Annotated in this window: 58 protein-coding genes and 2 tRNA genes (2 of these 60 running past the window's edge); 21 read left to right on the top strand and 39 right to left on the bottom strand. The window is 64.7% G+C overall.

From position 1 onward, the window contains the following. On the bottom strand, nt 1-1181 hold the 5' portion of the coding sequence (locus M2320_RS04360) for an NAD(P)/FAD-dependent oxidoreductase (RefSeq protein WP_425540648.1). 58 nt of this gene lie to the left of the window's left edge; the window shows 1181 of its 1239 coding nt (coding positions 1-1181); its start codon is at nt 1179-1181; the stop codon falls past the left edge of the window. Between the two features lie 99 nt (nt 1182-1280). Here M2320_RS04360 and rpe point away from each other — a divergent pair, with 99 nt between their 5' ends. Beyond that, on the top strand, nt 1281-1961 hold the full coding sequence (rpe, locus tag M2320_RS04355) for a ribulose-phosphate 3-epimerase (RefSeq protein ID WP_264596219.1): 681 nt from the start codon (nt 1281-1283) through the stop codon (nt 1959-1961). A gap of 34 nt (nt 1962-1995) precedes the next feature. After that, on the top strand, nt 1996-2157 hold the full coding sequence (locus M2320_RS04350; protein WP_264596218.1) for a hypothetical protein: 162 nt from the start codon (nt 1996-1998) through the stop codon (nt 2155-2157). Nucleotides 2158-2194: 37 nt separating this feature from the next. On the opposite strand, the gene M2320_RS04345 is transcribed toward M2320_RS04350, so the two are convergent. Then, nucleotides 2195-3196 carry a cysteine synthase A gene (locus M2320_RS04345; RefSeq protein WP_264596217.1) on the bottom strand — a complete coding sequence of 334 codons (1002 nt, stop codon included), beginning with the start codon at nt 3194-3196 and terminating at the stop codon, nt 2195-2197. A gap of 245 nt (nt 3197-3441) precedes the next feature. Here M2320_RS04345 and gyrA point away from each other — a divergent pair, with 245 nt between their 5' ends. Next, complete coding sequence (gene gyrA / locus M2320_RS04340; protein ID WP_264596216.1) at nt 3442-6174, top strand: DNA gyrase subunit A; 2733 nt, start codon at nt 3442-3444, stop codon at nt 6172-6174. Between the two features lie 614 nt (nt 6175-6788). After that, nucleotides 6789-7022, top strand: a complete 234-nt coding sequence (locus tag M2320_RS04335) for a hypothetical protein (RefSeq protein ID WP_264596215.1) — start codon at nt 6789-6791, stop codon at nt 7020-7022. A 135-nt stretch (nt 7023-7157) separates the two neighbouring features. Here the strand turns inward: M2320_RS04335 and M2320_RS04330 are convergent. The 3 genes from M2320_RS04330 to lipB all read right to left on the bottom strand — a co-directional run bounded on the left by M2320_RS04330 (nt 7158) and on the right by lipB (nt 8489). Beyond that, nucleotides 7158-7233 (bottom strand) — tRNA-Lys (locus M2320_RS04330). Nucleotides 7234-7366: 133 nt separating this feature from the next. After that, nucleotides 7367-7708: a hypothetical protein gene (locus M2320_RS04325; protein ID WP_264596214.1), complete on the bottom strand. Its 342-nt coding sequence runs from the start codon at nt 7706-7708 to the stop codon at nt 7367-7369. 43 nt (nt 7709-7751) lie between these two features. Then, nucleotides 7752-8489, bottom strand: a complete 738-nt coding sequence (lipB, locus tag M2320_RS04320; RefSeq protein ID WP_264596213.1) for a lipoyl(octanoyl) transferase LipB — start codon at nt 8487-8489, stop codon at nt 7752-7754. Between the two features lie 298 nt (nt 8490-8787). Between lipB and M2320_RS04315 the strand changes: the two genes are divergently transcribed. Continuing rightward, nucleotides 8788-8874 (top strand) — tRNA-Leu (locus M2320_RS04315). Between the two features lie 57 nt (nt 8875-8931). On the opposite strand, the gene M2320_RS04310 is transcribed toward M2320_RS04315, so the two are convergent. Beyond that, the gene (locus M2320_RS04310) at nt 8932-10575 is read right to left on the bottom strand and encodes a hypothetical protein (protein WP_264596212.1); all 1644 of its coding nucleotides are present in this window, start codon (nt 10573-10575) and stop codon (nt 8932-8934) included. A 143-nt stretch (nt 10576-10718) separates the two neighbouring features. Then, nucleotides 10719-11567, bottom strand: coding sequence for a polysaccharide deacetylase family protein (locus M2320_RS04305; protein WP_264596211.1), 849 nt, complete (start codon nt 11565-11567; stop codon nt 10719-10721). Nucleotides 11568-11749: 182 nt separating this feature from the next. Between M2320_RS04305 and M2320_RS04300 the strand changes: the two genes are divergently transcribed. The 3 genes from M2320_RS04300 (at nt 11750) to M2320_RS04290 (ending at nt 13372) form a co-directional block, all read left to right on the top strand. Continuing rightward, entirely contained in the window at nt 11750-12556 is an 807-nt protein-coding gene (locus tag M2320_RS04300) for a glycoside hydrolase family 25 protein (protein WP_184429089.1), read from the top strand. Between the two features lie 114 nt (nt 12557-12670). Continuing rightward, on the top strand, nt 12671-12931 hold the full coding sequence (locus tag M2320_RS04295; protein ID WP_264596210.1) for a hypothetical protein: 261 nt from the start codon (nt 12671-12673) through the stop codon (nt 12929-12931). A 9-nt stretch (nt 12932-12940) separates the two neighbouring features. Further along, nucleotides 12941-13372, top strand: a complete 432-nt coding sequence (locus tag M2320_RS04290) for a nitrogen fixation protein (RefSeq protein ID WP_184429093.1) — start codon at nt 12941-12943, stop codon at nt 13370-13372. Here the strand turns inward: M2320_RS04290 and M2320_RS04285 are convergent. After that, nucleotides 13357-14154 (bottom strand): YdcF family protein, encoded by a 798-nt coding sequence (locus tag M2320_RS04285; RefSeq protein ID WP_264596209.1) that lies wholly within the window; start codon nt 14152-14154, stop codon nt 13357-13359. The two genes, M2320_RS04290 and M2320_RS04285, sit on opposite strands and share 16 nt — an antisense overlap. Beyond that, nucleotides 14154-14417 (bottom strand): DUF3253 domain-containing protein, encoded by a 264-nt coding sequence (locus M2320_RS04280; RefSeq protein ID WP_264596208.1) that lies wholly within the window; start codon nt 14415-14417, stop codon nt 14154-14156. The genes M2320_RS04285 and M2320_RS04280 overlap by 1 nt, the downstream gene beginning before the upstream one ends. 124 nt (nt 14418-14541) lie before the next feature. Here M2320_RS04280 and M2320_RS04275 point away from each other — a divergent pair, with 124 nt between their 5' ends. The 6 genes from M2320_RS04275 to fabI all read left to right on the top strand — a co-directional run bounded on the left by M2320_RS04275 (nt 14542) and on the right by fabI (nt 19213). Further along, nucleotides 14542-14955: a rhodanese-like domain-containing protein gene (locus M2320_RS04275; protein ID WP_264596207.1), complete on the top strand. Its 414-nt coding sequence runs from the start codon at nt 14542-14544 to the stop codon at nt 14953-14955. Between the two features lie 216 nt (nt 14956-15171). Next, nucleotides 15172-15810, top strand: a complete 639-nt coding sequence (locus tag M2320_RS04270) for a glutathione S-transferase family protein (protein ID WP_264596206.1) — start codon at nt 15172-15174, stop codon at nt 15808-15810. Continuing rightward, complete coding sequence (chrA, locus tag M2320_RS04265; RefSeq protein WP_264596205.1) at nt 15753-16946, top strand: chromate efflux transporter; 1194 nt, start codon at nt 15753-15755, stop codon at nt 16944-16946. The genes M2320_RS04270 and chrA overlap by 58 nt, the downstream gene beginning before the upstream one ends. A 61-nt stretch (nt 16947-17007) precedes the next feature. Next, a complete protein-coding gene (locus M2320_RS04260) occupies nt 17008-17673 on the top strand; it encodes a CoA transferase subunit A (protein ID WP_264596204.1) in 666 nt (221 codons plus the stop codon). Next, complete coding sequence (locus M2320_RS04255; RefSeq protein WP_264596203.1) at nt 17663-18319, top strand: 3-oxoacid CoA-transferase subunit B; 657 nt, start codon at nt 17663-17665, stop codon at nt 18317-18319. The genes M2320_RS04260 and M2320_RS04255 overlap by 11 nt, the downstream gene beginning before the upstream one ends. 66 nt (nt 18320-18385) lie before the next feature. Further along, nucleotides 18386-19213: an enoyl-ACP reductase FabI gene (gene fabI / locus M2320_RS04250; RefSeq protein ID WP_264596202.1), complete on the top strand. Its 828-nt coding sequence runs from the start codon at nt 18386-18388 to the stop codon at nt 19211-19213. On the opposite strand, the gene M2320_RS04245 is transcribed toward fabI, so the two are convergent. Both M2320_RS04245 and M2320_RS04240 read right to left on the bottom strand, forming a co-directional pair. Next, on the bottom strand, nt 19203-19418 hold the full coding sequence (locus tag M2320_RS04245) for a hypothetical protein (RefSeq protein WP_264596201.1): 216 nt from the start codon (nt 19416-19418) through the stop codon (nt 19203-19205). The two genes, fabI and M2320_RS04245, sit on opposite strands and share 11 nt — an antisense overlap. 88 nt (nt 19419-19506) lie before the next feature. Beyond that, nucleotides 19507-20856 carry a (Fe-S)-binding protein gene (locus tag M2320_RS04240; protein WP_264596200.1) on the bottom strand — a complete coding sequence of 450 codons (1350 nt, stop codon included), beginning with the start codon at nt 20854-20856 and terminating at the stop codon, nt 19507-19509. Nucleotides 20857-20986: 130 nt separating this feature from the next. Here M2320_RS04240 and M2320_RS04235 point away from each other — a divergent pair, with 130 nt between their 5' ends. Next, a complete protein-coding gene (locus M2320_RS04235) occupies nt 20987-22084 on the top strand; it encodes an Mrp/NBP35 family ATP-binding protein (RefSeq protein WP_264596199.1) in 1098 nt (365 codons plus the stop codon). A gap of 10 nt (nt 22085-22094) precedes the next feature. On the opposite strand, the gene M2320_RS04230 is transcribed toward M2320_RS04235, so the two are convergent. Then, nucleotides 22095-23024: a hypothetical protein gene (locus M2320_RS04230; protein ID WP_264596198.1), complete on the bottom strand. Its 930-nt coding sequence runs from the start codon at nt 23022-23024 to the stop codon at nt 22095-22097. Nucleotides 23025-23090: 66 nt separating this feature from the next. Between M2320_RS04230 and M2320_RS04225 the strand changes: the two genes are divergently transcribed. Then, the gene (locus M2320_RS04225) at nt 23091-23954 is read left to right on the top strand and encodes an ATP-binding protein (RefSeq protein WP_264596197.1); all 864 of its coding nucleotides are present in this window, start codon (nt 23091-23093) and stop codon (nt 23952-23954) included. A gap of 16 nt (nt 23955-23970) precedes the next feature. On the opposite strand, the gene M2320_RS04220 is transcribed toward M2320_RS04225, so the two are convergent. Then, nucleotides 23971-24306 carry a hypothetical protein gene (locus M2320_RS04220; RefSeq protein WP_264596196.1) on the bottom strand — a complete coding sequence of 112 codons (336 nt, stop codon included), beginning with the start codon at nt 24304-24306 and terminating at the stop codon, nt 23971-23973. Nucleotides 24307-24567: 261 nt separating this feature from the next. Between M2320_RS04220 and lexA the strand changes: the two genes are divergently transcribed. Beyond that, complete coding sequence (gene lexA, locus M2320_RS04215) at nt 24568-25266, top strand: transcriptional repressor LexA (protein WP_184429124.1); 699 nt, start codon at nt 24568-24570, stop codon at nt 25264-25266. Nucleotides 25267-25476: 210 nt separating this feature from the next. Here lexA and M2320_RS04210 read toward each other — a convergent pair whose 3' ends face one another. From M2320_RS04210 to M2320_RS04200, 3 genes are all read right to left on the bottom strand, one after another. After that, entirely contained in the window at nt 25477-25812 is a 336-nt protein-coding gene (locus M2320_RS04210; RefSeq protein ID WP_264596195.1) for a hypothetical protein, read from the bottom strand. A 111-nt stretch (nt 25813-25923) separates the two neighbouring features. After that, the gene (locus M2320_RS04205) at nt 25924-26331 is read right to left on the bottom strand and encodes a hypothetical protein (protein ID WP_264596194.1); all 408 of its coding nucleotides are present in this window, start codon (nt 26329-26331) and stop codon (nt 25924-25926) included. 66 nt (nt 26332-26397) lie between these two features. After that, nucleotides 26398-28590, bottom strand: a complete 2193-nt coding sequence (locus M2320_RS04200; RefSeq protein ID WP_319801855.1) for a ComEC/Rec2 family competence protein — start codon at nt 28588-28590, stop codon at nt 26398-26400. An 81-nt stretch (nt 28591-28671) separates the two neighbouring features. Here M2320_RS04200 and gltX point away from each other — a divergent pair, with 81 nt between their 5' ends. The 3 genes from gltX to M2320_RS04185 all read left to right on the top strand — a co-directional run bounded on the left by gltX (nt 28672) and on the right by M2320_RS04185 (nt 32054). Further along, complete coding sequence (gene gltX, locus M2320_RS04195; protein WP_264596193.1) at nt 28672-30105, top strand: glutamate--tRNA ligase; 1434 nt, start codon at nt 28672-28674, stop codon at nt 30103-30105. A 189-nt stretch (nt 30106-30294) separates the two neighbouring features. Next, nucleotides 30295-31584: a citrate synthase gene (gene gltA / locus M2320_RS04190; protein WP_184429128.1), complete on the top strand. Its 1290-nt coding sequence runs from the start codon at nt 30295-30297 to the stop codon at nt 31582-31584. Continuing rightward, on the top strand, nt 31584-32054 hold the full coding sequence (locus tag M2320_RS04185; protein ID WP_264596192.1) for a hypothetical protein: 471 nt from the start codon (nt 31584-31586) through the stop codon (nt 32052-32054). The genes gltA and M2320_RS04185 overlap by 1 nt, the downstream gene beginning before the upstream one ends. Before the next feature lie 228 nt (nt 32055-32282). Here M2320_RS04185 and nusG read toward each other — a convergent pair whose 3' ends face one another. From nusG to M2320_RS04070, 22 genes are all read right to left on the bottom strand, one after another. Then, nucleotides 32283-32813, bottom strand: a complete 531-nt coding sequence (gene nusG / locus M2320_RS04180; protein ID WP_184429132.1) for a transcription termination/antitermination protein NusG — start codon at nt 32811-32813, stop codon at nt 32283-32285. 24 nt (nt 32814-32837) lie between these two features. Further along, complete coding sequence (gene secE, locus M2320_RS04175; protein ID WP_155445027.1) at nt 32838-33029, bottom strand: preprotein translocase subunit SecE; 192 nt, start codon at nt 33027-33029, stop codon at nt 32838-32840. A gap of 136 nt (nt 33030-33165) precedes the next feature. Further along, entirely contained in the window at nt 33166-33849 is a 684-nt protein-coding gene (locus tag M2320_RS04170; protein WP_264596250.1) for a TerC family protein, read from the bottom strand. Nucleotides 33850-33966: 117 nt separating this feature from the next. Beyond that, nucleotides 33967-35316 (bottom strand): sensor histidine kinase, encoded by a 1350-nt coding sequence (locus tag M2320_RS04165; RefSeq protein WP_264596191.1) that lies wholly within the window; start codon nt 35314-35316, stop codon nt 33967-33969. Then, nucleotides 35313-36749 carry a sigma-54-dependent transcriptional regulator gene (locus M2320_RS04160; protein WP_184429136.1) on the bottom strand — a complete coding sequence of 479 codons (1437 nt, stop codon included), beginning with the start codon at nt 36747-36749 and terminating at the stop codon, nt 35313-35315. The genes M2320_RS04165 and M2320_RS04160 overlap by 4 nt, the downstream gene beginning before the upstream one ends. Next, entirely contained in the window at nt 36746-38413 is a 1668-nt protein-coding gene (locus M2320_RS04155) for a hydrogenase maturation protein (RefSeq protein ID WP_264596190.1), read from the bottom strand. The genes M2320_RS04160 and M2320_RS04155 overlap by 4 nt, the downstream gene beginning before the upstream one ends. A 13-nt stretch (nt 38414-38426) precedes the next feature. After that, entirely contained in the window at nt 38427-39476 is a 1050-nt protein-coding gene (hypE, locus tag M2320_RS04150) for a hydrogenase expression/formation protein HypE (RefSeq protein ID WP_264596189.1), read from the bottom strand. Beyond that, nucleotides 39473-40615, bottom strand: coding sequence for a hydrogenase formation protein HypD (hypD, locus tag M2320_RS04145; RefSeq protein ID WP_264596188.1), 1143 nt, complete (start codon nt 40613-40615; stop codon nt 39473-39475). Before hypD ends, hypE begins: the two co-directional genes overlap by 4 nt. Next, nucleotides 40612-40839, bottom strand: a complete 228-nt coding sequence (locus M2320_RS04140) for a HypC/HybG/HupF family hydrogenase formation chaperone (protein ID WP_184429143.1) — start codon at nt 40837-40839, stop codon at nt 40612-40614. The genes hypD and M2320_RS04140 overlap by 4 nt, the downstream gene beginning before the upstream one ends. Nucleotides 40840-40958: 119 nt before the next feature. Next, nucleotides 40959-43181, bottom strand: coding sequence for a carbamoyltransferase HypF (hypF, locus tag M2320_RS04135; RefSeq protein ID WP_264596187.1), 2223 nt, complete (start codon nt 43179-43181; stop codon nt 40959-40961). Continuing rightward, nucleotides 43181-44365, bottom strand: a complete 1185-nt coding sequence (gene hypB / locus M2320_RS04130; RefSeq protein WP_425540649.1) for a hydrogenase nickel incorporation protein HypB — start codon at nt 44363-44365, stop codon at nt 43181-43183. Before hypB ends, hypF begins: the two co-directional genes overlap by 1 nt. Continuing rightward, nucleotides 44365-44706, bottom strand: a complete 342-nt coding sequence (gene hypA, locus M2320_RS04120) for a hydrogenase maturation nickel metallochaperone HypA (RefSeq protein WP_184429149.1) — start codon at nt 44704-44706, stop codon at nt 44365-44367. Before hypA ends, hypB begins: the two co-directional genes overlap by 1 nt. After that, nucleotides 44699-45682 (bottom strand): nickel-dependent hydrogenase large subunit, encoded by a 984-nt coding sequence (locus M2320_RS04115; protein ID WP_264596184.1) that lies wholly within the window; start codon nt 45680-45682, stop codon nt 44699-44701. The genes hypA and M2320_RS04115 overlap by 8 nt, the downstream gene beginning before the upstream one ends. Beyond that, on the bottom strand, nt 45679-46176 hold the full coding sequence (hybE, locus tag M2320_RS04110; protein ID WP_264596183.1) for a [NiFe]-hydrogenase assembly chaperone HybE: 498 nt from the start codon (nt 46174-46176) through the stop codon (nt 45679-45681). Before hybE ends, M2320_RS04115 begins: the two co-directional genes overlap by 4 nt. After that, nucleotides 46169-46384 carry a rubredoxin gene (locus M2320_RS04105; RefSeq protein WP_184429155.1) on the bottom strand — a complete coding sequence of 72 codons (216 nt, stop codon included), beginning with the start codon at nt 46382-46384 and terminating at the stop codon, nt 46169-46171. Before M2320_RS04105 ends, hybE begins: the two co-directional genes overlap by 8 nt. After that, on the bottom strand, nt 46381-47223 hold the full coding sequence (locus M2320_RS04100) for a hydrogenase expression/formation protein (protein WP_264596182.1): 843 nt from the start codon (nt 47221-47223) through the stop codon (nt 46381-46383). The genes M2320_RS04105 and M2320_RS04100 overlap by 4 nt, the downstream gene beginning before the upstream one ends. A 21-nt stretch (nt 47224-47244) precedes the next feature. After that, nucleotides 47245-47673, bottom strand: coding sequence for a hydrogenase accessory protein (locus M2320_RS04095; RefSeq protein ID WP_264596181.1), 429 nt, complete (start codon nt 47671-47673; stop codon nt 47245-47247). Nucleotides 47674-47988: 315 nt separating this feature from the next. After that, on the bottom strand, nt 47989-48279 hold the full coding sequence (locus M2320_RS04090) for a HypC/HybG/HupF family hydrogenase formation chaperone (RefSeq protein WP_264596180.1): 291 nt from the start codon (nt 48277-48279) through the stop codon (nt 47989-47991). Nucleotides 48280-48370: 91 nt separating this feature from the next. Further along, nucleotides 48371-48937 (bottom strand): HyaD/HybD family hydrogenase maturation endopeptidase, encoded by a 567-nt coding sequence (locus tag M2320_RS04085; RefSeq protein WP_264596179.1) that lies wholly within the window; start codon nt 48935-48937, stop codon nt 48371-48373. 1 nt (nt 48938) lies between these two features. Beyond that, nucleotides 48939-49661 carry a Ni/Fe-hydrogenase, b-type cytochrome subunit gene (gene cybH / locus M2320_RS04080; RefSeq protein ID WP_264596178.1) on the bottom strand — a complete coding sequence of 241 codons (723 nt, stop codon included), beginning with the start codon at nt 49659-49661 and terminating at the stop codon, nt 48939-48941. 205 nt (nt 49662-49866) lie between these two features. Continuing rightward, entirely contained in the window at nt 49867-51657 is a 1791-nt protein-coding gene (locus tag M2320_RS04075; protein ID WP_264596177.1) for a nickel-dependent hydrogenase large subunit, read from the bottom strand. Between the two features lie 38 nt (nt 51658-51695). Further along, entirely contained in the window at nt 51696-52802 is a 1107-nt protein-coding gene (locus M2320_RS04070; protein WP_319801411.1) for a hydrogenase small subunit, read from the bottom strand. A gap of 292 nt (nt 52803-53094) precedes the next feature. On the opposite strand from M2320_RS04070, the gene M2320_RS04065 reads away from it, so the two are divergent. Further along, entirely contained in the window at nt 53095-54186 is a 1092-nt protein-coding gene (locus M2320_RS04065) for a linear amide C-N hydrolase (RefSeq protein WP_264596176.1), read from the top strand. On the opposite strand, the gene M2320_RS04060 is transcribed toward M2320_RS04065, so the two are convergent. Next, nucleotides 54180-54308: the 3' portion of a hypothetical protein gene (locus tag M2320_RS04060; RefSeq protein WP_264596175.1), read on the bottom strand. 117 nt of this gene lie beyond the right edge of the window; the window shows 129 of its 246 coding nt (coding positions 118-246); the start codon falls outside the window, past its right edge; it ends in the stop codon at nt 54180-54182. The genes M2320_RS04065 and M2320_RS04060 overlap by 7 nt on opposite strands.

Raw genomic sequence — 54308 nt, 5'->3', positions numbered from 1 at the left:
ATTTCCGCCAGCAGCCGGCCGCAGACCGCCGCAAGCGTCAGGCCGTGGTGCTGGTGGCCAAAGTTGAACCAAAGGCCCTTGTGACGCGGCGCCGGGCCGAGCACCGGCAGCATGTCGGGCAGGCAGGGCCGGCTCCCCATCCACGGCTTTTCCTCGATCCGCTCGGCCAAGGGGAACAGCTCGCGCGCAAAAATCTCGCTTTGCTCGACCTGGGTGTAATCCGGGGGCGCGTCGCGGCGCGCGAATTCCGCGCCGGTGGTGACGCGTATGCCCTGCGCCATCGGCGCCAGCAGGTAGCCGCGATCGGCGTCGAGCACCGGACGCGACAGGCTCGCCCCCTCCTGGGGGTGAAAATGCCGATGGTAGCCGCGCTTCACCGCGAAGGGGAGTTTGTAGCCGAGCGGCGCCAGCACCAGATCGGACCAGGGCCCCAGCGACAAGACCACTTCGCGAGCGAGCAGCGGCCCCTCGACCGTAGCGACGCCAAAACCCTCATTGGCTGTCCGCAAGGTGGTCGCGTCGCCCCGCACAAAACGGCCGCCGCGCGCCTCGAACAATTTGAGATAGCCCAGCGTCAGCGCCAGAGGGTCGGAGACCGAGGCGGGCTCGAGATAATGCACCGCGCCAAACCCCTCGCGCAGCGACGGCTCGAGCCGCTTGAGCGCCTGCGCATCGAGCAGGTCCGCCCTCAGTCCAAACGGTTTTAAGGCTTCCGCAGCGCTGCGGCCCTGCGAAAAACTCGCCTCGTCGCGAAACAGCTTGATCCAGCCGGTCTTGCGCAGCAGATGGTCGACGCCGGCTTGCGCCATCAGCGTCTCATGCTCGTCGAGACAGGCCTCGATCAGCGGCCGCACCGACAGGGCGTGGTCGAGGGCGCGGCGCGGGGCGCTTTCGAGGAAATAGCGGAACAGGAAGGGCGCGAAAGCCGGCGCGTCGCGCCAATGGTAGCGCGCTTCATTCAGCCCGTTGAAGGCGTAGACCGCGAGTTTTTTGATATCCCTTGGAAACAGGTAAGGAAAAATGCTGGCGCGCTCGATGATCCCGGCATTGCCGAACGAGGTCTCCTCGCCCACGCCGCGCCGGTCGATCAGGACCACCTCGCGTCCGCGCGTCTGCAATTGCAGCGCCGCGGCCACCCCGACAATGCCGGCTCCGAGCACGGCGATATCCGCTTTCATCATTCCCAAGACCTTGCAATGCGCGGGCCAACTCGGCGCCCGTCAAGTGGACGCCGCCCCCGCCCTGATGTAGGAGGCGTCAACGACAGCAGGGAGACTTTTATGCGCCCGTTGAAGATCGCGCCCTCGATTCTCGCCAGTGACTTCTCCAAACTTGGTGAGGAAATCCGCGCCATTTGCGACGCGGGCGCCGATGTCGTGCATGTCGACGTGATGGACGGCCATTTCGTCCCCAACATCACCATCGGCCCGGATGTGGTGAAGGCGCTGCGCCCCCATACCGACCGGACGTTTGACGTCCACTTGATGATCTCGCCCTGCGACCCCTATCTGGAGGCTTTCGCCAAGGCCGGATCGGACGTCATCACCGTCCACGCCGAGGCGGGACCGCATCTGCACCGCTCCCTGCAGGCCATTCGCGCGCTGGGGAAGAAGGCGGGCGTGTCGCTCAATCCGGGAACGCCCGAGTCCGTTGTCGAATATGTGCTGGATGACGTCGACCTGATCCTGGTGATGACGGTCAACCCCGGCTTTGGCGGGCAAAAGTTCATCCCGTCGGGCCTGGAGAAAATCCGCCGGCTCAAGGCGATGATCGGCGACCGGCCGATCGATCTGGAAGTCGATGGCGGCGTCACCGCCGACAACGCCATGGACGTGGTGGGCGCCGGGGCCAACTGGCTGGTCGCCGGCTCCGCCGTGTTCAAGGGCGGCCCCGCCGCCTACAAGACCAATATTCAGGCGATCCGCATGGCCGGCCAGTTGGCGCGCGGCGAGGTGGTGTGAGCCGGTGCTGTTAAAATCCGCTTGAGGACGGCCAATGACCGCAAACAAACCTCCGCGCGGCGGCTGGATCGATAACGACGACGCGCCGGACCTTTCCGCGCCCGAATATGCGACGAAATTCGCCGCCGTTCCCGTGCGGCGCGGGCGCTGGCAGTCGAGACTCAGCGCAGCGCTGCGGGAGATCCTGAAACGGTGACCTTCCCGCCGCGCTCTGCGTCTTTGGCTGCGGCCGCTCAAGCCAGCCATGGCGGCGTCGGCAGCCCTTTTTCGCGCAGGAACGCAGGGTTATAAAGTTTCGAGGCGTAACGCGCGCCGGAGTCGCAGAGCACGGTGACGATTGTCTTGCCTGGCCCCAAATCCCGGGCGAGCCGGATCGCGCCGGCGATATTGATGGCGGAAGAACCGCCGAGCAAAAGCCCTTCCTGCGCCGCGAGGTCGAACACGATCGGCAGCGCCTCCTCATCGCTAATCTGATAGGCCAGATCGACCGGCGCCTGCGCCACATTGGCGGTGATCCGCCCCTGCCCGATGCCTTCGGTGATCGACGAGCCCGAGGATTTCAGCTCGCCCGTGGTGTAATGCGCGTAAAGCGCCGCGCCCAGCGGATCGGCGATCGCGATCTTCACCTCGGGCTTGCGCGCCTTCAACGCCCGGCCGACGCCCGCCAGCGTGCCGCCGGTGCCGACCGCGCAGACGAAACCGTCGACGCGGCCGCCGAGCTGTTCGAAAATCTCCGGTCCCGTGGTTTCCTCATGTCCGCGCAGATTGGCGACATTGTCGAACTGGTTGGCCCAGATGGCGCCGTTGGGCTCCTTGGCGTTGAGCTCTTCCGCCAACCGCCCCGAATATTTGACGTAATTGTCGGGATTTGAGTACGGGACCGCCGGCACCTCGATCAGCTCCGCGCCCTGCAGCCGCAGCATGGACTTCTTCTCGTCCGACTGGGTGTCGGGGATCACGATCACGGTGCGATAGCCCAAGGCGTTGGCGACCATGGCCAAGCCAATGCCGGTATTGCCCGCCGTGCCCTCGACGATGGTTCCGCCGGGTTTGAGCGCGCCGGTCGCCTCGGCGTCGCGGATGATGGCCAGCGCCGCGCGGTCCTTCACGGAGCCGCCGGGATTCATGAACTCCGCCTTGCCGTAGATGGCGCAGCCCGTGGCTTGCGAGGCCGCGCGCAGCTTGATCAGCGGCGTGTTGCCGATGGCGTCGAGAACCGAATCCGTGACTTTCATGACCATTCCCATCAACTATTCGAGGGCGAAACTAGTCCTCGCCCCCGGGGCCTGCAAGCGCGGCGCCTGACGCAATTTGTCGTTTTTATTTCACCCCTTGCGCGCGGTGATCGAAAAATTTCTCCAAGGCGCTGAAATGAAAGCTGGTTCCTGACCGCCCGACAAGCCGCGCAAATTGGCGTTTCCCGCGAGAATCGCATAAGAAAAGCGGCAAATTCCAAAGAATCAAAAACCCAGAGCCGATCTTGCCCGATAACACCGATCCGCCGGTCCCGCAGCAGCCTTCCGACATCCGCCCGGTGTCGATCACCGACGAGATGAAAAGCTCCTATCTCGCTTACGCCATGAGCGTGATCGTGAGCCGCGCGCTGCCCGACGTCCGCGACGGTCTGAAACCCGTGCATCGCCGCATCCTGCATTCCGCGCAGGAAAACAACTTTTTGCCGGACCGCCCCTATGTGAAGTCGGCGCGCATCGTCGGCGACGTCATGGGTAAATACCACCCGCACGGCGACGCGGCGATCTACGACGCCCTGGTGCGCATGGCCCAGCCCTTCTCCATGAGCCTGCCGCTGATCGACGGCCAGGGCAATTTCGGCTCGGTGGACGGCGACCGCGCGGCGGCGATGCGCTACACCGAATCCCGCCTCGCCCGGCCCGCGCTCGCCCTGATCGAGGACATTGATTCCGACACGGTCAACTTCCAGCCGAACTATGACGGCAAGGAGCAGGAGCCGACGGTTCTTCCCGCGCGCTTCCCGAACCTTCTGGTCAATGGCGCGGGCGGCATCGCGGTCGGCATGGCCACCAACATTCCGCCGCATAATCTCGGCGAGGCCATCGACGCCTGCGTCGCCATGATCGACAATCCCGAGATCACCCTGCCCGAGCTGATGGAGATCATGCCCGGCCCGGATTTCCCCACCGGCGGATCGATCATGGGCCGCGCCGGCATCCGCCAGGCCTATGAAACCTCGCGCGGCTCCGTCTTGATTCGTGGCGTCGCCACCATCGAACAGCTTCGAAAAGACCGCGAGGCCATCGTCTTCACCGAAATCCCGTATCAGGTGAACAAGGCGACGCTGATCGAAAAGATCGCCGAACTGGTCCGTGACAAAAAGCTTGAGGGCATTTCCGACCTCCGCGACGAATCCGACCGCGAGGGCATGCGCATCGTCATCGAGCTGAAGCGCGATGCGGTGGCGGATGTGATCCTCAACCAGCTCTACCGCTTCACCGCGCTGCAAAGCTCGTTCGGCGTCAACATGATCGCGCTGAACGGCGGCCGGCCGGAAAGCCTGAATCTGATCGATTGCCTGCGCGCCTTCATCGATTTCCGCGAGGACGTCGTCAGCCGCCGCACCAAATTCAAGCTCAACAAGGCCCGCGACAGCGCCCACATCCAGGTCGGCCTCGCCATTGCGGTGGCCAATATCGACGAGGTCATCCGCCTGATCCGCACCTCGGCGGATGCGGCGGAAGCCCGCGCGGCGCTGATGGGCCGCCTTTGGCCGGCGCGCGACATGGCGCCCTTGGTGGCGCTGATCGCCGACCCCCGCCACAGCCTCGACGAGGAGGGCAATTGCCGGCTGTCGGAGGAGCAGGCCCGCGCCATCCTCGACCTGCGCCTGCAGCGCCTGACCGCGCTCGGCCGCGACGAAATCGCGGAAAATTTGAACCGCCTCGCCGCCGAGATCGCCGAATATCTGGAAATTCTTCGGTCGCGGGAAAAACTGTTCGGCATCGTCAAGGACGAAATGCTGGCGGTCAAAGCCGCCCATGCCGTGCCGCGCCGCACCCAAATCCTCGATGTCGACGGCGACATGATGGATGAAGACCTCATCCAGCGCGAAGAGATGGTGGTCACGGTTTCCCACGCCGGCTATATCAAGCGCGTGCCCCTTTCGACTTATCGCGCCCAAAAACGCGGGGGAAAAGGGCGCTCGGGCATGCAAACCCGCGACGAGGATTTTGTCCATCGCCTGTTTGTGGCCTCGACCCACGCGCCGGTGCTGTTCTTCTCCTCGCGCGGCCAGGTCTATAAGGAAAAGGTCTGGCGCCTGCCGCTGGCCGCCCCGCAGGCGCGCGGAAAAGCCTTGGTGAACATGCTGCCGCTCGAACAGGGCGAACGCATCACCTCGATCATGGCGCTGCCCGAGGATGAGGCGAGCTGGGCGACGCTGGACGTGATGTTCGCGACGACCTCGGGCTCGGTGCGCCGCAACAAGCTTTCGGATTTCACCAGCGTCAATCGCGCGGGAAAAATCGCGATGAAGCTCGACGCCGGCGAAAGCATTTTGGATGTCCAAATCTGCACCGAAGCCGACGACGTGCTTTTGACCACGGCGCTCGGCCAATGCATCCGCTTCCCCGTGACGGATGTGCGCGTGTTCAAGGGCCGCGATTCCATGGGCGTGCGCGGCATCAGCCTCGCGGAGGGCGACCGGGTGATCGCGCTGTCGATCCTGCTGCACAGCGACGCCAGCGGCGAGGAGCGCGCGGCCTTCCTGAAGATGAGCCGGGCGCAGACCGGCGACGAAGAGCCGGTCGAGACGGAAGACGCCCCGGATGACGCGGCGATCTCCGCCGAACAATTCGTCGAGATGCAGCAGCGCGAACAGCTGATCCTGACCATTTCCGACAATGGGTTCGGCAAGCGCACGTCGTCCTATGAGTACCGGGTGACCGGGCGCGGCGGCAAAGGCATTGTCGCGATGGCGGTCAACGCCCGCAACGGCGAGCTCGTCGCCTCGATGCCGGTCGAGCCGACGGACCAGATCATGCTGGTGACCAATGGCGGGCAGTTGATCCGCTGCCCGGTGAACGGCATCCGCATCGCCGGGCGCGGGACGCAAGGGGTGATCGTGTTCAACACGGCGGCGGACGAAAAGGTGGTCTCGGTCGAGCGCATCGGCGAAGTCGAGAACGGCGAGAACGGCGACGCTGAGGAGACCGCCGAGACGGACAGCGAGTCTTAAGAAGGCCGAAACCTCAACAGCCCCTCTCCCCGCTCGCGCTCGGCTGTCCAGGGAAGCCATCGCCGCAACCAGAGCGCAAGGGCCGGCTGGAATGGAAAGGTGAAGCCGCTCGAGCTGGTTCGGCCGCCGCCGCCGGCGTCAAGGACGCGTCGGGCGGCGAGTGGATCATCCCGCCCATGAGCCTCAGCGACGCCCGCGACCAGGACTTGCGCGACACCAGCGTGACTGGCTCGCGCGCGCCGGCTGCACGCACGCAGAGATCGGTCAGATCACCAGCCACAGAGACCAGGGCATCAAGACGATTCTCCGGCCCCACCTGAGCCGTCACCGGGAGATCGGCGACAATGCCATCGCCAAGCTGGTCGCATGGTACGACGGGCAGGCGGAGGGACGAAGTGATTTCGATTAACTCTATTTTGCCTCACCTAACGCTATGAGCGGCGGCTGTCTGAAAATTACGCCGCGTAACGGCCGAATAACGGTCTTAATGCGCTGAATTAGCTACGAAGGAACCTCACGAGCCGCAACCGGGCGCCCGACCCGTTAAAACCAAGCCTTAACGTCAAGATCGCTGACGAAATTATTGACCCCGGTATTATGGGCAGCCGGGGAAAATGAACAAAATGAAGCTCAACAGGATCAGCGAGACGACGCTCCTCCGCTTAGAGCAGGATGGATTTATGCTCCGCAAAATATTTTACGGACCGCTGGGGCTCGTCACGCGCGCCGAAGCCGAAGCCTTTTGCAAGCAACTGTTCGATGAAGGACATGCGACGTTTTCAGACGAGGGGTTTCATGACGGCCGGACCTGCCTCGCGATCTATTCCAAAGAGCAGGGCCCGCGATGAGAACAAGCCGTGGTCCGATGTCCGACCGTCCGACTAGGTCAAAGGCCGGAAAATGGGTCGCAGGCTCTCGGAACGCACAAAAAAAACAAAGGCTGGTCAAACTGACCAGCCTTTTGTTTTTCCTCGAGATTTCGATGGTGGGCGCACAAGGGCTCGAACCTTGGACCCGCTGATTAAGAGTCAGCTGCTCTACCAACTGAGCTATGCGCCCATCGAAATTTGTCTCAGAACATTGTTTCTGTGACCAAATTCAGCGGCGCGTTGTGTTCGCCGCCGAACGAGTGGGGGTGTAGCAAAGCCTTTTCGCCCTGTCCAGCCCCCGAAAGCGCTTTTTGTCTTTTTTGCTAAAACGCGTCTTCTCCCAACGCAGTCATCACATCATTCGACGGCAGGCCGTTCACCGCATAACCCATGGTGTGGTTGAATTGCAGCGCCGCCGTCTGGCCGTTGAGCGCCGTCACGCGGTCGCCGCCATGCGGACACTGGAACGTCAGGGTTCGGCCGCGATGGGCGCGGTACCAGGCCTGAAGGCGATGCTCCAGTCGCGCCGGCTCGCCGCCGCTGGTGAAAATGTCGGAAATCACGATCTCATGGCTCGCGGGCGCCACGCCCACGCAGAATCGCCATTCCTGCGCCGCGGCGGGCGTGGCTGACAGAATCGCAAAAAGGGCGGCGCGGCGGATCATCCATCAAGTCCTGCGGAAGCCCCGCAAATTTGCGTCGGAATGATTAAGAATCGGCGCCCGACGCCGTCCGAGTCGCGCCGAAAATCGGCTCAAATGCTTGACGTAGCGCGATATCAACCTCCGGCATGGTCACGAGCTGGCCGAGATCGACCAGGCTGGTGACGCCGAGATGGCTTTGGAAAATGCCGCAGGGGACGATGCCGCTGAAATGCCGCAAGTCGGGCTCGACATTGATCGAGACGCCATGAAACGACACCCAGCGGCGCAACCGCACGCCGATCGCCGCGATCTTGTCCTCGGCCGATTCGCCGTCGGGTCCAGGCGGCTTGTCCGCGCGCGGCGTCCAGACGCCAACGCGATCCTCGCGCGTAAAACCCTGGACGTTGAACAGGGCGAGCGCGGCGATCAGCCAGGCTTCCAGCGCGCCGACAAAGGCGCGCACGTCGCGACGGCGGCGCGACAGGTCGAGGAGGACGTAGGCCACCCGCTGTCCCGGCCCGTGATAGGTGTACTGGCCGCCCCGCCCCGCATCGAACACCGGCAGGTTTTTGGTGAGCAGGTCCTGCGGCTTGGCGGAGGTCCCCGCCGTATAGAGCGGCGGGTGCTCCACCAGCCAAACCTTTTCCGATTCGCTGCCGTCGGCGATTCGCGCGGCCCAGTCCTCCATGCGTTGGCAGGCGTAGGCGTAATCCGTCAGCCCCTCCGCGACGATCCAGTCGACCGGCGGCGAGTCGGCGGCGGGGAGAAAATTTTTGCAGAGTTTTTCGCGAGACTCGGACATGCGGGCCGCTTTTCCTCGGCTGGAGAGGAAGGGCTCGGGCGTTTTCCCCGCCTGCAGGAAAGGCTGATTCCACCAACTTTCCTGAAGGGCGCTCAAGGAAACGCCCCCGCCCCTCACCCCTGCCCTCGTCTCGCAATCGGGAAGAGGGAGAGGATCGCGGCCTTCTTGCCTGAAACCGCGCCTTTTGGTCCAGAACAATCGCTTCGAGAAAAATTCCGCTCAGGAACGCTTGCCAGCGTGAAACCGATTTGTTAGACGACCGCTACCGATTGCGGAGCTCTTGCAACGCAATGATTTCGCGGCCATGGCGGAATTGGTAGACGCGCTAGCTTGAGGTGCTAGTCCTTTAACCGGGGTGGAGGTTCGAGTCCTCTTGGCCGCACCAATCGACAAGTCGATTGGACACTGCTCGCGCACCGCACCGCGAGCAATCACTCGATTTTTAGGCGAAAACAAAGTCCTGAGGACGCAGCGCGAACGCGCTGTGGACGGTGATGTCGTCGCCTGCGCCGAAGGTGATGACGCTCGTGTGAGTCGTCGCGTCGAACGCCGAAATGTCGAGCGCGCCGAAATTCGCAATCCCCAGCGCGCTGACGTCGATTCGGTCTCTTCCCCATTTCGAGCCGCACCCCTGGCCGAAATCCTCGATCGCGTCGTGGCCGTTTCCCGCTTTAAAGACAAACGTGTCGTTGCCGCCGCGCGCATGGTCTGTGATGACCTGCGCGTCGCCCCACATGTCGTCGTTGCCGGTTTCGCTGATCAGCGTGTCGCTTCCGCCGCGCGCGCAGCCGGACAGGGATTTCGCGTCGCCAAACATTTGGGTCATGTAAGCGCCCGCCGCAGCCTGGCCGGGATTGTCGCCGCCGACCAGCGTGTCGTCGCCGCCGCGCGCGGCGTCGGACAGGGTTCCGGCATCGCCGATGAGCACGCCGAACAGGCCGGTCATGGCTCTGAACGCACTTGCGCCGGTCAGATGATCGTCGCCGCCACGCGCCGCGCCTGACATGGTGGAGGCGTCGCCATAAATCACGCTCGGACCGAAGACGGCGGCAGCGGGATAAGCCGCCGACGGATTGCCGATGAACACATCGTCACCGCCCACAGCGTGGCCGCCGAGGTCCCCGCCCGCGTCGCCGAAAAAGGTCGTCCTGTTCTCGTCGCCTCCAAAAAATGTGTCGTCGCCACCGTGGGCGTATCCGGACATGTCGCCGCCGGCGTCGCCATAGAAGCTGATTTCGCCGTTGGCGGCCCGGTCGGTGAACACATCGTCGCCGCCGCGGGCGCGATCGCTGAGGCTGCCGCCGGCGTCGCCATAGACGACAAAACTGTTTTGCGGGCCGCTGGCCGTGAACGTGTCGTTGCCGCCGACGGACGATCCCGACATGTTGGCGCCGGCGTCGCCGAAGGCGCGGAGGTTCATGTCGTGGCCGCCAAAGGTGAAGGCGTCATCGCCGCCGCGCGCATGATCGCGCAGACTTGCGCCCGAGTCGCCATAGAGCGTCGCCTGCTGGTGGCCGACCGGTATGAGGGGCGTGACCGTAAAACTGTCATTGCCGCCAAGCGCGTGGCCGGAGAGATCGCCGCCCGCGTCGCCGTACATGGCGATCCTGAATGGCAGCGAATGAATGTCGACGGAAAATGTGTCGTCGCCGCCCCTAGCGCGGCCCGACATGGTCCCGCCGGCGTCGCCGTACATGTCGACGGTGACGAGACTGTTGTATGGCGGGGGATTGTCGATACGTGCGAAGAGGACGTCATCACCGCCCCTGGCGCGGTCGGACAGGTTGCCGCCTGCATCGCCGTAGAGGCTGACGCTGATCGGCGGGACCGAAGCGGTGGAGAAGACGGCGCTCAGCCTGTCATTGCCGCCGCGCCCCCAATCCCGGATGTCGCCGCCGGCGTCGCCATAGACCGCGCCGGAGCCATAGGTGGTCAATGTGTCGTTGCCGCCGACCGCCCGATCCAGGATATTTTTGCCGGCGTCGCCATAAATCGTGTTGGTCGGATCGAGACCAACCAGGGTTTGATCGCCCGCCCGTGTCCTTCCGCGCAAGGAACCCGCTGTATCGCCGTAGAGAATCGCCATTTGTCCCTCCCGCGCACACGGCCCCGACACGCGGAGCAGCGGTTCGAACGATTTATTGCGATATTAAATATACGATTTACTTTGCCTGGGAATTAAATAATTTCAATCTGGGGATTCCGCTGACAGCACCAGCCTCGACTCGATCAATTCGTTGATTTCGGCGGATGAGGCGCGGGATGCGCGAGTTCACCGAACATTTTCCGGTAAAAAGCCTCGGTCTCCGAGCTCCAGCCTTCCGGCGCGGGGCGCAGTTCGGGCGCGTTCGGGCCGGGGACGAGGTGGACGAGCTTGAACCCCTCGGCGTGAAGCGTGCGCAGCAGCGACGGGATCATGTCGGCGGTCTGCTTGTGGATGTCGTGCAGCAGGATCATGCCCCGGCCCGCCTTGCGCAGCCGCGACATCAGCAGCTGGAGCTCCCGCTCGGAGGTCATCGGGTTCCAGTCGGAGGCCCACAAATCCGTTCCGAACACCGGCATTTTTCGCTGCGCCGCCGCCTCCAGCAGGGCCGGCGAATCGCCGAAACCGGGGAACCGGAAAAAATGCGAGGCCTTGCCGCCGGAGGCCGCCGCCACCGCCTTGTCGCCGCGCTCGATCTCCGCAATGCCCTCGGCGAGGTCGAGCGCCCGCAGGCTTTTCAACGGATGCGACCAGGAATGGCTGCCAACCGTATGGCCGTCGGCGATTTCGCGCCGCACCAGCTCCGGCATGGCCTGCGCATTGCGGCCGATCAGGAAAAAGGTCGCCTTGGCGCATTGGGCGGCGAGCGCATCCAAAACCTTTCGGGTCGCCGGCGAGGGCCCGTCATCAAAGGTCAGGACCACCTCGTGGTCGGCGAGAGCGAGGGTTTGCGGGTAGGTTTTCAGCCCGATCTGCGGCGCGCCGCCAATGGCGATTTCGCGCGACACCCCGAGCGCGTCCGGACCGCAGGCGTGAGCGGGCGCCGCCGCGCTCGCCAGCAACAGCCCGCAGATTAACCACTTATTGACCGTCATCGTTGAAATTCCGTGCGGTCTCATCAGCGCCTTACGCGGGGGATCGCGTGTCGCAAATGACGCAAATAGCCCGCGAAATCAAGCGTTGCGCTGGACAAGGGTGAAAATCTGGTTTCTATTGCCGGCCTGTAGGGTTAACGCGCTTTAACGACTTTTTGCTCTTCCAGGGATATTCTGCCCGCATGAACAATCGGTCGAAAACTCTTGGATTGCTCGCGCTCGTCGCGATCCCTCTTGCGGGCTGCGGCGGCCCCGGCCCCTCCCTCATGCCGGATTCCGGCCGGCTGGCGGGGCAGCGGCCCGGTCATTTCAAGGAATCCGAAGCGATCAAGATCGCCAAGGAGCTTCCGGTCCATGGCGTCGACGTGTCCAAATACCAGGGCGACGTCGACTGGATGGCGGTCGCCAACGGCGGCGTGAACTTCGCCTATATCAAGGCCACCGAGGGCGGCGACCGGCTCGACCCCAAATTCTTCCGCAACTGGCATGGCGCCAAGGCGGCGGGCCTGCCGCGCGGCGCGTACCATTTCGTCTATTGGTGCCGCCCCTGGCACGAGAACATGTCCTGGTTCGAGCAAAATGTGCCGCGCGAACCCGACGCCCTGCCCCCGGTGCTTGATGTCGAGGCCACGCCCACCTCGACCACCTGCCCGCGCCGGCTGGAAAAGGAGCCGACGCTGCGCGAGATCAAGTCCATGCTGGGCGAGATGGAGCGGTTTTACGGCAAGAAGCCGATCATCTACACCACCGTCGACTTCTACGAGGCCATGTTCTCGGACGGCGAATTGTCGGACTATCCGATGTGGATCCGCTCGACCAAGCACCACCCGACGGTGCGGTACGGCAGCCGTCCCTGGTATTTCTGGCAGTACCAGTCCGACGCCTGGGTCCACGGCATTCCCACCCGCGTCGACCGCAACGCCTTTTACGGCGACGAGAAGGAGTGGCGGAACTGGCTGCAGAACAACACATTCACTGCTGCTCGGTAATCGCCGCAATTTGCGTAACCATTCATTGATGTTACTGTTTTGTAAGGCGCTTCGCCTAACGAAAGCGCTTTGAAAATCAATCAACGATAACAAGTCATTACCGGGGAGAAACCTATGCCCAAGACGATCGGCCCCGCCGATCTCGCGACCGCCGTCTCAGCGGCCGTCGCCTCCATGCAGAAGAGGCCGGAACCGGTCGTCGTCGGCTTGTCGCCGGCGGCGCGGGCTTGGCCGCAAGCGGCGCCGAGCTTCCTCAGTGCGCGTCCGTCCGCGCCGCCGAAATGGCGGGACGGCGCGCCCCCGCCGCGCGCGAGCGCGCCCAAGGCGGCGGCCAAGGCGAATTCATCTTTCGAGGGTTGGCGCGGCAACGCCTGAGGAGGGGTCATGTCAGGCGATGGCGACCTCCTCTGCCCCAGTGTGACGCCCGAGACCGAAGACGCCGTGCTGTTCGGCGTGGTGTCGCGGGTCGATGGACGACCAAAGGTCCAATGGCTGGACGCGCCCGTCCCGGTCACCGCCGAAATCCTGGCGCTGACCGGCGACACGCCGCCGGCGCAGGTGCTGCGGATCGCGGCGAAATGCCAGGAATCCTTCTGCGCCCATTATGACGGCGTCGATTGCCGGCTGGCGGGGCGGCTGATCGCCGCCCTGCCTCCGGTCGCCCATGAGCAATTTCCTTGCGCGATACGGGGGGATTGCCGGTGGTTCTGGCAGGAGGGCCTGCGCGCCTGCGAACGCTGCTCGCAGATCGCCACCTATGACGACCACCCCGAAACCAGCCTGCGGGAGGCGGCGCGCCCCTATTTCCGCGAATAGGGCGGCAACAGCGCATCCGTCTTGCCGGTGAGCCAATAGGTGAGGAGGCCGATCCATTCGCGCACCGCCGTCTCGGTGTTGCGCAAAGCCATCGGGCCGTCGCCCGGCGGCTTCCAATCCTCGTCATTGCCAAAGGTGCGGAAATCGACGGGGAAGGCTGTCGGGTTCATGCCCAAGGCGCGAAAAACCCCGATGGCGCGCGGCATGTGCCAGGCCGAGGTCACCAGCAACCAGCGCTCGCCCGCGCCGGGATGGACGAGATTTTGGGTGAACAGCGCGTTTTCATAAGTGTTGCGCGACGCGTTCTCGAAGATCATCTGGCTGTCGGGCACCCCGAGTTCGCGCCAGAATTGCCGAGCGGCGTCCGATTCGGTTTCCTCCCGCGACAAGAGCGCGCCCGAGCCGCCGGAAAAGACCAGTTTCGCCCGGGGGAAGGCGCGGGCCAGGGCGACGCCGGCCGTCATGCGTTCGCCCGCGTCGTTGAGCTGCGGCTGCCCGCGCGCCGCGCCGATGCGCTCGTCCATGGCGCCGCCGAGCACGATGATTCCGTCCGGCGGCGGCATATCAAGGCTTTGAACGGGGAAACGGTCCTCGAGCGGCCGCAGCAGCGCCGCGCCCACCGGCAAAAACGTCATGGCGCCGATCAGGACGAAGCCGAAGCCGATCAAGCCGACGCCGCGTCTTTGGCGAACCACCCGCCACAGGCCGAAGGAGATGGCGAACAGGCCGAGATGCAGCGGCGACGCCACGAACCAGAAGATTTTGGAGGCGACGAAAAACATCAGTCCACGCGGGGGACGCCGAGGCGGTAGACGCCCCTGAAATCTTCGGGATCGACCGGCTTGCCCTTTCGATAGATCACCAGCCGGCCCTCAAGCGCCAGCGCCACCGCCGCGCGCCGCACCTGGACGAGATGGTTGCGCCAGCCCAGCTCGTCCTCGCCGCGCTGTTCGGCGAAATTTTTGGCGGCGTCGGTCGGGCAGATGGTTTTTTCCGGGCCGACGGCGCGGCACAGGTCGAGAATCGTTTCGGACAGGTCGGTCATAAGCGCATAGGACCATGCGGAGCGCCGGGGTCAAGCGGCGCGCCTGCGAGGACATGAACGAGATTGAACCGTTCAGGTTGACCGAAGCGCGCGCCTGCGCTCCAATCGGAGCGGAGGGGCTGAAATGGCGTCGAAAATCACTCTTGGCTATCAGCAAATGCTCGACGAGGCGCTCGCTTCCATACGCACGCTGAGCGTGGAGGAGGCGCGCGCGTTTTTGGCGCGCGAGGACGTGCTGTTCGTCGATCTGCGCGACCCCCGCGAACTCGAGCGCGAGGGCAAGATTCCCGGCGCCTTCCATTGCCCGCGCGGCATGCTGGAATTCTGGATCGACCCGGCGAGCCCCTACGCCAAGCCGCAGTTCCAGGAGGACAAGACGTTTGTGTTCTTTTGCGCGGCGGGCTGGCGCTCCGCTCTGTCCACCTATCTGGCGCAGCGCATGGGGCTTGATCCGGTCGCCCATATCGACGGGGGCTTTTCCGCCTGGAAAAAGGCGGGTGGGCCGGTCGAGGGCGGGAAGACGGACAAGGTCTCATAAGGTCGGAGCCGAACACGAGAGAGATTCCACCATGACGAAAGACTTCCGCAGGCCACACAACTCCATGTCGTCATGGCCGGGCGTCGTCCCGGCCATCCACGCGGCGCCGCAGCGCGAGCGGTCGCAGAATTTTCCCTCGCGGTCCGGCGTGGATGCCCGGGACAAGCCCGGGCATGACGGACTGGGCTCGGAGGGCGCGATGGCCGGAGGGTTCACATGCTAACCCTTCTCATCGGCAACAAGGCTTATTCCTCCTGGTCGGCGCGGCCCTGGCTGCTGATGACCGCCCTCAAAATCCCCTTCGTCGAAAAAGTCATTCCGCTCTATGCGGAGGGATCGCGCGAACAGGCTTTGGCCTTCGCCCCGACCGGAAAAGTTCCGGTGCTGGTGGACGACGGGTTCGCGGTCTGGGATTCGCTCGCCATCGTCGAATTTTTGCACGAGCGTTTCCCCGACAAAAACGTCTGGCCCGCGGATGCGCAGAAACGCGCTCGCGCACGCGCGCTTTGCGCTGAAATGCATTCCGGCTTTCAGGGGCTGCGGCAGGCCTGCCCGACCAATTTCCGCCGCGCCCCGCGCGCAAAACCGCTCGAACTCGACGACACAGCGCGCGAAAATCTGGCCCGCATCGACGCGATCTTTTCGCAGGCCGAGGGCCCCTTCCTGTTCGGCGACTACAGCGCCGCCGACGCCTTTTTCACGCCGGTCGCCACGCGACTGCACATTTATAATCTGCCGATTTCGGCCAAGGCGCAGGCCTATGCCCAAAAACTGCTGGCGCATCCCGCCTATGAACAATGGCGGGAGGGCGCCAAGGCGGAAGACTGGGTGATCGAACGCTGGGAGACTCTCTGAGCGCAATCCGCGAGGTTTTTTTCACCTTTCTGCGCCTCGGGCTCACCTCGTTTGGCGGCCCGGTCGCGCATCTCAGCTATTTTCACGCCGAATGCGTGGTTCGGCGGCGCTGGCTCGACGACAAGACTTTTGGCGACATTGTCGCTTTGTGCCAATTCCTGCCGGGGCCGGCCTCGAGCCAGGTCGGCCTCTGCCTCGGGATGCGCCGCGCCGGTTTTTGCGGCGCCCTCGCCGCCTGGACCGGCTTTACCGCGCCCTCGGCGGCGCTGATGATTGGGTTCGCCCTCGGGCTGAACCTGATGAATTCAAAACCTTTTCTGCACGGGCTGAAGATCGTCGCGGTCGCCGTGGTCGCCCAGGCGGTCTGGGCCATGGCGCGCAAATTCTGCCCCGATTTTTTCCGCGCCGCCGTGGCGCTGACCGCTGCCGCCCTGGCGCTGGCCCTGCCCGGCGCGCCCGGACAGATCGGCGCGCTCGTCGGAGCGGCGGCGGCCGGATGGGCGGCGCTGCCGCCGCAAGCCGCGCCCGCCGCGCTCGACATTCTTGTGGACCGCCGCGTTGGCTTTTTCGCGGGCGCGTTGTTCCTGCTGCTCTTGCTTGGCCCGCTGGCGCTGTCTCTGTCGCCGGGCGCCGAAAAACTCGCCGCCATTTACCGGTCCGGCGCGCTGGTGTTCGGCGGCGGCCATGTGGTGCTTCCGCTGTTGCGCGAGGCGCTGGTCGCGCCGGGTTTCATCGGCGAGTCCGCCTTCATCGACGGCTATGGCGCGGCCCAGGCCTTGCCCGGACCGCTGTTCGCCTTCGCCGCTTATCTCGGCGCCGTCATGGACGGCGTTTGGGGCGGGTTGCTGGCGCTGGCCGCGATCTACCTGCCCGGCGTGCTGCTGTTGTTTGCGGCCCTGCCATTCTGGGCGCAGATCCGCGCCCATCCCGGCGCCTCCCAGGCGCTCGCCGGCGTCAACGCCGCCGTGGTCGGACTGCTGTTCGCCGCTTTTTGCACGCCGATCTGGACCTCGGCGATTTTCTCGCCGCGCGACGCCCTGCTGGCCGCCGGCGCCTTCGCCCTGCTGGTCTTCGCCAAGGCCCCGCCCTGGGCGGTCGTGCTCGGCGGCGCGGTCGCGGCTCAGGCGTTGCCCTGACGATAGCCCCCGGATAGACTGCAAAAATTGCCCGCTACACAAAAATAGGGAGGAGCGCGGCATGAAACAGGCTATTTCGCCGCAGCAGGCGGCGGAGATGGTTCCGGACGGCGCCGTCCTGATGATCGGCGGTTTCATGGGCGTGGGAAGCCCGCATCGCATCATCGACGCGCTGGTCGCCGCTGGCCGCAAAAATCTCACCGTGATCGCAAACGACACGGGAAAGCCGGATTTCGGCATCGGCCGCCTCATACGCGCCAATGCCATCGCAAAGGTCGTCGCCTCGCATATCGGCACCAATCCCGAGACGCAAAAAGGCATGATCGAGGGGCGCATCGATGTCGACCTCGTCCCCCAGGGCACGCTCGCCGAGCGTATTCGCGCCGGCGGCTATGGGCTGGGGGGCGTGCTCACCCGCACTGGCCTCAACACCATCGCCGCCAAGGGCCAGCGGGTCATCGAGATCGACGGCGAGGACTGGCTGCTGGCGACGCCGCTGAAGGCCGAATTCGCGTTGATCCACTGCGACCGCGCCGATTTCGTCGGCAATCTCACCTATGAGCTGACGGCGACCAATTTCAATCCGGTGATGGCGACGGCGGGCGCGACCGTGATCGCGGAGTCGCGTGAGATCGTGCCGGTCGGGCTCATCTCCCCCGACAATGTCAACACGCCCGGCGTGCTCGTCGATTATCTCATTCGCAGGGAGGCGCATCGTGTCGCCTGAGGAAATCATCCAGCGCCGCGTCGCGCGGGAACTGCGGCCGGGAACGCTGGTCAATCTCGGCATTGGCCTTCCCACCGGCATCGCCAGATACATCGATCCCGACCTGGGCATTCTGTTCCAGTCGGAAAACGGCATTGTCGGCATGGGCTCGCGCCCGCCCGAGGGCATGGAGGACGAGGAGCTGACCGACGCCGGCGGCTCCTTCATCACCGCCGTGCCCGGCGCGGCGACCGTGGATTCGACCCTGTCCTTCGGGCTGATCCGGGGCGGCCATCTCGACGTCACCGTGCTCGGCGGGCTGGAGGTGGACGAAAAGGGCCATCTCGCCAATTGGGTGGTGCCGGGAAAAATGGTGCCGGGCATGGGCGGCGCCATGGATCTCGTCGCCTGCGCGCGGCGCGTGATCGTCGCCATGCAGCACACCGCCAAGGGACGGCCGAAAATCGTGCCGACCTGCACGCTGCCGCTCACCGCCAACCGCCGCGTCACGCTTGTTGTCACCGATCTCGCGGTGATCGAGCCGACCGAGGATGGACTCGTCCTGCGCGAGCGCGCGCCGCGCGCGGCGGTGGAGGAGATCGTCGCGGCGACCTCGGCGAAGCTGATCATTCCCGACGATGTGCCGGAAATGGTTTTTTTGGACTGAGTTTTACGGCGGTCACAATCCGGCGCCAGACTTGTTCCGTTCGATTTTATCCGCGGCGAGGCAGGCATGGACGCCCATCAGCGCAAGATCGATCCGCTTAAGAAGGTATGGGACCCCGACGACCGCATCGGCGACATGCTTAAGGGCAAGCGCGGGCTGGTCGTCGGCGTGGCCAACGAAAATTCGATCGCCTATGGCTGCGCGGCGAAATTCCGTGGGTTCGGCGCCGAACTGGCGCTGACCTTCCCCGATGAGAAGGCCAAGCCGCACATCCAGCCGCTCGCGGAGCAGATCGAAGCCAAAATGCTGCTGCCGCTCGACGTGGAGCAGCCGGGCCAACTCGAAAACGTGTTCGAAACGATCGCGCGGGAGTGGGGCCGGCTCGATTTCGTCCTGCATTCCATCGCCTTCGCGCCCCGCGGCGACCTGCATGGCCGGCTTGTCGATTCCTCGCGCGAAGGTTTTGAGCGCGCCATGCGCGTCTCCGTCCATTCCTTCATCGAAATGGCGCGTCTGGCGGAGCCGCTGATGACCGAGGGCGGCGTGCTCCTGACCATGAGCTATTACGGCGCCGAAAAAGTCGTCCACCATTACAATGTGATGGGGCCGGTCAAGGCGGCGCTGGAATCCTCGACCCGCTATCTCGCGGCGGAGCTCGCGCCGAGCGACATAAGGGTCTTCGCGCTGTCGCCGGGGCCGATTCGCACCCGCGCGGCCAGCGGCATCGCCGGGTTCGACGATCTCGTCGACATGGCGGAATCGCGCAGCCCCGGCAAACGCCTGGTGGACATCGCGGAAATCGGACGCGTGGCGGCGTTCCTGATCGGCGGAGCCTCCTCCGGCATGACCGGCGACACCATTTATGTCGACGCCGGCCTGCATATCATGGCGTGAGGGGCGGCGGCGGCGCGCCTCGTCTGGGCTCCCCGGCGGGTTCGCCCCTGGCCATGAGCAAGACTTGCAGGCAGGCGTCAGCCTCGCGGAGATGATCGAGCGCGCGGGCGACGTCTGGCTTGCCGGCGCCGATCATGAGATCGGCAAGCGCGAAACGAAGATGGATCGCGGCGATGTCCCGCAGCGCGATCTCGGACTCATCCATCTGCGCCTCCCGATCGTGTTGTCATGAAAACGGCTGTGCGGCCAAGCTCAGGGAAACACGCGCCGCCACGCAAGGGAACGCATTTCCTCTAGGTGTTTTCCACAAGAAGCGAGGCGAGCAGCACCGCCATATGGACCGGTTTTCTCCCGGCGCCGTCGGCGATCTGATGGCGGCATGAGAAACCGTCGGCCACCACTTCGTCCTCCGGCGCCGCCGTCCGCACCGCCGGCAGCAGGGCCAGTTCCGCCATTTTGCGCGCGGGCTCGAAATGTTCGGCCTCATAACCGAAGGCGCCGGCGCCGCCGCAGCAGCCGGTCTCCAGAATTTCGACCTCCAGCCCCTCGATCAGCGCCAGGGTCTTTTTCAGCGTCTTCATCACGCTGAACGCCTTCTGGTGGCAATGGCCGTGGACGACCACTTTTCCGTCGCGCTTTTTCAGCGGCAGTTTCAGGCCCTTGCGCTGCGCCTCGCGGGCGAGGAATTCTTCGAGGAGATAGAGGTTCTTGTTGAGCCGGCTGACCTCGGCGCCGAGGCCCAGGCTGAAGAATTCGTCGCGCATCGAGAGCAGGCAGGACGGCTCGAGGCCGATCACCGGCAGGCCCCTGTCAAAGGCCGGCGCCAGCGCCTTCAGAATGCGCTGCGCCTCGAACCGCGCTTTCGACACCATGCCCATCGACAGATAGGTGCGCCCGCAGCACAGGCCGCGATTCGGTTCGGGATCGTCGGGCGCGGGTTTGGCGATGGAGACGCGATAGCCGCCGGCGACCAGCACTTTGATCGCGCTTTCCGCCACCAGCGGATCGAAATGTCGGGCGAAGGTGTCGACCAGCAGGACGACCTCGCCGCGCTCGCCCGAGCCCTGCGGTCCCGGGTCTTCAAACGGTTTTTTGGCGGGCGGCGGCAACGGCCGTTTCGCGGTAAGCCCCAAAAACTTTTCGCCGGCCCAGGCGAGCGGCGGAAAGGCGTTGCGCGCCAGCGCCAAAAGCCGCAGCGCGCCGCGCCAGCGGGCCAGCCATTCGGGCAGGCCGCCCATCAGGCGATTGCGGAAAGGGATGCCGGCGACCTCGTTGCGCTGCGCCAGAAATTCGGTCTTGATCAGGACCATGTCGACGGCGCTGGGACATTCCTTCTTGCAGGCCTTGCAGGACACGCACAGGTCCATGGCGGCGGCCAATTCCGGCGCCGCGAAGGCGTTTTCGCCATAGTCGCCGTTGAGCGCGGCCTTGAAGGCGGCGACCCGGGCCTCCGTCGATTGGGCGGCGTCATGGGTGATGCGGTAGGAGGGGCACATCACCCCCCTGCCCTCGCGCTGGCATTCGCGATTGTGCATGCACACCGCCACCGCCTTGGCGTAATTGCCGCCGCGCGTGGGAATGCCCGAATAGGCGTCGCCAATGCCGTAAGTGTCGTAACCCGACCAGTCCAGATGCGTTTTCATTGCATGACGACCAAGCAAGAAACCCGCCACAGCTTTTCGCGCGCTGCGGCGGCCGCAGGTCCAGGAGGCGGGTTGACAGGGACGCGCGTCCTCCTCAGATGCAGTCAGGATTGGCGAGGGCAAGGCGCAAATGTTCAACAATGACGATGTGATCGCGGTTTTGCGGGGCGTGGCGGGACCGGACGGGCGCACGCCCCTTCCGGAAACCGGCGCGATCTCAGGCATTTCCATCCGTGACGGAAAAGTGTTCGTGTCGATCGCGGTCGAGCCGGCCCAGGCGCGCGGCGCCGAGCCGATGCGCGCCGCCGCCGAAGCCGCGCTGCGCCGCCTGCCCGGCGTCGCCGGCGCCAGCGTCGTGCTCACCGCCGAACGCGCTCCCGGCGCAGCCCCGCCGGCCCGCCAGCCCGCGCATCCCGCCTCCAAGGGGCCGGGACAGGAGGGGGTGAAGCGGGTGATCGCCGTCTCCTCCGGCAAGGGCGGCGTGGGAAAATCGACCACGGCGGCGAATCTCGCCATTGGCCTGGCGCGGCTCGGGTTGAAGGTCGGCCTGCTCGACGCCGACGTGTTCGGACCCTCCGTGCCGAAACTTTTCGCGCTGGACCAGCGGCCGGAGACCTCGCCGGACGGCAAGACCATGATTCCGCTGGAAAAGTACGGCGTGCAATTAATGTCAATCGGCTTCCTCATCGCCCAGGATCAGGCGGTGGTGTGGCGCGGCCCCATGGTGATGTCGGCGATTTCGCAATTGCTGCGCGACGTCGCCTGGGGGGAACTCGACATTCTCGTCGTGGACATGCCGCCCGGCACCGGCGACGTGCAGCTGAGCCTCGCGCAGAACGCGCAACTCTCCGGCGCCATTGTCGTGTCGACGCCGCAGGACCTCGCGCTGATCGACGCGCGGCGCGGCATTTCCATGTTCAATCAGGTGAACGTGCCGATTCTCGGCGTGTTCGAAAACATGTCCTATTTCCTCTGCCCGCATTGCGGCGGACGCTCGGAGATTTTCGCCCATGGCGGGGCGCGGGCGGCGGCGGAAAAGGCCGGCGTGCCGTTCCTGGGCGAAGCGCCGCTCGACATGGCGATCCGCGAAGGCTCGGACGACGGCCGCCCGGTGGTGGCGACGGCGCCGGACTCGCCGCAAGCCGCGCCCTATATGGCGCTGGCGGAAAAGGTGCGCGACGCGGTGGCCGCCGAGGCGCCAAAGGGTCCGAAGATTTCCATCGGGTAGCTGAAAGACCTCAGGTGAAGCGGGCGTCGACCTGCTTCACCGCCGGCGCGGAGCCGCCGACCGCGATCAGCTCGGCCAGCTCCGCCGCCCCAAGCCCGCGCTCGATCCGGAAGGTCATCACGCCGTCCCGCGCGGGGCCGTCGAGCGCGCAGAGCGCTGCCAGAGCTTTGTCAAACATCAGAGCATAAGCGGTCTTGTCGGCGCCCGGCAGGTTTTTCGACGCGAACAGATCGGCGCCTGGACGGGTCAGCTCCAGCACAATTTTGTCGCCGTCCGCGCGCGCGCGAAAAATGTCGTCCTCGTCGCCGAGCCATTTGGCGGGGTCGACCGCGATGCTCGTGCTCAGATTGGCGTGCGGGAACGCACGCGGCGCAAATGTCGTCGGGCCCGCCGGGACGACCGGCGCCATGGAAAACGTCGCCGGGAAGAACAGATCGATGCGCGCGCCGATCCAGGCCAGCCATTGCGCCCGGTCCATGCCCTCGACACCGAGCACAAAATTCCGGTCGTCCTTGTCCGTGAACACAGGCTTTCGCGGATTGAGCGGCTTTTCCAGCATTTTCTTGGCCCGGTCGCGCCAGATCCGCGCCTGCGCGTCGAGCGCCGCCGCGCTCCAGTCGAGGCGGACCACGCCGCCCTTGAGGCCGCCGAGCTTCGGCTCGCCTGGAAGGCGCGCCACTGCGGCTTCGAGTTTTTCGACATCCTCGGGGCGGCGCAATTTCACCGTCAGCCCCGCCGGTTCGGCCGAAATCTCGGCGAAAAACGTGGCGCCGAACATCCGCTCCAAACTTTCGCGCAGGCGGCGGGCGAACAGGGCGCGCAGGCGCGCGTCATCCACCTGGAAGGCGATCTCCGCCCGTTTCGGCGACGGCGCGGCAAAAGCCGGCGCGGACAGCGCCCCGAGCAGCAGCAGGCGGCGATTGATCAACGGAGCGCTCATGGCGCCATGATAGGCCGCAAACGCGAAAAAGTTGAGCTTGGGCGACAAAGGGGGCATAGAGCCGGCATGACCGACACTTATCTCCTCCAGCGCATCGCCGAAGCCCTCGAGCGCATGTCGCCGCCGCCGCCGAAAAAGCCCGCCTTCGATGTCGCGCAGGCTTTTGTGTGGCGCGCCGAGAGCCAAATGCTGTCTCCCGTGCGAAAAGTCAGCCGGGTCGAACTGTCGCTGCTGCGCGGCGTCGATCTCGCCCGCGACCAGCTTCTGGGCAACACAGAGCGGTTTGCGCGAGGCTTGCCCGCAAACAATGTGCTGCTGTGGGGCGCGCGCGGCATGGGCAAGTCGTCGTTGGTCAAGGCGGCGCATGCGGAGGTGGATGCGCGGCTGGCGGGGACGAAAGCCTATCGCGGCCTGAAGCTGATCGAAATCCACCGCGAGGACATCGAATCTCTGCCGCTGCTGATGGGCCTGCTGCGCGAGGATGCGCATCGCTTCATCGTGTTTTGCGACGACCTGTCGTTCGACAGCGGCGACGCCTCGTATAAGTCGCTGAAGGCGGCGCTGGAGGGCGGCATCGAGGGGCGCCCGGACAATGTGCTGTTCTACGCCACCTCCAACCGTCGTCACCTGCTGCCGCGCGAAATGGTGGACAACGAACGCTCCACCGCGATCAATCCCGGCGAGGCGACCGAGGAAAAAGTGTCGCTGTCGGATCGGTTCGGCCTGTGGCTCGGCTTCCACAAGTGCAACCAGGACGAATTCTTGGACATGGTGTTCGGCTATGTCGCGCGCTACGGGTTGGAGGCGCCGGCGGAGCAGATTCGCGCGGAAGCGCTGGAATGGGCGATCACCCGCGCCTCGCGCTCGGGCCGCACGGCCTTCCAATATATTCAGGACCTCGCGGGCCGCTTGGGAAAAACGCTGGACTGATCGGCGCGCGCCGAGATCAGCGGGCGCCCTGCAGACGCGCCAGCAGGCTCGTCCCCGCCGAGGGCGGCGGCCGGCGCAACGCGTCGAGCGCCGCCTGACCACGCAGGCGCAGCAGCGCGACAATATCGTCTTGAAATCCGGGACCTCCGGCGATCTGCTCCGCCTCTTGCGCGCTCGCGCCGAGCTCGCGCAGCAGGTCGCGATAGAAGGCGATGACAGCGAGAATGTCGCCTCCAACGGCTTGTTCGCGCGCCTTCAGCGAATCCGCCTCGGCCAGCCGCGCCTTGAGTCTTTCGCGGTGGCGTTTCTGCTTTTGCGCGCCCGTCAGCGGCCTCTCGCCCAATCTCCGCATCTGTCCCCCGTCTCCATTGGCGTTGCCGAATCGGCGCGGAGTCAAGGTCGCCGTTTTGTCAATCACGTAACGTAACCATTGATAGGGTTGCGTTACCAAGATTGACGAAAGACGAGTCGGTTTTTACTTCAGATCAACATTCTTCTTGCAGAACCAAGAGGGAACATATAACGTCCGTTCATGATTTGTTTAAGCGATTCCCTCCGCTAACTCAATGCGAAGCGGGGAGAAGGTCCGCGTGGTCGCTGCTTGAGGTCGTTCATGCTCACGAAGAAACAAAGCGAGTTGTTGCGCTTCATCAACCAGCGCCTGAAGGAAAGCGGCGTGCCGCCGTCCTTCGACGAAATGAAGGACGCGCTCGACTTGCGCTCCAAATCCGGAATTCACCGGCTGATCATGGCCTTGGAGGAGCGCGGCTTCATTCGCCGTCTGCCCAACCGGGCGCGCGCGCTGGAGGTGCTGCGCCTGCCCGAATCCGCCACGCCCTCGACGCCGCGCGGGAAATTCGAGCCGAGCGTGATTCCCGGCAATCTCGGCAAGGTCCGGCCGATCCAGGCCGGCGAAGAGGCCGAGCGGAACAATGTCGCAATCCCCGTGATGGGCCGCATCGCCGCGGGCACGCCGATTTCCGCCCTGCAGACCCGCTCGCATTCGATTTCGCTGCCGCCAGACCTGCTCGGCAATGGCGAACATTACGCGCTTGAGGTGCGCGGCGATTCGATGATCGAGGCGGGCATTCTCGACGGCGACACCGTGGTCATCAAAAGACAGGACACCGCGGAATCCGGCGACATCGTCGTCGCCCTGATCGACGAGGAGGAGGCGACATTGAAGCGCCTCCGCAAACGCGGGGCGTCGATCGCGCTCGAGGCCGCCAATCCCGCCTATGAGACGCGCATTTTCGGGCCGGACCGCGTCGCCATCCAGGGCCGGCTGGTTTCACTGGTGCGGAAATATTGACGCGATGGGTCGGGGTTCGCGCAGATTGATGCGCGCGGATGAGCGAGGGTCGCGCCGATCGCGGTGCGGGGAGCTGCATCCGATACGAAGAAACGCCCTGACGAGTCGCCTTGCCGCGCCGCGTTCATGGCCGGTACAAGCACGGCCATGACGATACTCTTTTGAATCGCTTAACGGTTGTCGCGTGCTCGCGGAGCCGATAACGGCCGATCAGGGGCGGCGGGACGCGCTGCCGCGCATGACCGCCAAGCCCGACGCCATGGCGACGACACACAGCGACATGAAGATTTGAACCGGCCAAGAGCCCGGAAAGCCGCCGGGAAAACTGGGGATGTGGCTGGACATGCTGAAATGCAGCGTCGCTCCGGGACGATCGGGGTGGCGGGGTTCGTCCAGCTTGGCTTGCAGCCGCGCCAGCGCGGCTTCGGCCGCCTTGCGCTCGCCCTCGGTGACGGCCCCGCGCCGAAGCGCCTCGACCTTGCGCACGCGTTCCCGCAACTCGCTCTTGCTCGTCATCGAAAAGCCCTCGTTGCGCCATGAGGCCATGGCGAAGCTCGCCCGTCAATCCGCGATCGCCGAGATCGCGCAAAAATAAGTCGTTAGAGCATTTTCGAGCGAACGAGGGTCGCGTGAAGAAAATGCGTAGACCTAAGCGCTCTAGGCGGCGGCGCGGGCGTTTTCCGCGTGCAGCAGCGCCTGGATGTGGCGGCATTGGCGCACAATGTCCAAAGCGTCCGGGGCGACCCGGGCGCAGGCCGGATCGCGCGCAAAAATCTTGAGGACGGCGATGTCCTCGTCGTCGAAGACGACATCGAGCAGGTCGAGGTCCTCGAAATCCTCTTCGAGCACGAGGCCGTTGTAGCGCGCGGCCAGACGCTCGCAGAAATCGACGGCGGCGCGCATCAGCGGCTCCCAGGCGCAGCCGAGCGCCGGCGGCAGGGTGTCGCGCTCACCATAGAACGCGTCGGCATTGGCGCTGACGCGGTCGAGCAGGTCGCAAGCCCGGGGGATCATCCTGAGATCGTCGAGGATGTAATCGGCGAGATGTACAATTCGGCCCGACATTGGCGTCCTTCGATTGAGCTCAGCCCTAGTGATAACAGAAATGTGATCGCCGCGGCAAGCTTGGCCTCAAAACGCCTCTCCCGCCGGGGCGCCGCGTGCAAAACCGCGCCAGCGCGATTTGGGCGGTCGCGACCACGGACGGTCCTCGCCGGGCGCCCGAGCCGTGCGCCACACGACGGTCTCGCCCTCGAATCGCAGCGCCACCGCCCCGGTTGTCGCGAGCCTTGCGCGGTCGAGGACAATCGGCGCGGCGCAATAATCGGGCGCGTCGAGCGGCGTAATCACGATTTTGGCGCGGGCGCAGTCCTCGGGAAAGGCTTCGGCCTCCAGCACCAGCGCCACCGCCGCGCCATTGCGGGCGAGCGCCGCGCAGCCGAGCTTGTCGCAGCGGCCCGCCGCTTCGGGCTTTTGCCGGTCGTCGCCGTCGGCGCGCAGCCATTGCTCCGCGGCGAAGGCGTTCCGGCTTCGCCCGAGGGTCGCCAACGCACCGCTCGCGTCCCGCAACGCGGCGCTGTCGCCGGTCGGCGGAACGGCGATATCGAATTTTTCGCCGCTCGCCGCGCCCGCCAGGCCAAGAGCCAACAAGGGAAAGGCCGTGAGGCGCATCGGACGGCTGCGCCACAGCAGCGCCGACAACACGGCCAGCGACAGAAACACGATGGACCAGGGTGCGAAGGCCGGCAGGGCTAGATTCGACCCCGGCGCCGCGCCGATCCATCCGGCGACGCGCATGATCGCCGCGATCCCCAGGCCCAGCCAAGCCCAGATCGGGCCGTCCAGGCCGACAAGGGCGAGCGCCGAGCCCAGCAGCGCCGCCGGCACCGCGAAAAATTCGATCAACGCGAGCGTCAGCGGATTGCCGATCAGCACGTAAGGGCTGAGTTCGTGGAAATCATGGGCCATGAACGACGCCGTGGCCGAGGTGGCGCAAAAGGTGGCGGCCAGCGCGCCGCCCACGCCCGAGTTCAGCGCCGCCCGCCAGCCTTCCGCCTCGCCCGGGGGCGGCCGGGCGCGCGCGCGCGCTTCATAGACCGCCACCAGCGCCGCCACCGCCGCGAAGGACAGTTGAAAGCTCGCGCCGAGCAGGGCTTCCGGCTCGGTGACGAGGACGACGAGGGCGGCGAGCGCGAGATTGCGCATGGTCAGCGCCGGACGGTCGGCAAGCACGGCGCCGAGCAGGATCAGCGTCATATAGAGCGCGCGCTCCGAGCCGACCCGCGAGCCCGTGAACAGCGCATAGCCGCAGGCGCCCGCCATGGCGAGCGCCGCCGCCCATTTCTTGATCGGGTGATTCAGGGCGAGGACGGGAATCCGGGCGAGCAGCGCGCGAAAGCCGACGAAGAAAACGCCCGCGACCAGCGTCATCTGCACGCCTGAGATGGTGATGATGTGGAAAATGCCAGCGCGGCGAATGGTTTCACGCGCCTCTTCGGACAACAGATCGCGCTTGCCGGTCACCATGGCCGCGGCGATGGCCCCGTTGTCGCCGCCCACCGCCTGATAGACCCGCTGGGCCAAGATGTTGCGCGCGCGGTCGATGGCGGCGAAAAAGCGCAGTCTTGCGGGCGGCGGCGCCGGCGGCGGCGCGATCTTCTCCGCCGCGCCCAAAAGACTGCCGACGCCGCCGATGCGCGCGAAAAAAGCGTCGCGGGCGAAATCGTAGCCGCCCGGCAGCGAGGCTTTGGGCGGCGGCAGGGCGCGGATCTTGGCGGCGACGAAATCGCCCGCCGCGACGCCCGGCGGGCCGCGTGTGCTCAGCCGCAGGCGGAATGGGGTCGCGCCGGGACTCACGCCCTCCATTTCGGCGACGCGCAAAACGATTCTCGCGCCTTGCGGACGAGGGTCGACTTCCTCGACGAAGCCGGCGACCTCGCCGATGAACACGCGCTGCAACACGGGCGCGTCCACCCGCGCCACGCGCCAGCCGGCAAAAACCTGGCCAGCGAAGAAAGCGGCCAGCGCGATCAGCGGCAGCATCAGCGCGCGGCGGGCGCGGGCGAGCGCCGCAAACAGGGCGAAGGCGGCTGAGAGCGCGGCGATCAGCCAAAGGCGGGGCTCGGTCGGCGCGAGAATATGGGCGATCGCCCCTGCCCCGGCGCAAACCGGCAGCCAGAGAAAGAACCGCCGCTCGCTCCATTCCTCCTCAAAAGCCGCGGCGATCCGCGCGCCAAATGTGTCAATAAAGGCTCGTGCGGCAAAGCCCGGCGCGCGGCCGAGAGGGGCGCGCGCGAAAAAGTCTCCCGATGCGCTCGTCGTCAGCCCCTTTTTTTGCGCGTTTGCCCCATGCTAGGAGGGGCGCGCGCGGCGCGACACCAACCGGCCGCGCGAAACCGAAGGAAAATGTCCGAGATGATCACGCGCTTCGCCCCCTCGCCCACCGGCTATCTGCACATCGGCGGCGCGCGCACCGCCCTGTTCAACTGGCTGCTGGCCCGCCAACAGGGCGGCAAGATGCTGCTGCGCATCGAGGACACGGATCGCGAACGCTCGACCGACGCCGCCATCGCCGCGATCATCGACGGCATGCAATGGTTGGGGCTGACCTGGGATGGCGACACGATCTACCAATTCGCCCGCGCCGGCCGCCACCGCGAGGTCGCCGAGGCCATGCTCGCCAAGGGCGCGGCCTACAAATGCTACGCCAGCGCCCAGGAGCTGGAGGAGATGCGCGATCTCGCCCGCAAAGAGGGGCGCCCGCCGCGCTATGACGGGCGCTGGCGCGAGCTGGGCGGCACCCAGGCCGAAGCCGACGCCCTTGCGGAAGGCCGCAAGCCCGTGGTGCGGCTGAAGGCGCCGCGCGAGGGTGAAACGGTGATCCAGGACAAGGTGCAGGGCGAGGTCCGCTTCCCCAACAAGGACCTCGACGATCTCATCCTGCTGCGTTCGGACGGGACGCCGACCTACATGCTGGCCGTGGTGGTGGACGACCACGACATGGGGGTGACCCAGATCATCCGCGGCGACGACCATCTCACCAATGCCGCGCGGCAGACACATATCTATCAGGCCATGGGCTGGGAGGTTCCCGCCTTCGCCCATATCCCGCTGATTCACGGACCGGACGGCGCAAAACTGTCCAAGCGCCATGGCGCGCTCGGCGTCGACGCCTATCGCGCCATGGGCTATCTGCCGGAGGCGCTGCGCAATTATCTGGCGCGGCTCGGCTGGAGCCAGGGCGACCGCGAATTCTTTTCGACGCCCGACCTGATCGAAGCCTTTTCGCTCGACCAGGTGCACCGTTCGCCCGCGCGATTCGACTACGCCAAGCTCGAAAACATGAACGGCCAGTATATGCGCGCGACTTCGGACGAGGCGCTGCTGGCGATCTTTTTGGAGACGCTACCCTATCTGCCCAATGGCGAAGCGCTTGCCGCGCAGGTCGACGAGACGAAAAAGGCGCAACTCCTGCGCTCGATGGCCGGCTTGAAGGAGCGCGCCAAAACCCTGGTCGAACTGGCCGACGGAGCAAATTTCCTGTTCGCGCAGCGCCCGCTCAGCTACGACGCCAAGGCGACCGAGATTTTAAAACCCGAAGCCAAGGCGCATCTCGCCGCGCTGGCTCCGCGATTCGCGGCGCTGACGGACTGGACGGCGGCGGCCACGGAAGAGGTGGTGCGCGCCTATGTGGCGGAAACCGGCGCAAAACTTGGGCAGGTCGCGCAGCCGCTTCGCGCCGCGCTGACCGGGCGCGGGACCTCGCCGGGCATTTTCGACGTGATCGAGGTTCTGGGCCGCGAGGAGGCGCTGGGTCGCATTGCGGACGCGGCGGCCTGAGCGCCGCCGCGCGGCGCCCATTGGTCTAAGGCGCGTCATCTTGCCCCAGGCCCGCAACTAAGCTAGTCAGGGCGGCGCACAATTGACGCGGCTCTACCGTCCAGCCCTCCCGGTGATGGGGAATAAGGCTCGCCCGGGGCGCTCCCCGAACGGCAGACGCGACTTCGATGACTGCAAAGGGGCGATGTCATGGGCGATTCAGCAAAATTCACGATCGGCGACAAAGTTGTAGACATGCCGGTCTCGCACGGGTCGGTGGGACCGGCCGTGGCCGATATCGGCAAGCTTTACGCGCAGACCGGAATGTTCACCTACGATCCGGGCTTCACCTCGACGGCGTCCTGCGAGTCGAAAATCACCTATATCGACGGCGACGCCGGCGTGCTGCTCTATCGCGGCTATCCGATCGAACAGCTTGCCGAAGGCGGCGATTTTCTTGAGACCTGCTATCTGCTGCTGAACGGCGAACTGCCGACCGCGGCGCAGAAGGCGGAATTCGACTATCGCATTTCGCGCCACACCATGGTGCACGAGCAGATGGCCCGGTTCTACCAGGGTTTCCGCCGTGACGCCCATCCGATGGCGGTCATGGTGGCGTGCATCGGCGCGCTCTCGGCCTTCTATCACGATTCCATCGACATCACCGATCCGGTGCAGCGTCAGGTCGCGACCGTCCGCATCATCGCGAAAATCCCGACCATCGCGGCCATGGCCTATAAGTACAATATCGGCCAGCCCTTCATGTTCCCGAAGAACGACCTGGATTACACCTCGAACTTCCTGCGGATGTGCTTCGGCGTGCCCTGCGAGGAATACAAGGTCAATCCGGTCGTTTCGCGCGCGCTCGACCGCATCTTCATCCTGCACGCCGACCACGAGCAGAACGCCTCGACCTCGACCGTGCGTCTCGCCGGCTCCTCCGGCGCGAATCCCTTCGCCTGTATCGCCGCCGGCATCGCCTGCCTGTGGGGACCCGCGCATGGCGGCGCCAACGAGGCGGCGCTGAAGATGCTGACCGAAATCGGCCATGTCGACAACATTCCGAAATTCATCGCCAAGGCCAAGGACAAGAACGATCCGTTCCGCCTGATGGGTTTTGGTCACCGCGTGTATAAAAACTACGACCCGCGCGCAAAACTGATGGCCAAGACCTGCCACGAGGTTTTGGGCGAACTCGGCATCAAGGACGATCCGCTGCTCGACGTCGCCGTGGAGCTGGAGCGCATCGCGCTGCACGACGAGTATTTCATCGAGAAGAAGCTCTATCCGAACATCGACTTCTATTCGGGCATCACCCTCAAGGCGATGGGCTTCCCGGTGTCCATGTTCACCGTGCTGTTCGCGCTGGCCCGCACCGTCGGCTGGATCGCGCAGTGGAAGGAAATGATCGAGGACCCGCACCAGAAGATCGGCCGTCCGCGCCAGCTCTACACCGGCGAACCGCAGCGCCAGTATGTGAAGATCGCCTCGCGCGGATGATGAAATTTTCTGCCCTCGCTTTCGCCGCCTCCGTCCTGTTTCAGGCCGGGGGCGGTCCCGCATTGGCCGACGACACGCTCAACGACAAGGCTTTTGATTGTCCCGCCTTCAAGGCGGTGATCGCCGCCGCGCCCGACGGGTTTTCGACTCTGCGCGCCGCCGTGGCGCGCGACGAGGACGGAGTTGCGGCTTATACCGTGTCCGCGCCGCTGTTTGGCGCCTGCGAAATCATCGACAAGAAGAAGATTGCGGAGATTTCCTACGCCTGCCAGGCGGAAAAACTCGATCTCGCCGATCTCAAGGCGACGCTCGATTCCTGCCTTGGGGAGACCGCGCAGCATTACGCCGCCAATGAAAACCCGAACACGCCCTATCTGCGCTACAATGTGCCGGTGGCCGGGCGGCAAGCGCGGGTGATCGCGCTGAAGACGTTTGGGAAGATTACCCTGGCGGTGTTCAACCCGCGCTGAGGGTTCGGAAATCCCGCCATGCGCACCCGAGCATCCACCGCAGGCGGATAAATCCTCACACCGTCATGGCCGGGCTTGTCCCGGCCATCCACGCGGCGCCGCAAGGCGAATTTTCACAGAATGATCTCTCGCAGGTCGGCGTGGATGCCCGGGACAGGCCCGGGCATGACGACATTGAGGTGCGTGGCTTTTCCGGCGGCGCGACCGGACCGAGGCCCGGTCGGTCGATCAGAGCTTGTCGACCTGGCCGTATTCCAGTTCGACCGGGGTGGCGCGGCCGAAAATCGACACCGCCACTTTGACGCGCGAACGGCTCTCGTCGACTTCTTCCACCAAGCCTTCGAAGGACGCGAACGGGCCGTCGTTGACGCGCACCTTTTCGCCGACATCGAAGCTGACCGACGTCTTCGGGCGCTCGACGCCCTCGGCGACCTGCCCCTTGATCCGCTCGGCCTCGTGGTCGGGAATCGGGAACGGCTTGTTGTCCTGTCCCAAAAAGCCGGTGACCTTGGGCGTGTTCTTGATCAGATGGAACACTTCATCCGACAGGTCGCATTTCACCAGCACATAGCCGGGGAAGAACTTGCGCTCCGCGTTGAACTTGCGCCCGCGACGGACCTCGACGACCTGCTCGGTCGGCACCAGGATCTCATCGAATTTTTCGATCAAGCCGCGCTGCGCCGCGCCTTCACGGATGGATTCGGCGACCTTTTTCTCAAAGTTCGAATAGGCGTGGACGATGTACCAGCGCTTGGTCATGAACGTTTCCTGTTAAATTCTTGCTCAGCGGCCGAAGCTGAGAATGAAGCCGACGAACAGTCGGATGAGCTGGTCGGCCGAAAGGAAGAACAGCGACGCCAGCACGACCATCAGCGCGACCATGCCGGTGGTGATCATGGTTTCGCGGCGCGTGGGCCAGGTCACCTTGGCGGCTTCGGCGCGGACTTCCTGGAGGAAAGTGAACGGATTTGCCATGACGGTTCCGACTGTGGATTCGGACCGCCGGTGAAGCGGTCGCGGGCTAAAAAAGTGGGCGCGGAACCTCTCGGTCGCGCGCCTCACATGGCTTTATAGCGAATGCGCGCGCGCGCGCCAAGCCTTTATTGACGTCTTATTGCGGCGGCTGGCGCTCCCGGGCCCGGCGGCGCGCACGACGAGCGAACTGGTTGAGCGCCTCCACCAGCACGGAAAAGCCGATGGCCGCGTAAATGAACCCTTTGGGGACGTGATAGCCAAACGCCTCCGTCATCAGGCTCATGCCGATCAGCAGCAAAAAGCTCAGCGCCAGCATCTTCACCGTCGGATTGGCGTTGATGAAGCGGCTGAGCGGCGCCGCCGCCACCATCATCATCAGAATGGCGAGCACCACCGCCGCGACCATGATTTCGAGATGGTCGGCCATGCCGATGGCGGTGAGCACGCTGTCGAGCGAAAACACGATGTCGAGAATGGCGATCTGGAAAATGGCCTTGGCGAAACTTTTGGCGGGGCGCGTCGTCCCCTCCTCCGGGTCGTCGGGGACGATTTCCTCATGGATTTCCTGCGTGCCCTTGTAGAGCAGGAACAGGCCGCCCAGCCCCAGCACGAGGTCGCGGCCGCTGAACGCATGGTCGAGCACAGTGAACAGCGGCGTGGTGAGATGCGCCAGCAGGAACATGCTCGACAGCAGGCCCAGGCGGAACAGGATGGCCAGCGCCAGGCCGAGCCGCGCCGCGCGCGCCCGCTTGTCCTCGGGAAGCCCCTGGGTCGCCAGCGCGACGAACACGAGATTGTCGACGCCGAGCACGATTTCCATGGCGGAAAGGCTCAGCAGGCTGATCCAGCCGCCTATGGTGGTGAAGGGGAGCAGAAGGTCCACTTGATGTCCTTGGGTGAGCGCCGCTTTTATCCCAATCAACGCGCCGCGGCGCAACTACCCTCCGACCGGCAGCCGCAAGGTGAAGGCCGCGCCGCCTTCGGGGCGATTGACGGCAAAAATGTCGCCGCCGTGCTCGCGGGCGATGGAATAGGAAATCCACAAGCCCAACCCCGTCCCCTCGCCCACGGTCTTGGTGGTGAAGAACGGCTCGAACATTTTGTCGAAGGCCGATTCGGGGATGCCGCCGCCATTGTCCTCGACAACGATCTCCACATCGCCGCCGAGGGCGTGGGCGCGCACGCTCACCACCCCGTCGACCCGCCCGCGCACGGCGTCGAGCGCATTGTCGATGAGATTGACGACGATCTGGTGAATCTGCCCCTCATTGCCCCACAGGGTGAGACCGGATTCGACATCGACGCCGATGCGCGCCTGATTCTTCTTCGACCGCGCCGCCCATTGCGCCGCCACCGCGACGATGCGCTCCACGTCGATCTTTTGCGCCTCATGGGCGCGGTTGAAGGAGAGACGGCGCAGGTTCTTGACGATTTCGCTGATGCGATGCGCGCCCTCCAGCGTGCCCTCGATCAACGGCGTGAGATCGGCGAGGATCGGTTCGATCCGGTATTTGGTTCGCAGCGCCGCCGCCGCCGCATCCTCCAGCTTTTCGGCCTCGGCGAAATAGTTCGACAGGTTCTTGCGGTAGCGCTCCAGCACATGGACGTTGCCGTAGACAAAACTGATGGGATTGTTCAGCTCGTGGGCGACGCCAGCGACGAGGCGGCCGAGGCTCGCCATCTTCTCCTGTTCGATCAGCTTCTTCTGCACGTGCTGCAGATCGAGGTGGGCCGTGTGCAAGGCCTGATAGGCGCGGCGCAATTCGCCGATCGGGCGTCCCGTGAGCACGGCGCCGACGCAGCGGCCGGTGTGATCGAAGCGACTGGAAAAATTGATCGCCATGACGTCGGTCGGACCGCTCGCGGTCGAAAACCGCAATTCGCAATCGCCAGCAGGCGCGCCCGCATGCAAGAACTGCCGCGCCAGGGCGCGGTCCTCTTCGACGATCACCTCCGGCAGAGGCGCGCCGATCAGCTTGGCTTCGCTGCGGCCCAGCAGGGTGACGAAGGCCGGATTCGCCTGGAGGATTTTGCCTTCAGCGTCGCAGACCGCCAAAATGTCGGAGACCGAGGCGATGACGCTGGAGATGAAGCTTTGCGCCTCCTCCAGCTCCGCGTTTTTGGCTTCGAGGTCGGATTCATAGCGCAGCAGGTCGGAATAGACCTCGTCGACGCGCTTGACGACCTCCTGCCAGACGGATTCCTGGCCATCCGAGAGTTCGCCATCCTCCCCGGCGCCCGCGAGCGCCAGAATGTTTTCGGGGCGCGACGGACGATCCGGGCTCATTGCTCATACCCCGAGGCGACGTCCTTTCGCAGATCGTAGCGATCGATTTTGGCGCGCAGGCCGACGCGCGACAGGCCGAGCTTTTCCGCGGCATGGCTGATATTGCCGGAGCAGGCGGCGAGCGTCCTCGAAATGGCGGCGCGCTCCAGCGCCTCCACCTGGTCCTTCAGCGTGGTGTGGCCGTTGAGGTTGATGCGGACATCGCCGCTCGCCACCCGCGCCGACAACAGATGCGCGGCGAGCGGCGCATCGGCTTCCGCCATCACCACCATGCGCTGAATCTCGTTGTGGAGTTCGCGCACATTGCCCGGCCACCCGTAAGCGCGCAGCAGGCGAAGCGTTTCCGGCGCGAAGCCCGGAATTTTCCGCCGGAATGCGCGGTTGACCTCGGCCAAAATGCTTTCGGCGATCAGCGGAATGTCGCCGCGCCGCTCCGAAAGCGCCGGCAGGTGCAGCGGAAATGCGTTGAGACGGTAAAAAAGGTCGCGGCGGAAACGCCCCTCCTCCACGTCGCTTTCCAGGTCGCGATTGGTGGCGGAGATGACGCGCACGTCGATCTTTCGCGAGCGCGTCGCGCCGAGCGGACGGATTTCGCGCTCCTGCAATACGCGCAAGAGCTTAACCTGGAAGGCCGGCGAGGTCTCGCCGATTTCATCGAGAAAGATGGTGCCGCCGTCCGCGAGTTCGAACAGGCCGATGCGATCCTGGTAGGCGCCGGTATAGGCCCCCTTCTTGCAGCCGAACAATTCGCTCTCCAACAATTCGTCGGGGAGCGCGCCGCAGTTTTCGACGACAAACGGCTTGTCGCCGCGCGCCGAACCGAAGTGGATGGCGCGGGCGAGCAGTTCTTTGCCGGCGCCGGAGGCGCCGGTGATCAGCACGGAAATGTCGTAGCCCGCCGCCTTGCGCGCCAGCGCCAGCGTATCGACCATGGGCCCCCGGGGGTCATGGACGATGCGCTCGAACTCGAACATTCTTTTCTGTTCGAGCCGCCGGTCCGACAGCATGCGGTTGAGGGTTCCGTGCGAGGGCTTGACGTCGCCGCCGCCGGGCCCCTTTTGCAAATGGTAGAGACGCACGGCGTCGCGCACGGTTTCGAGCAGTTTTTCCGGGCGCCAGGGTTTTGTTATATATTGATAAATTCCGGCCTCGTTGACGCCGGCGATAATGTCCTCGGATTCGGAAAAACCCGAGATGATCATGCGCACGGGATCGGGCCAGGTCTCGCGGACGCGGCGCAGGAAATCGACGCCGGATTCGCCGGGCATGCGCTGGTCGCACAAGATGGCCTGGACGAGGTCGCCGGCGAGGACGGCCTCGGCCTCCTGCGCATTGCTGGCGAGCAGCACGTCGAACTCTTCCGAAAGCACGCGCTTCAGCGATTCCTGCGAGCGCAATTCGTCGTCGACGATGAGAACGGCGCCGGACGTCATGCAATGTCTCTCCTTGGGCGAAGGGAGCGATGCAGCGCCAGATGCAACGGCGTCCGCGATTTCGCCACCTTGCGAATGAAATTGTGTCGGGCGACATGATAGGAAGGATCGAAGCCGAAGAAATTGCGCCGCATCTTTTCCAGCTCTTCCGCGCGATAGTTTTCCAGCGGCTTTGTCGCCTCGTCTTTTGTGCGGGCCGCTTGCTTGGCGGCGAGGCGTTCTGAAAAATCCGGCGCCGATGCAATGAATTGCACGTTTTCGCGCAATGCCGCTTCCGCCTCTTCCGGCGCCTCCGGCAAAATGATGTCTGCGAGGCCGAGACGCGCGGCTTGCGCGGCGCCCATCGGCAGCCGGTTCTGGGTGATCAGCCGCGCCTTTTCAACCCCGACGCGACGAGGCAGCAGATAGGTCCAGTATTCCGAGCCGTAAAGATTGCCCATGTCCTTGTAATGCGGGTTGAGGATCACGCCCTCGCGCATCATCACGACATCGGCGGCGAGCGCCAGAAACACGCCGCCGGCGCCGGCATTGCCGCGCAGCACCGCGACCACGAGACGGTCGTCAATGTCGAGCAGGGCTCGCACGCAATCGTTCATCGCCTCGATATTTTGCAGGGATTCCTCGGCCGCGCTTTGCGCCGCCTCGATCACGCCGAGATGCAGCCCATTCGACCAGTAGTCCGGCCCGCCGGTGAGCACGAGCACGCGGGTTTTGGCATCGCGCGCGGAAACAATTGCGGATTCAAACGCGCGGCAATCCGCGGCGCTCATCGCGCCATTGTGAAAAGCGAAATGCAGAAAACCGACGTCGCCGTCCTGCTCGTAACGGATGAGTGTTTGGGGTTTTTCCGGCAGGGCAGTGAAAGCGTCGCCGAGCATGTGCGCCGCCGGCAGTTTGAGCGAGCCTGCAACCGGCTCGCGCAAATGGCCGACCCACACCGCGCCGTCGCGCGCCGCTACCGCGACCGACTCGCCGCGCCGCGCCAGCAGCGTTCCGGGTTCAGCGGTGGGCAGACCGTCTGCAGGTTCCGCGTTGAACAACAGATAGTCGCGTCCGCCGAGTACGCCCGGCGCGCCCGGCGACCCGTCCGCCGAGCGGATTTTGCGCAGCACAGTGGCGAGCTCGTCGGCCGCCCAATCAATGCGGCGCAAGGCGCGCGGACAGGCGGGACGCATCGGCGTGAGCTCCGGCTGCGCCAGCGGGCGCTCGCCGTTTCGAAATTTTTCCAGCGCCTCGATCACGCATGCGACCGCGCCGCGCGTGACCTCGTGCCGGTAATGGCTCGACTTGCTCGCCGCGCGCATGGGGAAAGCGCGCGTCGCCCAGACCGGACCGGCGTCCAGTTCCGGCGCGGCTTCGAGCAGGGTCACGCCCCAATGTTCGCGACCCTCCAGGATCGCCCAGTCGAGCGCGGAGGGGCCGCGATCCCCCGGTGGCCCGGGATGCACGATCAAGCACGTGACGCGCCCGAGAACATCTTCGGGGATCGCCCGTTTGAGGAAGGGCGCGAGGACAAGATCGGGCTCGAACAGGTCCACGGCCTCGCGCAAAACCGCGTCGGAAATGTCGAACTCGACGCTGACCTCCTCGCCGCGCTCGCGCAACTCCACGAACAGCCTTTGCGTCAGGCTGTTGAAGGAATGGCAGAGCAGCAGGATACGCATGTCGAAAAAAGCCTCAGCAGATGCGCGGAAGCTGTTCGCCGGACAGCCAGTCGACGATCCGGCTTCCGCCGAACGAGGTGCGCATCTGGACGAAATGATGCGCGTCTTCGACGGCCTCGCCGATGATCGCCGCGTCTTTTCCGAGCGGATGCGCGCGCATCGCGGCCAGCAGCGCATCCGCCGCTTCCGCCGCGACAAAAGCGATCAGCTTGCCCTCGTTGGCGACATGCAGCGGATCGAGCCCCAAAAATTCACAGGCCGCCGCGACTTCCGCCTTCACCGGCAAGTCATCTTCATGGATGCGCACGCCGATGTTCGACTGGTGCGCGATCTCGTTGAGGGTTGCGGCGAGGCCGCCGCGCGTGGGATCGCGCAGCAGCCGCAGGTGCGGGCCGCAAGCCGCGACCATGTCCGCCACCAGCCCGTTGAGCGCGGCGGAATCAGACAGAATTTGCGTCTCGAACTGCAAATTTTCGCGGCTCGACATGATGGCGACGCCGTGGTCGCCGAGCGTGCCGGAGACCAGAATCTTGTCGCCCGGGCGGGCATTGTCGCCGGACAGGTCCAGGCCATCGGGAACCACGCCGACGCCGGCGGTGGAGATGAACACGCCATCGGCCTTGCCGCGCTCGACGACTTTGGTGTCGCCGGTGACGATTTGCACGCCGGCCTCGCGCGCGGCCTCGCCCATGCTCTGTGCGATCTTTTCGAGGTCCGCGAGGGCAAAACCTTCTTCGAGGATAAAACTGGCCGAGAGGTGCAACGGCTTGGCGCCGGCCATGGCGAGATCGTTCACCGTGCCATGCACGGCGAGCGAGCCGATATTACCGCCGGGGAAGAACAGCGGCGACACAACATAGCCGTCGGTGGTCATGGCGAGGCGCCCGGGCGGGACGGAAAACACCGCTTGGTCGTTGCCTTGGGCCAACAAATCGTTGGCGAAATTTTCGGCGAAAATTTCCGAGATCAGTTGCGCCATGGCGCGGCCGCCCGAGCCATGGGAGAGATCGACGCGACCGTTTTTGATGTCGAGTTTTCGGATGCGAAGGCGCGGGGCGTTCATGACGCTTGTTTCTCCGTTGCGTCGCGGAAGCGACCGTAGGTCCAATGGGCGGCGCAGGAGCCCTCGGACGACACCATGCACGAGCCCATCGGCGTCTCCGGCGTGCACACCGTGCCGAACAGCTTGCAATCCGTGGTTTTTTTCACGCCGCGCAGGATCGCGCCGCATTCGCAGGCGGGATTGTCCTGCGCCGGCTGCGTGGTGATATCAAAAACCTTTTCGGCGTCGAAGGCGGCGTAAGCGTCGCGCAGTTTTAAGGCTGAATACGGGACGTCGCCGAGGCCGCGCCACTCGAACATGTCGCGCAGTTCAAAAATGCTGCTGACCAGGTCCTGCGCCTTGAGGTTGCCGTCCGGCGTCACCGCGCGGCTATATTCGTTCTCGACCTCGCAGCGTCCGTCATTGACCTGCCGCACCAGCATCAGAATGGCCTGCATCACGTCGAGCGGCTCGAAGCCTGCGACCACCACCGGCTTTTGGAATTCCTCGGCGAAGAAATCATAGGGGCGCGTGCCGATCACCGTCGAGACATGCGCGGGGCCGATGAATCCGTCGATGCGGACGAGGCCGAGATCGCGCACGTCGGGGCTTTCCAAAATATTCTGGATCGCCGCCGGGGTGAGGACGTGATTGCAGAATACGAAGAAGTTTTTCAAGCCCAGCTTTTGCGCCTGGACGATGGCGAGCGCGGTCGGCGGCGTTGTGGTTTCAAAGCCAATGGCGAAGAACACCACTTTTCGGTCCGGCTCTTCCTGCGCGATGCGCAGGGCGTCGAGCGTCGAATAAACCATGCGGATGTCGGCGCCCGCCGCCTTGGCCTTGATCAGGCTCAAGCCCTGCGAGCCCGGCACGCGCATCAGGTCGGCATAGGTGCACAGCGTCACGTCGGGGCGCTGCGCCAGTTTGATGGCGTCGTCCATGCGGCCCACGGGCAGCACGCAGACGGGGCAGCCGGGGCCGTGGATCATGCGCACATTGTTTGGCAGCAAATCCTCGAGGCCGTAGCGGGCGATGGCGTGGGTGTGGCCGCCGCAGAATTCCATGAAGCGATAGTCGCGGTTGTCGCGCGCCTCGGCGGTAATGGTCGCGGCGATTTGGCGCGCGAGCTTGCCGTCGCGATATTCGTCGACGTACTTCATGATGGCGCCCCCACGCCGGCTTGCGCCAGAAGTTCAAGCGTCTTTTGCGCCTCCTCGGGGTCGAGCTTGTTGAGCGCATAGCCGACGTGAAGGATGACGTAGTCACCCACCTGCACGTCCTCGACCAGCGCCAGCGAGATCACCTTTTGCACGCCGTCGAGACTGACCTTGGCCATGTCGCCGTCCAGCAGTTCCGTCACCTGGACGGGGATTGCGAGACACATTTTTACTCTCCCTCAACTCGGCTGGATGAGGGCGCCGCGGCGGCGGCGCCGACCAAACCTTTTCTCTCTCCCTCACGGTGAGAAGCGCCACAGGCGCGTCTCGAACCATGAGCCCACGCTTACATCTTCATCAGCGCCGCCCTTGCCAGCGCGGCCTGTCCGAGCGACAGGCCGCCGTCGTTGGGCGGCAGTTTGCGCGCCAGGATTGGCGCGCGATTGTTGTCGCGCAGGTTTTGCGCGAGACCTTCCGACAGGATGCGATTCATCAGGCAGCCGCCGCCGAGCGCGATGTTTTCGCCGGGCTGCGAGAGGCCGCAAAGGGCTTCCGTGAGGCCGGCGATCAGAGTTCCATGCAGCAGTTCGGCGCCCTCGCGCGCGTCGAGGCGCGAATCGATGAAATGCGCCAGCAGCGGCGTGAAATCGAGTTTTTGGTCGCGCCAGATGTGGCCGCCCCGCAGGGCTTCGGGCTGGCGGACGAGGGCTTCGAGGCGCATCGCCGCCTGCCCTTCAAAATCCTGTCTCTGCGGAAAACCGAGCAGCGCGGCGCAGGCGTCGAACAGGCGCCCGAGGCTGGTGGTCTGCGGGTGGTTGGCGCCGAGTATTTTCGCGGCTTGGGGCACTTGGGGCGCTGCGCTGAAAAAGGCAGGCGCTTCATCAAGCCGGCCGAGCGCGGCAAAAGCCGCGAGGCCCATTCGCAACGGCTCGCGGGCGGCGCGGTCGCCGCCCCAAAGCGGCAGGGGGGTGAGCGATCCGAGACGGGCGTAACCGCCGTGACCGTCGAGCCGCAAGAATTCGCCACCCCAGACGCCGCCGTCGTCGCCGAGGCCAGTTCCGTCGAGCGCCGCGCCGAAAATTTGGGTATCGCCATGCTCCGCGCCGATCGCCGCCACATGCGCCGCATGGTGCTGGAAGCGCAGCACAGGCGCGCCAAAATTTTCGGCGAAACGGGTCGAAAGATAATCCGGGTGCAGGTCGCAGGCGAGCGCTTCCGGCGTCACGTCGAGCAGGCGCAGCAGATGCGCGGCGCTCTCTTCGTAGAAGCGGAATGTTTCGGCATCGGAGAGATCGCCGATGTGCTGGCACACAAAAGCTTCGCGGCCTCGGGTGAGCGTGAGGGTGGCTTTCAGATGGCCGCCGCAGGCGAGCACGGCGGGGCCGTCTTCGCCGAGGTCGATGGGTTCGGGGACAAAGCCGCGCGCGCGGCGCAGGAAGGCGGGGGCGCCGTCGACGATCTGCATGACGCTGTCGTCGGCGCGCACGACAATGTCGCGGTCATGGGTGACGATCAGGTCGGCGATTCCTTCGAGTTTTCGCAACGCCTCGTCATTGTCGGTGATCAGCGGCTCGCCGCCGGGATTGGCCGAGGTCGCGACCAAAGCGAAATCGCAGGCCATTCCGCGGCGCGCGCCTGCGGCGTCAAACAGCAGGTGATGGACCGGCGCATAGGCCAGCATCACGCCGAGACGCGCCATGTCGGGCGCGACCGCCTCGGGCAGATTTTTCAGGGAGTCGATGAGGACGATGGGATGCGCGGGCGACCGCAGCAACGTCAGTTCTTGCGGCGTCGGTTGGCCGAACAATTTGGCCGACGCTTCATTCGCCAGCATGAGCGCGAACGGTTTGGCTTCGCGGTCCTTGCGGCGGCGCAGCTCCGCGACCGCACCCGCGTTATGCGCGTCGCAGAGCAGATGAAAGCCGCCAATGCCTTTGAGCTCGACGATATTTCCGCCACGCAACGCCGCTACGATTTCCTGAGGCGAATGAGTCAGGCTTGGCCCGCATTTTGCGCAGGCGATGGGTTCGGCGTGGAAGCGACGATTTGCCGGGTCCGCATAGTCGCGCGCGCAATCTTCGCACATGGGAAAGCGCGCCATCGACGTCTGCGCGCGATCGTAGGGAAGGGTGTTCGTCAGCGTGTAGCGCGGGCCGCAATGCGTACAGTTAACGAAGGGATAATAATAAAAACGGCTCGACGGATTGAAGAGGTCGTCGAGGCAGTTTTCGCAAGTTGCGGCGTCCGCGGGGATGCGGGTTTGCGCCCTGCCCTGCCGCGTGGTCTCGATCACAAAACCGGCGTCGCCGCGGGGCGCGATTTCCTCGAAATGAAGCGAGTCGAGACGCGCCAGCGGGGGTAATTCCGCGCGCAATGTTGCGAGGAAATTTTGGGTAAAGCCTTCGACCTCAACCAAGACGCCTTCGGCGTCATTGCGGACAAAACCGGTCAAACCAAACCGCACCGCCAGCCCATGCACGAAGGGGCGCATGCCCACGCCCTGCACCGCGCCCCGCAGGCGCAGACGCAGGCGCGTCACGTGCTCCTCGTGCTGGCGTGCGGGGTGCATCATCCTTTTCGCGCCAGCGCCACGCGCGCCTCGATCCAAGCATAAAAACTCGCAAGCCCTTCTCCGGTGCGCGCGGAGACGACCAGCGTTTGCAGGCGCGGATTGACGCGCAGCGCATGGGCGAGGCAGGCGCCGACGTCGAAATCGAGATGCGGCAGCAGGTCCGACTTGTTGAGGATCATGAGGTCGGCGGCGGCGAACATGTCGGGATATTTGGCCGGCTTGTCCTCGCCCTCTGTGGTCGACAGCAGCACCACCTTGTGCGCCTCGCCGAGGTCGAAAGCGGCGGGGCAGACGAGATTGCCGACGTTCTCGATGAACAGCAGCGAGTTTTGCGCCACGTCCAGGTGCTCAAGCGCGTGGCCGACCATATGCGCGTCGAGATGACACCCTTTACCGGTATTGACCTGCAACGCCTTGGCGCCGGTGGCGCGGATGCGCTCGGCGTCGTTGGAGGTTTGCTGGTCGCCCTCGATCACCGCGATGGAGAACTTGTCCTTGAGGTCCGAAATCGTCCGCACCAGCAGCGAGGTTTTGCCGGAGCCGGGGCTCGACACGAAATTCAGCGCCAGCACGCCCTTTTGCGCCAGCGCCGCGCGGTTGGCGTTGGCGTAAGAATTGTTCTTGCCCAAAATGTCGCGCTCGATCTGAACGATGCGGTCCTGGCTCAGGCCGGGAACATGGACGCCGGCGATCCCCGCGCCATAATCATGGGTGTGGTCGTGGTCATGGTCATGCGCGCCGGAATGGGCGTGCTCGACGCTGTCGGAATGATCGTCGTGGCCCTCACCATGGGCGTGGGCATGGCCGTGCTCGTGATGATGCTCGTGCGCGTGGTCGTGGGTCACGCCGCCATGCGTGTGCGCATGGCTGTGGACGTGGTGATGGTCGTGCGCGTGGTCGCCGTGGGCATGGTCGTGGCCGTGCTCGCCATCATGCGCGTGGGCGTGGGCTTCGTCTTGATTGTGGTGGTGGTCGTGGTCGTGATGATGATGACCGTGGCCATGATCATGATGATGATCATGGTCGTGGCTGTGATCGTGGCCATGAGCGTGCTCATGGCTATGTTCGTGGCTGTGCTCCTGCCCGCCATGCGCATGCGCGTGACTATGGGCGTGACTGTGCTTGTGTTCGTGCTTTTCGCCTTCGACGCTGGCCGTTCCGCATCCGCAAACCGTGCACATCACTCGACCTCCAGTTCCTTGACGCGCATCTCGTCGCCCGACGTCATCTGCACGTGATATTGACCGCATTCCGGGCATTCGCCGAAGCGCTCGGCGAGCGCCACGGTTTTCGCACAATCGAGGCACCAGCCGGCGCCCGGCGTCCTCACGATTTCGAGTTTCGCGCCCTCGGCGAGCGTGCCGCGCGCGACCACATCGAAGCAGAACAGCATGGCCTCCGGCTCGACGCCGGAGAGTTCGCCGATTTCCAGCCACACGGTTTTCACTTTTTGAAAACCCTGTTTGCGGCCTTCCTCGGCCAAGATTTCAACGACGCCCTCGGTCAGCGACATTTCATGCATCGACCGACTCCAGGATTTCGGCCTCGGCCTTGATGCAGGGATCGAAGACGAAAGCGAGGCGTTCGACCCGACGCTTCGCGTCCAAACCCTCGCCGACCTTCGCGCCGATCAGCAGACGCGCGAAGGGGCCGTCGGGGTGAAAATTCCATTCCGTCGGCGCAATGATTCTGTAGTCGGAGATACGCCCGGAGCCGTCGAGCTTGCAGGCGTGCAGCAGACGGCCGCGCGCGGACTCCACCGCAGCATAACCATCACCGCGCGTGCAAATGTCTTCGAGCGAGGGGCCGCCTTTCAGCAGCCATTGCAGCACCCTGCCCGTCGCCATCATGTCGGTTTCGCGCGCCGCCAGACGCGCCGTCAGCGCCGCCGAGGCCATGCCGGCGCGGGCGGCGGCGCCGGTTTCGGCGCGGCGTTCGCCAATGCGCGGCGCGCGGCTGAAGGTCTTGTCCGCCCAGAGCAAATCCACGATGAGCGGATCGTCTTCGGCGATCAACGGCTCGATGCGGCGCGGGCGCAGGCCCATGAAAAATTCATCCGCCATGGCTTCGGCCATCTGGCGGGCGACAAAGCCATCCTTCGTGCCGAGCCCAAAGCGCGCGAGGGCGTCGCGCAGATCGTCGGCGCTCGCGGCATCGGGAAGGCGGCGCAGCAGGGCGAGCGCGTCGCGCAAAGCCGCGATCTCTGCGTGCGTCGGCGCCGCGCCGGGCCAATCGAGGAGGCTGGCGCGCAGCATTTCGCCGAGCCGCTCGGCGAGCAGTTTTTCCGCCTCATCCTCCTGCGGCGGCAACCCCGTCGCGGCGCGCACGGCGGTCGCCTGCGCGACCGGGCAGAGCGAGAACAACCGGCCCGCGAGCGTGACCGCCTCCTCAGGGTAAAGTCCGACGAAAACCGCGCAGGGGTCGACGCGCGGCGAAAGAATTTCGATCTGCTCGACCTCTCCCTTGCGCGCACGCACGCGGATGCGCAGCGGCGTCATGCGCGCCGTCCCAGGCGGAAGAAGGCGCGGCGGTCCAGGGCGACCGGTTCTTTTTTCGGCGGCGGGGACGGCGGAGACGCGGGCTCCGGCGGCTTCATCAGCGCGTCCATCGCCGCTTCCGCCGTCGCCTGCGCCGCCGCGTGGTCGGCGAAATCGTCCATCGGCGAGAACAGCGAGGCGAACAGCAGGCGATCAAAACCGTCGAGATCGGTCGCGAGAAAATCGACATTGCCGGTGGGCAGGGCCAGGCCGCGCGTCGCCCCCGGCCGGTCCTCGACTTTGGGCGCGCCGGCCCGCGGCGAGGCGCAGACATTCATGAACCAGGGCGTGAGCACGATGCCGAGGTTGAAATCGCCATAGGGCCGGAAGCCGATACAGGCGACCCGCAGATGCGGGTTGCAGATCGGCATGTCCTTCATGCAGCGCTCGTAGAGCTCTTCAAAATGCTCTTCGAGCCGCGCCGCAAGCTCCGCGGCTTCCAGATCGTCACGCATCTTTGTCGAGCCGCAGGAAACGCTCTTGCACGGCGTCGCAATTGGGGCAGCGCCAGTCTTCCGGCAAAGCGGAAAATGGCGTGCCCGGCGCGATCTGCCAGACGGGATCGCCGACGGCGGGATCGTAGACATGCCAGCACACGCCGCATTCCATCTTCGCGTCGTCGGCGAGATTTTGCGGCTTGCCGAATTGTTCGAACGCGCTCACGAAAAATAGGCCTCCTCGATCTCGCGCAGGCGATGGGCGCTGTCCTCAAAATCCTCGTCGGCGGCGCAGGCGGCGGACGGCGGCGCGCCGATTTCCAGCGTGTCCAGCACCACCTCGTCGGAGGCGTTGAAATATTGCACCGACCACACATGCTTGACGCCGGTCGAGTGGACGCGGCAGGCGCCATAGCCTTTTGAGACCAGCTTGACCGAGCCCGGGCCGAGCGAAGCTTGCAAAAAGTCCATGTCCACCGGGTTCATCGGCAGCAGCGAAAAGGTGATGGTGTGGGTGGGATCGCCCTCCTTCCAGGCTTCCGAGCGCGCGGAAATTTCCTGCAACAGCGGCATCACGTTCATGGCGCCGTCCGGCGGCGTCCCGATTTTCAGCGGGCGGCAATTGGCCAGCGCGGCGCGACGGGCGATTTCGGGGATGCTGGAGACTTCGAGATAGTCGGCGAACAGTTTTCCATCCGCATCGGTGAAGCGCACCCGCCACAGGCCGGCCATGACGGCCTCTTGAATCTGCGCGACCACGCCATCGGGCGTCGCCGCGAGGCCGCCGACCTCGCCCTCGCCGATCGCGCCCGAGATCAGCCGCTTTTCGTCGTCGGAAAATTCGGTGAGGTCGAACAATTGGCCCTGCGCGTTGGCCCGCTGGTTTTCCAGCGCCGCGACGATGTTCGGCAGCATTTTTCGCACGCGCGGACAGGCTTGCGCCAAAGCCGCGCCCTCGCCGGTCGCCAGCAGCGAAATCGGCTTGCGCTCTTCCTCGACCCCGATGGGGAGGATGGTCATGGTGTCCTCGGCGCCTTCGGGCGCAACCCAGAATCCGGCTTTCATCTCAAACTCCCTGGCGCTGGTCTATGCGCGATGGACGTGGGCGAATTCAGTCTTGGGCCTTTGCGGCGCGACCAGCACCGGCGCATCGGTCGCAAGCGCCTCGGCGATTTTTTCGCGATAGTCCGACCAATCCAAAATCTTGGGCAGCACGGCGACCGGCTGCCCGTCGCGCGTCACGACGACGGAAGGGAAAACAAAAACCTGAAAACGGGTTTTCAGCGCCGCCTCGGCCTCCGGCGCGACCAGCGCGCCGCGCACAAAACCGGAAAACGCCTTGAGCAGTTCGGGAAACAGCACCGCGACATCCGAGGTCTCGGGGCGCGGCGCGCCGGCGCCGGAGAAAAACAGCAGGGCGTGGGGGCTGGAGGCGAAAAAAGCGTCGATGGAGGCGTCATCGACAACGGGCAGACCGTGGCGTTCGACAAGCGCCTTGAGCAGGGGATGATCCACGAAGCGTTTCCTTGTGTCTTGCGCCATTCGGCGGCATTATGGAAACGAAGCTTACAGAAAGAGAAACGATCTTTCCAGCATAAATGCTGTGCACGAGAAAATTATTTTGATCTAGATCAAATGGATTGAGGTTTATTCCAGACCCACATGCCATCGGTGCGAGCGGAGCGAAGCAATCCAGGACTCGTCGCAGCGACGAAGCAGCGTCATTGTTGCGCGCGACAATCATGCGTCACGTGCAAGGCTGGATTGCTTCGCTCCGCTCGCAATGACGGCCTCGAGACTCGCGGCTTTACTTGACGGATTGCTTCCCGTTCAGCGCAGATGTTCCGGCAGTTGCGGCTCGCGGTTGATCAGATCGGCGAAGGCGCTTTCGAAATCATCACCGCGCATCGCGGCTTCGAGGCCGACCAGGGCCTGGTCGATCAGCGCCGCTTCCTCGTCATCGAGCACGCGCACGGCGCTGTCGATGTGGATCAGCAGCTTGGCGCCCACCGGCTGCGGACCGACCAGCAGCACCGACACGCGACGCGTCTCGTCTCCGCGCGCGCAAAGCGCGGAGATTTCGTCGCTTTCGATCACCGTCATCGGCACGCCAAGACACATTTTTTCTGACCTTTGAAAAGGGCGACGCGGCATTCGCGCCGCGCCGCCGTTCGGCCGCAGGGGAGGTTGCGGCCGACAAGCTTTGGTTATCTCACGCGGCGGCGATCGGCCGCTCGTAGCTGGCGTGGTCGATGTCGTTGGCGAGCAGCGGCTCGACCTGTTCGCCCGGGGCGCGGCGCACGCACAGCGCGCCCCATTGTTCGAGAATGGCCGCGGCGACCTCCGCCGCATGCACCAGTTGCTCGCGCACCGGCTGGGTCAGCGGCCCGCCCCAGTCCTCCAAATCCTCGGGCTGGCAGCCGATCAGGGCGAGTTTTTCCGGATAGTCGCCGAGGAGGTCGGCGGCGGACAGCACTTCCTGAAAGCCGGTCTGGTGCAGGCTCATCTTCTTGGCGCCGGTGAATTTCGGCACCTCGTCGCCCTCGACGATTTTCAGCGTTCCGGGTTTCAAACCGTAATCGATGGCGTCGAAGACCAGCAGGTGATCCGCCTCCTGGACGAACTGCACGAGGTAGAGGCCCTGCGTGCCGCCGTCCAGCAAGCTGACGTTTTCGGGGACGCGATAGAGGCTGTGAAACACCTCCAGCGCGCGGACCCCAAAACCTTCATCGGCCCACAGGATGTTGCCGATGCCGAGGACGAGGATTTTCTTGTCCATGTCAGACCTTGTCGTCGCGGAACTGGCGTTCGCCGGAGATCATCGACGAGATCATGCTCTGGCGCGACATGATGTCTTCGCGGACCGCCGCATAGACGTGGATCGCGGCGAAGATGCACAGCACCCACAGGCCGAGGTGGTGATAGGTGTGCACGTCCTGGCTGTTGGGGAAAATCAGGAACACCCAGCCGAACAGCTTGGCCCAGAGCGAATCCTCGCCCGCGCCCTGGGAATAGAGGGCGAAGCCGGTGCAGATCATGAACACCGTGCCGAGGGTGAAGACGAAGAACATCATCAGATGCGCCAGCGGGTTATGGCCGACATATTGCCGGGGGAATTTCACCGCGAAAGCGTACCATTTGGCTTCGTTCCACAGGCCGTCCCAAAAATTCTTCTTCCAGACCGGCACCCAGAACAATTGTTTGGACGCGGCATTGCCGAAAAACGCCCAGACGAAGCGCATCAGGAAGAACACGGCGAGCGTCTGCCCGGCGGCGAAATGGGCGAAGCGGATGTAGCCCATCTGGTAATGGGCGCTGGCTTCGCCGCCGAGCGAACCGGGCGGCCAGGCGATGAGATAGCCGGTGATGAACAGAACCGTCAGGCAGGCCGCATTGACCCAGTGCCAGATGCGCACCGGCGCCTGGTAGACGTAGACGGTGCGGCGGGCGACGACGATCTGGCCTTTGAGCTCGCTGATATCCGCGATTTTCGCGTAATCCATGAAGACCTCCCAGGAGGATTTTTGACTCTTTGGCCCTTGCGCCGGGCTCGCAGCTCCCTCTCCCCGCATGCGGGGAGAGGGCTGGGGTGAGGGGCTGGGTCGCGATCCTCGACGTCCTCAGAACGGCTTTCCTGACGACGCTGAAGCTAACGCCCCTGCCCCTCACCCTAACCCTCTCCCCGTAAACGGGGAGAGGGGACTGGATTCAGCGGACCTGAATCTTCGCCATTTCCTGGCCGTCCGGGCTCATCACGTGAGTCGAGCAGGCGAGGCAGGGGTCGAAGGAATGCAGGGTGCGGATGATCTCCAGCGGCTGCGTGGGATCAGCCATCGGCGTGTCGAGCAACGAGGCTTCGAACGCGCCGATATTGCCCTTGGCGTCGCGGGGCGAACCGTTCCAGGTGGTGGGCACCACCGCCTGGTAATTGTCGATCTTGCCGTCCTTGATCTTGATCCAGTGCGCGAGCGCGCCGCGCGGCGCCTCGGTGAAGCCGACGCCCTTGACCTCGGAAGGCCAGGTTTTCGGGTCCCACTTGTCGACATTGGCGGTGCTGCTGTCGCCGGCTTTGATGTTGGCGACCAGCTTGTCGTAGAAATGCTTCATCTTGTAGGCGGCCCACTGGCACTCCAGACCGCGCGCCGCGGTGCGGCCGAGGGTGGAGAACAAAGCCGAGGTCGGCGCGCCCAGGTCCTTCAGAACCTTTTCGACGGGCTCCTTGAACTCCGGCTTGTTCTGGGCATAGCCGATGATCCAGCGGGCGAGCGGCCCGACTTCCATGGCGTTGCCCTTCCAGCGCGGCGCCTTGATGAAGCTGTATTTGGCGCTTTCGTCGAGGGCCTCGATATTGGTGCGCGTCCCCTTGGCGTTGGGGCCGAGCACGAAATTCGGCTCGGTGACGCCGTCCCAGGGATGCAGGCCCTTGCTCTCGTCGGGATATTTGTACCAGCTGTGCGCGACATATTCCTGGATTTCGTTGGGATCGCGCAGGTCGACGGGGAAGACCTCGTTGAGATTGCCATTGATGATCGCGCCGCGCGGCAGCAGCAGGTTCGACGCGGAATAATCGTTGGCGCGCTCAGGGATATCGCCGTAGGACAAAACCGCCTTGCTCGACAGGCCGCCGCCATAGAGCCAGCCCTTGTAGAACGAGGCGATCGCCATGAGGTCGGGAATATAGACCTGATTGGTGAAGGCGATGGAGCGGTCGATGATCTCGCTGACGAGATTCAGGCGCTCCATGTTGATCGCGCCGACGCCGCCGACGCCGTCGACATTGATCGGGCACGGCACGCCGCCCACCAGCCAGTTCGGATGCGGATTCTTGCCGCCGAACACGGTGTGGATCTTGACGATATCCTTCTGGAAGTCGAGCGCCTCAAGATAGTGCGCGACCGCCATCAGATTGGCTTCCGGCGGCAGTTTATAGGCCGGCGAGCCCCAATAGCCGTTCTTGAACGGGCCGAGCTGGCCGCTCTCGACGAACTTTTTCAGGCGCCCTTGCAACTCCTTGAAATAGCCGGGCGACGACAGCGGCCAGGAGGAAATCGACTGCGCCAGCGCCGAGGTCGCCTTGGGATCGGCCGACAGCGCGGAGACCACGTCGACCCAGTCGAGCGCATGCAGGTGATAAAAATGCACGATATGGTCGTGCACCTGCAGGCAGAGCTGCATGATGTTGCGGATCGAGTTGGCGTTCTCCGGGATCTTGATCCCCAGGGAATCTTCTACGGCGCGCACCGAGGTGAGCGCGTGGGTGCCGGTGCAGACGCCGCAGATCCGTTCCGTAAACGCCCAGGCGTCGCGCGGATCGCGGCCGCGCAGGATCACCTCGATGCCGCGCCACATCGTGCCGGTGGAGACGGCGTTGCGGATGACATTGTCGGAATCGACGTTCACCTCCACGCGAAGATGGCCTTCGATGCGGGTGACCGGATCGACGACGATGCGCTTGCCGGAATTGTCGAGCTTAAAGCCGTTCGGCGTTTCGAGACCCATGTGTGCGTTTCCCTAAAATTTTTTCGGACCTTGGGCGATCATTTCTGCGGCGCGGACGGCGGCGTGTCGTGCGGTTTGCCGTTCGCGCGCAGGCGGCCGACCGCCGTGATGCCGGCGTGGATCGCCATGGCGCCGACCACCGCCGCCGTGGCGGCGATGCCGATCTTGTCGGCATTGGCCTCGATGCCGAACTGGTGAATGTTCGAGAGGCGCTCGTAGAACGGCCCCTTGTCCCAAAAGCCGTCTTCGGAGCAGCCGATGCAGCCGTGGCCCGACTGGATCGGGAAGGAAACGCCGTCGTTCCAGCGCACCGTCGAGCAGGCGTTGTAGGTGGTCGGGCCCTTGCAGCCCATCTTGTAGAGACAAAAACCCTTGCGCGCGTTCTCGTCGTCCCATTCCTCGACGAACTGGCCGGCGTCGAAATGCGGGCGGCGGTAGCATTTGTCGTGGATGCGCTGCGAATAGAACATCAGCGGCCGGCCCTGGCGGTCGAGTTCCGGCAGCCGCCCAAACGTGTTCACGAAGGTGATGACGCCGGTCATGACTTCGGCGATCGGCGGGCAACCCGGCACTTTGATGATCGGCTTGTCGGTGATGACCTTGTCGATCGGCACGGCGTGGGTGGGGTTCGGCTTGGCGGCCTGCACGCAGCCCCAGGAGGCGCAGGAGCCCCAGGCGATCACCGCCATGGCGTCGGCGGCCATTTCCTTGAGCTTTTCGACGAAGGGACGGCCGCCGTCGATGCAGAACATGCCGTCTTCGTTCAGCGGCGGATTGCCTTCCACCGCGAGGATGAACTTGCCCTTGTACTTTTGGCGGGTCTCCTGGAGGATCGCGTCGGCCTGATGGCCAGCCGCCGCCATGATCGTGTCGTCATAGTCGAGCGAGATCATCGACAGCACCACGTCCTTCACCAGCGGGTGCGCCGAGCGGATAAAGCTTTCCGAACAGCAGGTGCATTCCAGGCCGTGCATCCAGATCACGGGGACGCGCGGGTTGGTCTCCAGCGCATGCGCCACTTGCGAGGCGCCGGTCGCGCCCAGCCCCATGCTGGCGGCGGTCAGCGAGCAGAATTTCGAGAAATTGCGCCGGGTGATCCCCTGGCGACGGATCACGTCGTAAAAAGTTTCGGTTGCCGACATCAAGCGCTCTCCTGCCCTGCTCCGGTTCTTTTCAAGCGCGGTGGCGATCCGCGCTCTCGGGGCGGCGGCGCCGCCCGCGGTTGGGCTCTAGTTGGCAAGAAGGGCGCCAACTGCGACATTTTGTCCGCTTCCCATGAAATTCAAAGGTTTATATGGCTAGGCTGCCGCGAGGTCCACGCGAAAAAGTGGAAAGCGCGCTGGCGCCGGCAGGAAGTTTCTTGGCGCCCGTAGAGGATGCGCCGGCTGACGGTCGCGCACAGTTCATTTTCTGAAAAATCTTTTGACGGAGAACCTCATGGCTTCCGATTTCCTGCTGTTGGGCTTGGCCTGCGCGGCTGTCCTCGCTTTCGGCCTTTTAAGCCCAACCCCGGCGCGCGCCTGCACGCGCGTCGTCTATCATGGCCTCAATGAGGGGGTGATCACCGCGCGCTCGATGGACTGGAAGACGGACATCGGCACGAATCTCTGGATTTTCCCGCGCGGCATGACCCGGTCCGGCGAAGTTTGCCCGAACGCGGCCAGTTGGACTTCGAAATATGGCAGTGTGATCGCCAGCGCCTACGATGTCTCCACCACGGATGGCGTCAACGAGGCGGGGCTGGTCGCCAACATGCTGTGGCTGGTCGAATCCGACTATCCCAAATATGACGGCAAGACGCCCGGCCTTTCGATCTCCGCCTGGGCGCAATATGTGCTCGACAGTTTCGCCAGTGTGAATGAAGCGGTCGCGGCGCTGGAGAAAGAGCCGTTCACGCTGGCGACAGACAAGGTGCCCGGCATGGATCGCCTGGCGACGCTGCATCTGTCGCTGTCAGACGCCAGCGGCGACAGCGCGATTCTCGAATATATCGGCGGCAAGCTGGTCATCCACCACAGCCGCGCCTATCAGGTGATGACGAATTCCCCGATCTTCGAACGGCAGCTCGCGCTCGACGCCTATTGGAAAGAAATCGGCGGCGCGGTCATGCTGCCGGGAACCACGCGGGCGGCGGACCGGTTCGCGCGGGCCTCCTATTACATCAACGCGATCGAAAAACAGGCCAATCCCGACAAGGCGGTGGCGGCCGTTTTCAGCGTGATCCGCAACGCCTCCGCGCCCTACGGCCTGACCTCGCCCAACCCGGGAGAACCCAACATCTCCTCGACGCGCTGGCGCACCGTGGCCGACCACAAACGCAAGCTCTACTATTTCGAATCCGCCATGGCGCCGAACACGTTTTGGGTCGACCTCGCCGCGATCGATTTCGCCAAAACCGAGGTCATGAAGCTGGACCTCGGCCCCGACGCGACGCGCATCTATTCCGGCAAGGCCAATGACGCCTTCAAGCCCGCCGCGCCGTTCAAATTCGCCGGAACCTGTCCGGACGCGGCCTCCTCGCCTCAGTAGCGGACACTGATCGGGGCACGCCAGTTGTCCATCGGGTGGTTGACGATCACGGTGTGCTGGGTCTGCGGATTGTGGGCCTGCATCTGCGTGACCGTCATCTCCAGCGCCAGAGCCGAGGGCGA

It is taken from the genome of Rhodoblastus acidophilus, assembly GCF_025961575.1.
GTDB classification, from domain to species: domain Bacteria; phylum Pseudomonadota; class Alphaproteobacteria; order Rhizobiales; family Beijerinckiaceae; genus Rhodoblastus; species Rhodoblastus acidophilus_C.
The sequence above is the reverse complement of the archived record's forward strand: the minus strand, read 5'-3'. Positions and strand labels throughout refer to the sequence as shown.

Excerpts from the sequence above, each read along its gene's own strand:
- M2320_RS04225 (WP_264596197.1), top strand. The coding sequence starts at position 23,091 with ATGACCGACACTTATCTCCTCCAGCGCATCGCCGAAGCCCTCGAGCGC.
- gltX (WP_264596193.1), top strand. The coding sequence starts at position 28,672 with ATGTCCGAGATGATCACGCGCTTCGCCCCCTCGCCCACCGGCTATCTG.
- nusG (WP_184429132.1), bottom strand. The coding sequence starts at position 32,813 with ATGACCAAGCGCTGGTACATCGTCCACGCCTATTCGAACTTTGAGAAA.
- M2320_RS04085 (WP_264596179.1), bottom strand. The coding sequence starts at position 48,937 with ATGGACAAGAAAATCCTCGTCCTCGGCATCGGCAACATCCTGTGGGCC.
- M2320_RS04165 (WP_264596191.1), bottom strand. The coding sequence starts at position 35,316 with ATGAGCCCGGATCGTCCGTCGCGCCCCGAAAACATTCTGGCGCTCGCG.
- M2320_RS04260 (WP_264596204.1), top strand. The coding sequence starts at position 17,008 with ATGAAACAGGCTATTTCGCCGCAGCAGGCGGCGGAGATGGTTCCGGAC.
- M2320_RS04325 (WP_264596214.1), bottom strand. The coding sequence starts at position 7,708 with ATGATCCGCCGCGCCGCCCTTTTTGCGATTCTGTCAGCCACGCCCGCC.
- M2320_RS04065 (WP_264596176.1), top strand. The coding sequence starts at position 53,095 with ATGGCTTCCGATTTCCTGCTGTTGGGCTTGGCCTGCGCGGCTGTCCTC.
- hypF (WP_264596187.1), bottom strand. The coding sequence starts at position 43,181 with ATGCACCCCGCACGCCAGCACGAGGAGCACGTGACGCGCCTGCGTCTG.
- hypA (WP_184429149.1), bottom strand. The coding sequence starts at position 44,706 with ATGCATGAAATGTCGCTGACCGAGGGCGTCGTTGAAATCTTGGCCGAG.
- M2320_RS04350 (WP_264596218.1), top strand. The coding sequence starts at position 1,996 with ATGACCGCAAACAAACCTCCGCGCGGCGGCTGGATCGATAACGACGAC.
- lexA (WP_184429124.1), top strand. The coding sequence starts at position 24,568 with ATGCTCACGAAGAAACAAAGCGAGTTGTTGCGCTTCATCAACCAGCGC.
- M2320_RS04210 (WP_264596195.1), bottom strand. The coding sequence starts at position 25,812 with ATGGCCTCATGGCGCAACGAGGGCTTTTCGATGACGAGCAAGAGCGAG.
- M2320_RS04155 (WP_264596190.1), bottom strand. The coding sequence starts at position 38,413 with ATGCGTATCCTGCTGCTCTGCCATTCCTTCAACAGCCTGACGCAAAGG.
- M2320_RS04305 (WP_264596211.1), bottom strand. The coding sequence starts at position 11,567 with ATGACGGTCAATAAGTGGTTAATCTGCGGGCTGTTGCTGGCGAGCGCG.
- M2320_RS04245 (WP_264596201.1), bottom strand. The coding sequence starts at position 19,418 with ATGGATGAGTCCGAGATCGCGCTGCGGGACATCGCCGCGATCCATCTT.
- hypD (WP_264596188.1), bottom strand. The coding sequence starts at position 40,615 with ATGAAGTACGTCGACGAATATCGCGACGGCAAGCTCGCGCGCCAAATC.
- M2320_RS04185 (WP_264596192.1), top strand. The coding sequence starts at position 31,584 with ATGAAATTTTCTGCCCTCGCTTTCGCCGCCTCCGTCCTGTTTCAGGCC.
- M2320_RS04160 (WP_184429136.1), bottom strand. The coding sequence starts at position 36,749 with ATGACGTCCGGCGCCGTTCTCATCGTCGACGACGAATTGCGCTCGCAG.
- M2320_RS04100 (WP_264596182.1), bottom strand. The coding sequence starts at position 47,223 with ATGAAAGCCGGATTCTGGGTTGCGCCCGAAGGCGCCGAGGACACCATG.
- M2320_RS04230 (WP_264596198.1), bottom strand. The coding sequence starts at position 23,024 with ATGAGCGCTCCGTTGATCAATCGCCGCCTGCTGCTGCTCGGGGCGCTG.
- M2320_RS04285 (WP_264596209.1), bottom strand. The coding sequence starts at position 14,154 with ATGTTTTTCGTCGCCTCCAAAATCTTCTGGTTCGTGGCGTCGCCGCTG.
- M2320_RS04140 (WP_184429143.1), bottom strand. The coding sequence starts at position 40,839 with ATGTGTCTCGCAATCCCCGTCCAGGTGACGGAACTGCTGGACGGCGAC.
- M2320_RS04205 (WP_264596194.1), bottom strand. The coding sequence starts at position 26,331 with ATGTCGGGCCGAATTGTACATCTCGCCGATTACATCCTCGACGATCTC.
- M2320_RS04280 (WP_264596208.1), bottom strand. The coding sequence starts at position 14,417 with ATGACCGACCTGTCCGAAACGATTCTCGACCTGTGCCGCGCCGTCGGC.
- rpe (WP_264596219.1), top strand. The coding sequence starts at position 1,281 with ATGCGCCCGTTGAAGATCGCGCCCTCGATTCTCGCCAGTGACTTCTCC.
- secE (WP_155445027.1), bottom strand. The coding sequence starts at position 33,029 with ATGGCAAATCCGTTCACTTTCCTCCAGGAAGTCCGCGCCGAAGCCGCC.
- hypB (WP_425540649.1), bottom strand. The coding sequence starts at position 44,365 with ATGTGCACGGTTTGCGGATGCGGAACGGCCAGCGTCGAAGGCGAAAAG.
- M2320_RS04075 (WP_264596177.1), bottom strand. The coding sequence starts at position 51,657 with ATGGGTCTCGAAACGCCGAACGGCTTTAAGCTCGACAATTCCGGCAAG.
- gltA (WP_184429128.1), top strand. The coding sequence starts at position 30,295 with ATGGGCGATTCAGCAAAATTCACGATCGGCGACAAAGTTGTAGACATG.
- M2320_RS04270 (WP_264596206.1), top strand. The coding sequence starts at position 15,172 with ATGCTAACCCTTCTCATCGGCAACAAGGCTTATTCCTCCTGGTCGGCG.
- M2320_RS04170 (WP_264596250.1), bottom strand. The coding sequence starts at position 33,849 with ATGGAAATCGTGCTCGGCGTCGACAATCTCGTGTTCGTCGCGCTGGCG.
- cybH (WP_264596178.1), bottom strand. The coding sequence starts at position 49,661 with ATGGATTACGCGAAAATCGCGGATATCAGCGAGCTCAAAGGCCAGATC.
- M2320_RS04310 (WP_264596212.1), bottom strand. The coding sequence starts at position 10,575 with ATGGCGATTCTCTACGGCGATACAGCGGGTTCCTTGCGCGGAAGGACA.
- M2320_RS04220 (WP_264596196.1), bottom strand. The coding sequence starts at position 24,306 with ATGCGGAGATTGGGCGAGAGGCCGCTGACGGGCGCGCAAAAGCAGAAA.
- fabI (WP_264596202.1), top strand. The coding sequence starts at position 18,386 with ATGGACGCCCATCAGCGCAAGATCGATCCGCTTAAGAAGGTATGGGAC.
- lipB (WP_264596213.1), bottom strand. The coding sequence starts at position 8,489 with ATGTCCGAGTCTCGCGAAAAACTCTGCAAAAATTTTCTCCCCGCCGCC.
- M2320_RS04115 (WP_264596184.1), bottom strand. The coding sequence starts at position 45,682 with ATGACGCCGCTGCGCATCCGCGTGCGTGCGCGCAAGGGAGAGGTCGAG.
- chrA (WP_264596205.1), top strand. The coding sequence starts at position 15,753 with ATGGCGGGAGGGCGCCAAGGCGGAAGACTGGGTGATCGAACGCTGGGA.
- M2320_RS04090 (WP_264596180.1), bottom strand. The coding sequence starts at position 48,279 with ATGTGTCTTGGCGTGCCGATGACGGTGATCGAAAGCGACGAAATCTCC.
- M2320_RS04240 (WP_264596200.1), bottom strand. The coding sequence starts at position 20,856 with ATGAAAACGCATCTGGACTGGTCGGGTTACGACACTTACGGCATTGGC.
- M2320_RS04290 (WP_184429093.1), top strand. The coding sequence starts at position 12,941 with ATGTCAGGCGATGGCGACCTCCTCTGCCCCAGTGTGACGCCCGAGACC.
- hypE (WP_264596189.1), bottom strand. The coding sequence starts at position 39,476 with ATGAACGCCCCGCGCCTTCGCATCCGAAAACTCGACATCAAAAACGGT.
- M2320_RS04300 (WP_184429089.1), top strand. The coding sequence starts at position 11,750 with ATGAACAATCGGTCGAAAACTCTTGGATTGCTCGCGCTCGTCGCGATC.
- M2320_RS04295 (WP_264596210.1), top strand. The coding sequence starts at position 12,671 with ATGCCCAAGACGATCGGCCCCGCCGATCTCGCGACCGCCGTCTCAGCG.
- M2320_RS04235 (WP_264596199.1), top strand. The coding sequence starts at position 20,987 with ATGTTCAACAATGACGATGTGATCGCGGTTTTGCGGGGCGTGGCGGGA.
- hybE (WP_264596183.1), bottom strand. The coding sequence starts at position 46,176 with ATGCGTGACGATCTGGAAGCCGCGGAGCTTGCGGCGCGGCTCGAAGAG.
- M2320_RS04335 (WP_264596215.1), top strand. The coding sequence starts at position 6,789 with ATGAACAAAATGAAGCTCAACAGGATCAGCGAGACGACGCTCCTCCGC.
- M2320_RS04275 (WP_264596207.1), top strand. The coding sequence starts at position 14,542 with ATGGCGTCGAAAATCACTCTTGGCTATCAGCAAATGCTCGACGAGGCG.
- M2320_RS04345 (WP_264596217.1), bottom strand. The coding sequence starts at position 3,196 with ATGAAAGTCACGGATTCGGTTCTCGACGCCATCGGCAACACGCCGCTG.